This is a genomic window from Lyngbya aestuarii BL J, from assembly GCF_000478195.2.
In the GTDB taxonomy this organism is placed as follows: domain Bacteria; phylum Cyanobacteriota; class Cyanobacteriia; order Cyanobacteriales; family Microcoleaceae; genus Capilliphycus; species Capilliphycus aestuarii.
The window spans coordinates 1-57,671 of sequence record NZ_AUZM01000010.1 but is presented as its reverse complement, the minus strand read 5'-3'; the positions used below and the strand labels follow the sequence as shown (position 1 = coordinate 57,671).

Below are 57,671 nucleotides of genomic sequence, written 5' to 3'. Positions count from 1 at the left end.
GGTTAGATACTGCTCAAATTTTAGAAAAAACAACCGCAGCCGTTCAACTCGGAGCAACCGAAATTTGTATGCAGGGCGGACTCAACCCCCAGGCCAAAGTAAACGGTGCATCTCTGCCCTATTATCTCAAATTAATCGCCACAATCAAACAAACCTTCCCCCAATTACATCTTCACGCCTTCTCACCCCAAGAAATCCAATTCATTGCCCGTCAAGACCATCTTCGCTATGATATTGTGATTGCCGCCCTCCAAGAAGCCGGATTAGACTCCATGCCCGGAACCGCAGCAGAAGTTCTCGATGATCGTGTGCGTCAGGTGATCTGTCCTGAAAAAATCAACTCGGCAACTTGGCTAGAAATCATTGAAACCGCCCATCGTTTAGGCGTTCCGACAACCAGTACCATGCTCTGTGGTCATATTGAAACTCCGCAACAGCAAATTGCCCATTTAGAAAAACTGCGATCGCTTCAACAAACCGCCATTAAAAACAACTATCGATCTCAGATTACTGAGTTTATCGCCTTACCATTTGTGGGTCAAGAAGCCCCTCCCTCTCTACGCCGACGAGTTGGACGAGATCAACCTGTCTTAAGCGATAATTTGTTACTCACCGCAGTCGCCCGTATTTTCCTCGGAAACTGGATTTCCAACCATCAGCCGAGTTGGGTCAAACTTGGGCTTGCAGGGGCGACAGAAGCCCTAAAATGGGGCTGTAATGACATTGGTGGGACTCTGATGGAAGAACACATTACTACAATGGCAGGAGCAACAGGCGGAACTTGTATGGAACCTGAAACGTTACAACAAGCCATTACTTCTATTGGGCGTCCTTTTCGACAGCGAGATACTCTTTACACTCATCAGTCAGCCGTCACCTGTTAGAAATTTAGTCGTTGAGAATCTCTTAGACCCTTCATTTCATTTAGGGTGACACAAAAGATGGGGAGACAGTTTACAGTCAAGCCGTGATCACTTTTCACGGGTGACGGCTGACTGAAAAAACCGATCGCTTTTTGTCTCCAATCCTGTACGATCAATCCGACATTATGCCCGAAATTACGGATAGATTGAATCTTAATGCAAATATCGCCTGAACCTTCTTCCTCAACAAAGTCTCAAAATTGGCTTCCACCTTCACCTGTTCTCTCAATGATCGCAGGGGCGAGCGCCATTTTTTGGATCTGTAGCAGCCTGCGACACTGGCTATTTCAATCCACAGGCTATGATTTAGGCATCTACGATCAAGTGACTTATTTGATCAGCCAAGGACAGCCGCCAATTTCCTCTATTTTAGGCTTCCATCATCTGGGAAATCATGGGGCTTGGGCGGTGTATCCATTGGGGTTGCTGTACAAAGTTTATCCCAGTGTATACCTGTTACTACTTTTACAAGCAATTGTTTTAGCGTTAGGAATTTGGCCGACTTGGAGTTTAGCGCGTCTAGCGGGTTTGAGTGAACGGTTATCGCTGGCGATCGCCGCAGTTTATATCCTTTATCCCGTTGTTTTTAATATTAACCTGTTTGATTTTCACCCCGAAGTGATGGCGCTTCCGGCATTATTAGCCGCAGTATTAGCAGCGAAGTTGCGACAAATATTGTGGTTTTCTGTGGCGATTATTTGGGTATTGGGATGTAAAGCGGTGTTGTCTTTAACAATTTTGGCATTAGGATTTTGGTTATTAATCTTTGAAAAACGGCGCATTTGTGGGACGATCGCACTGCTGTTAGGAATGGCTTGGTTTGTGGTTGTGACTCAGGTGATGATCCCCAACTTTAGTGGGCGAGAAGTAGAAGGGGTTTGGCGTTATACTTATTTAGGCAACTCAGTTTTAGAAATTCTCGTTAATCTGATCTTGAAACCCTATTTAGTGTTGGGACGATTAATTTCACTTTCCACCTTAGATTATCTCTACCAACTCTTTTTTCCAGTGATTTGGTGGCTTTCTCCCCTATCTTTAACGGCTTTAGTTCCAGCAATTCCCACAATCTTGATTAATAGCTTATCTGACGTTCCGTTTCAACGCAGTCTCGCCTTTCAATATTCTATTCCCGTTCTACCCTTTTTACTCGTTGCAATAATTTCTAGTTTAGAACATCATGGTTCTAGTCTGGGAAAAGTCATTCTTAAAATCTGGCAAAAACTCAAAAAAACAGAACAAATACAAGATACTATCAGTTTTCCCAACTATAGCAAACTGCCTCAATTGATCCTCATCTGGTCATTGATTGTTTTCTTGATGTTTGGAAAATATGGTCGATTTTGGGTTTATTTTAATCGACTTGATACCTGGAACGCAACCCGAGAAGCAATAACGCTTGTTCAACCCCGAGGAAATGTATTAACAGATAATCGACTCGCGCCCCATTTTACCCATCGTCCAGTGGTTAAGTTATTAAGTCAAGTTACAATCGATGATAATTTTACTGAATTTGACTATATTGTTTTAAATTTACGTCATCCTTGGCCAGATACGGAAAACATCGGTCAAAATATTGCCAATAAACTAACCACTGATCCTCGATTTCAAGCCCTTTATCAACAAGATGATGTTTTCGTCTTTCAACAAACAACGAATTTTTCCCGTTAAACTTGACTACAAATACATAATTTATGCAGAATTTTAAGTGTCAGATGAGATGAAAAAGTTTCCATTCCCAAGAATGCAACGATTTCAAGGGAGATCATTCAAATTACATCCGTTAGCTGGAATGATCGTGACTGCATCAATCATTTTCTTTTTTTGTAGTAGTTTACGTCATGCTTTATTTCAGTCTACTGCTTTTGAACTCGGAATTTATGATCAAATCGTTTATCTCATCAGTCAAGGAAAACCTCCCATTTCCTCTTTTTTAAATATACATCATATGGGAAATCATGCGGCATGGGTGATGTATTTTATTGCTTTATTTTACCGCATTTATCCTTCTGTACATTGGTTACTTCTTATTCAAGCTATATCTCTGGCGTTAGGGGCTTGGCCAACCTGGGGTTTAGCCAGACAAGCCGGGTTAAACCGCTCTTTATCTCTAACAATGGCAGTCGTTTATCTATTATATCCTGTTGTTTTTAATATTAATCTCTTTGATTTTCATCCCGAAGTGATGGCATTACCTGTATTTTTAGGTGCTATTTTAGCCGCAAAATTAAATAAAACAGGTTGGTTTTGTCTGGCGGTAATTTGGATTTTAGGCTGTAAAGATGCTTTGGCTTTGACGGTGGCGGCGATGGGAGTTTGGCTATTTTTCTATGAAAAAAAACGACTTTATGGAGTGATCGCCTTATTTGCGGGAGTGGGTTGGTTTATCATTGTCGTTCAAGGAATAATTCCTTATTTTAAAGCAGGTGTGGGGCCAGGTGGAGTCGGACGTTACAGCTATTTAGGCAACTCTGTTTTAGAAATTATTGTTAATTTAGTGTTGAAACCCCGCCTCGTTTTAGATAATTTTTTTTCCTGGAAAACCTTAGAATATATAACTTTATTTCTTTCGCCTGTGGTTTGGTGGCTATCACCCCGACACTTAGCCCCTTTTGTGAGTGCATTACCTGCATTAGTCAAGAATATTTTATCAGAAATTGATGCTCAACGAGATTTAATTCATCAATATTCTATTCCTATTGTTCCGTTTCTGATTGTCGCAATGATTTCGAGTTTAGCTCATTCTGAGGAATATTTAGGGAAATGGGTTTTAAATATTTGGCAAACTCACAAAACTATCAACTTTTCATTGATTCAACAAAAAAAGATTATTTGTAAACTCATTTTAACCTGGTCATTTATTTCATTTTTATGTTTAGCAAAATTTGGTTATTTTTGGTCTATTTATATCCAAGAAACTGATACTTGGACAGCCAATCATTTAGCAATCAACCTTATTCAAATGACTCAAGGTTCAGTCCTAACAACCGCAAATTTAGCCCCTCATGTGACTCATCGAACTGTGGTTAAATTTACCAATGTTGATGCCCCTCCACCCGATCTGACTAAATTTGATTATATTCTCCTTAATGTTCGACATCCAGGTTGGAAAAGTAACCATCAATTTGCTCAATCTCTGGTTAATCAACTACAAAACTTACCTCAATTTCAATTAAAATTTAATCGAGATGATGTCTATCTGTTTGAAAAGATTAATCCTTTTTATCCTTAACTCATTTAAAAAGTCTAAGTCCCTTACCATTATCTGCAAGAAAACTTAGACTAAATAATTACACTAATTTTATATATATTGAACCCAATCAACTCACTCAAACTAAAGATTAGCGAGAATTGAGAACGGGGACTTTTTCAGTTTGAGGAAGTGTTTCTGCAAAAATCTCAATCATGCGATCGCATTTAGATTGCCAGTCAAAATAATCTTCTCGAACCCGTTGCTTTGCCGCCTCTGCCATTTGATCTCGAAGTTGAGAAGATTCAGTCAAACGGATCATCGCCTTGCTTAAACCCTCTGTAAACTCCTCTGGGGAAGTTGGATCGACGAGAATACCACAGCGAGAGTCTACAATCGAAGCAGGGCCTCCCCAATTAGTCGTGATGGTGGGTAATCCAATTGCCATCGCCTCCATAATCGCATTTCCACCTGCCTCCCGTAGAGAGGGCATCACAAACACATCACATTTATGTAGAAGTTGAACAACCTTAGCCCGAGGTTGCCACCCATGAAATTGTACATGGCTTTGAATTCCTAATTCTTTGACTCGGTTTTTAATCTGTTTTTGTAATCGGCCATCACCGACCAACTCTAATACTACATTCGGGTTAAAACTGACTACAGAGTGGAAAGCTTCAATCAAAAATTCAACCCCTTTCCAGTCTACAAAGCGTCCGACGTAGATAAATCGAATTATTTGATCGGGTTGAGATTGATGAAGTTTTTTCGGAAGCCAGAAATCTAAATCTACCCCGCACTCAATCACTTCATAGAGTTTGCCTTGAGAACCCTGTGGTAAAGCCGCTTGAGTCTGTGGGTTGGCGACAATCAAAGCATCAGCTTTTAATTTTCCGGGAACAAGTTGATTGAGAATATTAGAGAAATAACGGCTAACTTTGATAGATAGACGACTGATTTTGGAGTCCATGTATTGAAATGCCGGGGGAAAATCCAACCCTCCTGATAGTGGCCCGATGACAACAGGAACTCCCATGTCATACATGAAACTGAGTCCTTTCGGAGTAATGGGTGCTGGCTCAAAAATGAGATCAATCTGATGTTCTTGAATCAACTTTTTCGCTAACTTACGACCCTGATATTGAGTGACCCAATGAATAATTTGATTAAAGATTAGGTCTTGAATTCGATAGGGAAATTTCTTTCCAATCCACCAAATCATCGCTTGATACCAAGTATCATCGATAAAATGAATTTTTTGGAATTGTTCAGGATCTTGAGCAAACTCTTGACGGAGTTCTTCACGGACTCGCCCATGACAAATTGCCCTAACCTCAATATTTCGTTCTCGCAAAAGTTGCAAGTAGTAGAAACTTTTACCCGATTCACCTCCCATTTTCCGAGAGATATTTTCAACAACCATGAGGATACGCATGAAAGGTAAATCTTGATGGTTAGTTTTAGTCATAGATTCGTAAAAATTTGATAGAGGTGTTAATTTTTCCAGTCGATTGAACTAGAGTGAGTTGTCAACAGACTTAACCTTGAAAACAAAAAGGATTTCTCAGAAAAAGGCTGTGTAACTCTCAGAGAAACTGAAACGCTTCTAAACTGAGAAGAATTGTAACTTGTCCTCTAAAACATGGCTTGCTTGGTTTTGATTAGTAACAATCTCGCTTCAACGCTTTACACATAAGCAAAATATTAACTCTATGACGATGGACATAGAGCATAGATGCATTTTAATCAGCTTAAATGGTTCCCTGTTTTTAATCTAAGTGGTTATTACAACCTTGAAGTTCCCCTGATTGATTAGATTGAGACTCTTGTGCTATATGCAGCTCAATACTAATTGTCTAAATCATAACTCAGCTAACTCGACAACTACAACCGATACCGATGTGATCAACCACCCCAGAAGGAAAAGTAGAATTTCTGTAGAGGAGTTTGCAGGGTGATATACAGCGTGTGCGACGCCTATGAAGTACAGCAATAGTAAGCCAATCTAATTGTCACATGATTGCTCTTGTACAAGATTAAGTCGCAAAGTGCTGTAGAAATCAATCTATGCGTTTTTTGATCATTTCACCCAAAACCAGGTAAGCTCTCCGAACCTAGAGTAGAAAGCAAACAGTATCGAGAACAATTCAAATCGAACTCGAAGTAATCAACTCAAATAAACCCTCATCCAAATCATAACCGAGCATTTGAGACATAGACTTGAGGCGAGAAATACTGGAAATTCCTTGCTGGGGTAGCCAATCAGCTAGAATAAAAATTTTACGCATTAAAAAAATTTCCAACGCTTCTGGGTTATACTGAATACCTTCTGTGCGATGGAATTGATGAGGAACGTGCATGGCAACGTAGCGAGCCAGTTCACCTGCTTTCCAATCGAGCAAAAAAGGTAACCAAGGATAACGAGCATCCAAGCGAACAAACCAAAGTCTGATTTCTGGAACCTCAGAGAGTTCGCGGGGGTCTTGAGGATCGCGGGGATAGTCAACCTCAAAGCAAATCTGTTGCTCACTCTGTGCAATTTGACCTTGTTCGAGTAATTTTTCAATGGTCGTTTGAGCGGGTGACAAGTCTAAGTGATCTATGAATTTAGAATTAAGCTGGATGGTAATGGTCATGTTTTGTGAACTGGGGTTGATATTGCACCAAATGGACACCTGTTGCGATTGTAGCTTGTCTGGGTCACAGATTGATTGGATCTGTTCACCCCGCAGTCAGACTGGTAAAATGTCCTTTACTCAACCCGCTAAAATGCCTAAGATAAAATAGAAGTCGTAGGTTAGTATACAAACGTTTAACAACACAGATAACAGATAGTTTTAGAACAAACAGAGGCGTAAGAAGTGAAACCTATTCGTTCATTAGAGGATGCATTAAATCGGTGTCAGACGCGAGGAATGCGACTGAGCCGTCAACGTCGCTTTATCCTCGAACTCCTCTGGGAAGCACAGGAACACCTGTCAGCCCGTGAAATTTACGATCGACTCAATCAACAGGGTAAAGCAATCGGCCACACATCAGTGTACCAAAACTTAGAAGCCCTCTCCCGTGAGAGTATTATTGAGTGTATTGAACGTTCTGAAGGTCGTTTATACGGACATATCAGTGATTCCCATTCCCATGTCAATTGTCTAGATACTGAACGGATTGTTGATGTTCATATCGAACTTCCGGCATCCGTAATCGAACAAGTCGAAAAACAAACCGGAATCAAAATTACAGATTATCGAATTGATTTTTTTGGCTACAGTTCATCAGACTCAGCCCAGAGCGAGGAAAATAGCAGCGACTCCACCCCCAAAGCCTCCTAAATCATCCAGACAGCGAGGCTCACACCCGCAGACACTCCGCCCGATAGGGGGTATTGACCTTTGATCTCAGCCTAACCCGGAAAACACTTGAGTTTGACGAACTTAGGTCAGGATCGCTAATATATGTAAGACTTAGAACGATTTGATTATATTTTTTTAAATGATGAACCCCAATTATTAAACTCGGTTCATCACTGTATAAAATCACAGCAGATTCACGTCTAACTCCCAACCACTCGACGGTGAGAGCCAAGTCCAACTCAGAAGAAACCCCCGACTCAAAATAGTCTATATTAGCTCTCTGGTGAGCTGTGGTTCAGGGTTAAGCTGAGGCTGAACAAGCTCCTCAAACAGGGTGAGACCAAACCAAGAACGAATCGAAGGAAAATGGTAAAGTCATGACGACACCCCAATTTAACCAATCCACTCACTTCAGTGCAGCAGGAGAAACGGATCTCTGTCCCACTTCCCCCTCGGAGTTAGACCCAGAGATCGCGTCCCAAACCGATCAAAAAGCGACAAATCGACGTTCACTGAAATTACCCAAAGGCTTTTGGGGATGGCAACTTCTCTGGCTCACCGTTCTGCTCGGATTTGGAACAATGGGTGCTGGAGCTTTACTCTGGCTGCTGATCACCCCCCCTGCTCCCAACTGCCAAGAAATTTCACCGTTATCAGCCGATGGAGATCGGCTCTATTGTGCAGATCAAGCGGCTGAGTCGGGACAACTCCCGGAAATTCAAGCGGCTTTTAATTTGGTCGAAAGCTGGCCTACGACTCATCCCCTTCAGCCTCAAGGTCGCAAAATGATGGAGAAATGGGTCAAACTTTTGATTGTCCAGGCGAACCAAAAAATAGACGAAGGAAACTTAGACGGGGCGATTGAATTAGTCAGTATTGTCCCGAAAACCAGTCCCGCCTACTCGACAGTTGAAGACGCGATCGCTGACTGGCAAAATGACTGGGATAAAGGTCAACAACTCTATGACAAAGCACTTGCGGCTTTGAAGCAACAAAATTGGGCGCAAGCTTTCAGCAATATTCAGTCTCTCGCGAAACTCAACAATGCTCACTGGCGAGAAAAACGCTTTAATGAGTTAGTTGATCGAATGTCGGTTGAACGACAAGGCTATCAACGACTCGAAGAAGCTCGCAATATTGCCAAACAAAACACAGCCAATAGCCTAGAAGAAGCCATTACACTCGCTCATCAAGTCAACTCCCAACTCTACGTCAATTCAGTGGCTCGTCAAGAGATCAAAAACTGGAGCCAAAGACTGATTGACCAAGCCAAACAAGAGCTAGAAGCGAAAAATCTCTCGAACGTCTTCAATATCGCTCAACGAGTTCCTGAATATTCCCCCCTCTATCAAGATGCTCAAAACTTGCTGTTGTTAGCAGAGGTACAAGATGTATCCCTCAACCAAGCTAACAGTAAGCCTTTTATTGAAAAGCTGGTGATCTTGCTCGAAGGAAAAGCCGCTCTTGAACAAAAGTCAATCGATCAAACCCTGTATCAACAAGCCCACATCCCCACCGAACAATTAGACGGACAAATTCAAGATCTGGTGGCTCTACAAGTCGCTGATGGGATTGCCAAAATCGGTCATCCCTTGGCGCTCAAACTGGCCATGGATCAAGCGCAAACCATTAGTTCCCAACGACCTCGGCGGATACACGCTCAAACCTTAGTGGCTCACTGGCGCAAAGAGACTCAACGGATTGAAGACCGACCTCATCTCGTTCTGGCTCGGATGCTCTCAGAACAAGAAAATCTAGAGGGTTTTAAAGCGGCTGTCGCTCAAGCGGCTCAAGTCGTTCTGGGTCGTCCGCTGCGGATCGAAGCTCAAACCTTGATCGCTGAGTGGACAAAGCGGGTTGAGATTATTGAAGATCAACCTCTCCTCAATGAAGCCTTAGCACTCTCCAAAGAAGGAAACTTAAGTGCTGCGATTGATAAAGCCTCAGAAATCGAGAAAGGTCGCGCTCTCTACTCTCAAGCCCGTGACCAAATTAACGAATGGGTCGCAGAAGTCCAAATTGCTGAAGATCGTCCCATTCTCAATAAGGCTTATGGTTTAGCCGATCAAGGCAGCTTGAGTTCTGCAATTTCCGAAGCCTCTAGAATTCGCTATGGTCGCGCCCTCTATTACGAAGCTCAAGGGGCGATCGCTCGTTGGGTCGAAGAACGAGATGCTTACTGGGCTTCTCAACAACCTCAGCCTTCATCTCCTTCGAGTTCCTCAAGTTCCAGCAGTTCCTCACAAAGCGGCTATTCGGGCTATTCTTCTGGCTCCTCTAGCTCGTCGGGATACTCTAGTAATTCGTCGTCGGGTTATAGCAGTGGATACTCCTCTGGCTATTCGGGTGGCTATTCGGGTAGCTATTCGTCTGGCTCAAGTGGATACTCCTCTGACTACAATTCGGGATATAATAGTGGATACTACTCTGACTACAATTCGGGGGGCTATTCTTCGGGTTATAGCGGTAGCTACTCAGGGAGTTACTCTGGGTATAGCGGTGGATACTCCTCGGGTTCCAGTGGATATTCTAGCGGGTCGGGTTATTCCTCATCGCCGAGTCCGGCACCAGCAAGCTCAGGAAGTTACCAAGCGGCTCCGGCTCCAGTGACCGCACCTTCGTCTTCGGGAAGTGGGAGTTATAGTCCTCCCGATGCCAACTTATTTTTGGAGTAGCGGATCGGAGTCTAAAAATAGAGAGTAAATGGTAGAGTCTGAAATAGTGCTAGTCCTTCTTTTCAGACTTCGGTGAATCAATGACCCAATCGACTGTGCGACTCCTGCTTATTGATGATGACCCAATTTTTCTGATCGGCTTACGAGCGGCTTGTCAAGAGTATCCTGATTTAGAGGTCGTCGCAGAAGCCCAAACCGCAGAAGCTGCACTCGCGATTTTAGAACCTCAACGGATCACGACTGAAAACTCCTCTGTTCGCACTTCAGCCAATAATATTATTCACGTGGCAATCTTGGAGTTGGGGATGGCAAATCTCAGCACCCCGGTTGTGCGCCTCAATTCTACACCTGATAGTGCGATCGCTTTTTGTCAACATTTGACCACAAATTATCCGGATCTCGTGGTTCTGCTGCTGACTTCTGTCGGGCAAACCCACCGACTGCAAGCCGCCCAACGGGTCGGGGTTCAAGGCTATTGTCGGAAAGGGGTAAATATTGAGAAAATTATCACTGCTATTCGGGTTGTCGCTTCGGGTGAGACACTCTGGGAAAATCTGAATACAGAGTTAGAAGTCACTACATCTGTTCCCCCAATGGGACGTTTATCTTTGTGGGGTCGTTGGCGTTATCGGATGGGAAAGTCAGGACTGCGACAAATTGACGAAACCTTAGCAGAAGTCACCGCTCAACTTCCCCTACCCTACGATATCAAACGGGGAGAACCGATGGCCGTTCTCAACTGGTTAATGATGACTGGTCAACGGCGAGAACTTTTGGCGGCTCGTTGGATTGTTAGTCAAGTTTTACCCGCTTCTGTTCGCGCTCAAGCCCCTCCCCCTGAAGAAACGAACCTTTCCCCCAATACTCCCCCAAATCCCCCTGTCAAACGCGAAGAATCCCTGGTGGTGCGTCCAAACGCCTCGCTAACCTATCAAACCCCGGTCTTAGCAACGGAGGTGAAATCGCTATTATTTGATGTCACTTTTTCTAAATTACAATCGGGGTTAATTAATCTCACGGGTTCTCCTTTAGAAATTGATATTTTACGATTCACTCAAAAGCGAGAATTGATTTATCTGATTTTACAAAAGTTTGAACAGATCTTAGATGAGTGTGAATTTTCTGAGATTCAGGTTGAGCAATTATCAGATCAATGTCAGACTATGCTTCTCGATATTTGGGAATATACTGTCACGACTTATTTTGGAAAATACTACACTTTAAAAGTCAGGGAACAAGAGGTCGAAGTTGTTGCGGTTTTGTTGCAAGATGCAGTGCTTATTCAAGCTATTATTCTTGAAAAAATTCCCTTAGTTCCTGACTTGATTGCTCATTTATTGTTTCAAATTCCTTTGATGGTTGATAATACTGCTTATCCCGTGGGAAGTCCAGAAGCGATGCAACGGGCTGAAGCAATCCTACAAAACTTAGTGATTCAAATTGCGAATGCGGTGATTCAACCCTTACTCAATCATTTTGCGGACTTTGAAGAAGTTAAGCAAAAATATTATGATCGTCGGTTGTTGTCAACCCGAGAACTAGAGAAGTTTAGAAATAATTTATCGTGGAAATATCGAGTTGAAAAGTATTTTTCTGAACCCAAAGAAATCTTTGAAAGCTTATATAGTTTACGCATATTAGGAGAACGAGGAATTCAAAAACAAGAGGTTTATTCTCCTCGAAATGTCGAACTTGAAAAACTGGTTGGAGTACAACTCGCGGTCACTTTAGTTTTAGAAACTCGGGATGCAGTCGCGCCGAGAGTCAGGGCGACAATTGCATTTTTAGGAAGTGGAGTGGTTTATGTTCTCACTCAAGTTGTGGGTCGGGGAATTGGGTTAATTGGTCGGGGAATTTTGCAAGGAATTGGGAATTCATTACCGGATAGTCGAGTCAGGAAAAAAAATGGTCGTCAACCGTGAAAATTCCGTAAAATTTCATATTTTCACCGGAAAATAACGGTTAAACTCAACATCTGAAAGACTGAGGAGGTTTTAGAGGTTAACTTACATCAGACAATTGAGAGAAAAAGGTCGTAAACTAGACTCGGGTATACTTTTTTGAGCGTTGCTCCTCTTTGAACTCAGTTAACATTCTATGAAACGTCGTCATTTTTTTGGGTATTCTTTACTGTTTCTGACTGGATGTAGCGCCACGACTCAAAGGGCGAATTATTCCTTGACCGGACGGAAACCTGAACTTTTGCGTTTTACGGTGACTGACGAACAAGGGATAGAAGCGTTAGAACAAAATTATGGTCAATTTCGTCAAGCTTTAGAAGCTGTTTTAGCAACAAAGATTGTGTTTTTTCCGGTCAAAAGTTATATTGCTGCTGTACCGGCTCTCCAATCCAATCAAGTAGATTTGTTGCTCACTGGGCCTTCTGAATATGTGGTGATTAATGCTCGCACGGATGCAGTTCCTTTGATTGGGATTGCTCGTCAAGATTATTATTCTATCATTGTTGTTCCAGAAGATAGCGAGATTCAATCTTTAAGTCAATTACAAGGAAAAACAATTTCTTTGAAAAAACCGGGTTCTACCAGTGGTCATCTTGGCCCGACAAAGTTATTAATTGATGCGGGACTTAAACCGAATGAAAATTATCAAGTTCGGATGTTAGGATCATTTGAAGGCATGGAAGCTTTAACGAAGGGTGAAGTGGATGCTTGGGGAGGTTCAAAAACAGATTATGAAAGTTATAAACAGTCGGGAAAACGTTTTCGAGAAATTCAGCAAGGTGCTTCTCTCCCGAGTGATTTGATTGTGGCGAATGATTTATTACCTGTAGAAGTTGTTGCTGAGTATAAACAGCAAATTATTAAAAATCAAGATCAATTAATTCAAGCTTTAGTCACAGGTGAAGCGACTCAAAAATATAAAGGTTCCCGGTTAGTTCCAGTTGAGGATGGGAATTATGATATTATTCGTGATGTATACAAAGCAATTGGAGAAGGGGATTTAATTCGGTAAATTGCAGAAATTTATCTAGAACAAAGACTCTGGTTGTTTTGAGTCTATTGAGTGAGTGAGTGTGATCTAAGCAGGTTTCAATCGAATTGGGGTGTTCAATTGACGGACATATCTTTAACTCATCAAAAAATTCACACCTATTATCTATTAACCTATTATTAATCTTTAGATGTTAAGTTAAAATAAATATATATGCTTAACCTGGTTCTATTATGCGGCTTGGGCAAGAAGTTGAGAAAACTCAAAAATTTCAACGAACTGGAAATATTTTTTCTCATTTGAGCATTCTGAAAAAAATTGGCTATGGATATGGTTTAGCGATTGGTATAGGTGTCATCGGAACCTGTGTTGGGTTAGCGATGGGAGAGTCATCCCAACAAAAAGCTCTATCCCAACTTACAATCGCCTATCAACAACAAAATATTATTACTCAACTTGAAAATGCTCTCAAATCTTTACAAGCTCATCCTCAACAGTTAATGGTTGTGCTAGGAGATAGTATATCATCTGATTATGAAGTGGTCAAGTTTTATGATAGTTTAAGTCGGATTCAATATCGGATTCACGAACTTGATGTTTTTACAGAGGTTTATGCTGAGGATATTGTCGTTGAGAAAGATGATGTTCAGCAGTTATCGCAAGCCTATCTAACGACAGTGAAATCCTATGTTGAACTGATGGAATCAGTGACGGAAGATATTCAGCCTGGAACTCTAACTCAAGATCAAATTCCGAGCGCACAACAACAAATTTGGAAAACGCTAAAAAGTGAAGAAGCCGGTCAAATTAGTTCAGAGTTTGAACGCATTTTTGAACAGTTGACTCAACTGACGGCAAAAGCAGAAATTCAACAAAAACAAGCTGATATTCAACTCAAAAAAGCCCAAAAATTGCGAGTTTTGATCATTATTGGAAGTTTAGTTCTCTCAACCACACTGGCGACAATACTTGCTATTTTCACCAGTCGCGCCATTGCTTCTCCGATTCAAAAAGTGACTCAAGTTGCTCAACGAGTTACCCAAGAATCAAACTTTAGCTTGCGAGTTCCGGTGACTTCTAGCGATGAAGTCGGGATTTTAGCCCTATCTCTCAATCAACTGATTGAATGGGTAGAACAATACACTCAAGATTTGAGACAAGCAATTCAGGATTTAAAAACCGCTCAAGCTCAACTGATTCAAACCGAAAAAATGTCAAGCTTAGGTCATATGGTAGCAGGAATCGCCCATGAAATCAATAATCCGGTGAGTTTTATTCATGGAAATATTAACCCCGCTTCTGAGCATATTCAAGATTTACTGAGTTTAGTTTATCTTTATCAACAAAACTGCTTTCAACTTTTTCCTGAAATTGAAGCAAAAATTGCAGAAATTGATTTAGACTTTATTGCAGAAGACTTACCCAAATTACTGGCTTCGATGAAAATGGGAACCGAACGAATTCGTGAGATTGTCTTGTCTCTGCGAAATTTTTCACGCCTTGATGAAGCCGAAATTAAAGCAGCCGATATTCACGAAGGAATTGAGAATACACTTTTAATTTTAAATCATCGTTTCAAGCCAAACCTTGAACTGGTAAAATTGTATGGAAATCTTCCGTTAATTGAATGTTATCCAGCGCAACTTAATCAAGTTTTTATGAATATTCTGGCGAATGCAATTGATGCTTTAGAAGAGGTGAAAACTCACAAAAAATTACAGATTACTATTGAAACTAAACAGATTAACGCTAAAGAAGTTCAAGTCAGAATCCGAGATAATGGCTTAGGAATTCCGGAGTCAATCAAACTTAAACTCTTTGATCCTTTTTTCACGACTAAAAAAATCGGCAAAGGAACTGGAATAGGACTAGCAATTTCCTATAAAATTATTGAAAATCATCAGGGAAAAATTGACGTTGTTTCTGAATACGGTCAGGGTGCAGAGTTTATCATTACACTACCGATTTTATCAAAAAAAATGTCACAATACTCCAGAAAATCAGAAGTTATTAGTCCATTTCAACGAATACCGTAACCGCCGCCACTGCAATCAACATCTCATCATTTTTATCTTCAAGTTCTGCGATCGCTCGTCCTTGTACAACCATACCGCCTGACTCAAGTTTAAGACTTTTTTGACCAAAAGGCAAAACGGCTAAAACCTGATCAGATCGAACTTGTTCGGGATAGGGTACTGCAATTTGTACCTCAACAATCATCTCGTTGGGATGACTTAACCCTGCAACCTCCCAAACTCCCGGTAAAGCATTGTGAGCGATGGCATTACGAACCGCCCGTGCTGCGGCGACAGTGGGTTCTTGTCCATGTTGATCAATCCCCATTCCCATTTCAATAATTAACCGTTTGCGAGCCATAATTTAAGGATGAAATAATTTTATTTATTTACTGGTGAATTTCCCCATTCGGCATAATTGCCCCATGTAATTGTACGCCAATAGTTGTCGCACTACTAAACTCAACCCGAGTTAAATAAGCATAACTCAAATTGGCGCTGCGGAGATTAGTTCGCGCTACCGACGCATCTGTAAGATCAGCTTGAGTTAAATTGGCGTTACTCAAATCTGTGCGGGTTAAATCGGCTCTGACTAAGTTTGTACGGCTCAAATCTGCACCCGAGAGGTTGGCACTACTGAGCTTAACATCAGGTAAAATCGAATCACACAATTCTACACCAGGAAGTTGAGCCTCGATTAATATTGCTCGTTCTAGTTTCACCTTTCTTAAATTCGCCCCGAGGAGTCGAGCGCCAGATAAATCAGCTTCCGTTAAAAAAGCTGATTGAAGGTTGCTTTGAGTAAGGTTAGCTTGCTTCAAAATCGCCCCTCTGAGAACCGTTTCGCCTAAATTCGCCCCTCGGAGATTAGCGCGAGTTAAGTCAGCACCCGTCAAGTTCACCCCTTGTAAGTCAGCGCCCCGCAAGTCAGCGCCTCGCAAGTTCACCCCGTCGTAGATGCGACGTTCATACCGCAAGTTCGCCCCCCGTAAACAAGCGCCTCGTAAGTCAGCGCCTTGAAAGTTGACTCCTCGTAAATCAGCTTGAATTAGGTTGGCATCGAGTAATATTGCTAAAGAGAGATTAGCTTTACGAAAATCGGCTCCTTGTAAAACGGCACCGTGAAGATCTGCATCACTGAGGTTAGCGCCGCTAAGGTTCGCTTTATTGAGGTATGCTCCACTAAGTTTAGCACTGGCTAAATTGGCTCTGGCGAAGTTGGCATTATTGAGATAGGCGAAAATAAATTCGCTTCCTTGTAAGTCGGCGTGATTGAAATTGGCATCGATCAAATCCGCAGAGTTGAGATTAGCATTTCTTAGATGAATATTTCGGAAATCTCGTTCTCCTGCTTGATATCGGTTTTGCAGTTCAGTGACATCCATCGAATTTAAGTGGTGAGTTAATTGTAGGTATATTCTTGTGTCCAGGCGATAGATTTTGTCCCTGTTTTTCGTCCATAAATTTTGATAGTTTGAATCGATTTAATTTTCAGAAAGATTAATTTTTTGTGAATGAAAGAGGCTGTGGTTTCTGAGTCGGGAATGGGTTCTGCCGTGATCACAACGTGTAAACAACGGTTTTGAGATTTGACTTGAGTATTAATTCCTCTGGGTTTTAGGGATTGATTAATCAGTGTGGCGATCGCTTTGGGGTTTCCTTGTCGAGCGAGTCCCATCATTTTTTGTTGAGAAAGATCGAGAGTTTGCCAAGATTGTTGTTCGTGGGTTTCGAGTTTGTCTAATGACTCTTGTAATTCATTGACTTTGAGACTAATGACGTTGAGTAATTCTTGTAAAGCGTGTTTTTTTAGGTCGTTACGTTCAGCCGGAGGGAGATTTTTAAAACAGAGATCTAAAAGGTTTTGTAATTCGTCCCAGGTTTGATTAATCGGATAAATTGTTTTTTTTATACTTTTGTTTACAATACGAGTAATTTGGGATTCTAATTGATTGTTGAGATTGACAAGTTCTTCGGTTTTGAGTTGGGTTGAGATCAGGTTAGATTGAGTCAGGGAAAGTTTTTCACTGATAAAGCTATCGAGGTTGGTATGATCTGAGGATGGATTTAAGGGTGAGTTTAACTGAGAATTGGCTTGATTGGGTAGAATTGAGTTGGAGTTTTTTAAGCGTTTACTGGTTATTTTATTATCACTTAAATCTTTTTCTTGATTGAAATTTTCGGGTAACTTTTGAGTAGTTTTTTCTGGCGTTTTTGTATAGATTGGTTGTAAGGCTTCTAGGACTAATTCTACCGTTTTAATATTTTCATCTGGATTTTCTAGATAGTTTGCTATTTTGATGAGATGATCTTCTAAACCGGAAAGGGTGGAAAAGTTACGAATAAGCTGTCTGAGTAAATCATCTAAACTATGTAACTTGAGTTGTGACCAATCTTGAGTATTAAAATCAAATTCTCGTTCTAAGGTGGAAAACAGTAAAATTTTTACCCGCAAAGGGTTAGTATACTGCATAATTCTCCATCTTATCTCAAATAAGTTGGGAAGGGTAGACAGAGAATTTAAGTCAGAATAAGGGGCTGTTCTTTCTGAACCTGAAGATGCAGAAGATGGAGGAGAATTAGAAATCAGCGTTTGAGATCCTTGAAGTTTGGGGGGCTGAAGTTGATTTTCTACATACAGTTCCCCCATTAGTTCTAGAATTCTCTCAACAATCAGAGTATATTCTGATTTTTTATTGATCTTTGATAAAATTCGTTCTAAAATATTAGCAAGATTGTTAGAGGTTTGAGTTTTCCAATACAATTCCTGCACTAAATCTTTGATTCCAAAATCATTCAGGCATTTTTGATTATTTTCCCATTTGCCTCGACAGGCACAAATCATCACCTTTTTGATGCGATTAAGATTAACATCTTTTTCTAAACTTGTAATAATCTCATCCAACTTTGATGTATTGGACACCTTCTCCTCCTCTAGAAACAAGAATTAAACAAGAAATCTTTCTTTATACTTATTCCCAATCTAGAATTCAGACAATGATACAAAAGTTAAAATTAAACACAATTTTGAGAGGGAATGGAGAGTGAAAACAATTCAGGGAGTCAGATGCCAAGGTTCAACAGATCAATTCCAGCTAGTCGCCACTCCTGTAAAATTCAGTCTTAAAATTGCCCCCATCTCACAATAACTCGTAATCGCGGACTAACCTGTGATAATGCTTGGGTTTCACGATCCCTTACCTCATTTTAAACGGGAATCTTCCCGAAGCTTATTTTTCTCGGCTTATGCAAACAGGGGTACTGCATTGGCGCTTTACCCCCAGTAAGCCAACTGACATGACAACATCACAAAAAAGTATTAAATCAAATGCGACACAGCTTTAGACATTTGCCATCACACCCTGATAGACTCGTTGTGTAACCTGTGCCAAGCGTTCCATTGCTTCGACAATTTCCTCATCACTGGCGGTGAGACTCATGCGGATACATTGCTGCTTGTGAGGCCAATCTTCTGACAACCCAGGAAAGAAAGAACTTCCCGGTACACAAATCACCCCAACTTGCTTCAATTGCTGATAAAATTCCCAATCAGAAATCGGTAAATCCTCAAACCACATCCAAGCAAAAATCGCGCCTTCTCCCCGATGCAAATACCAAGGTAAATCATTCGGCATAACCCGATCCAAAGTTGACTCTAAAACGGTAAACTTATTTTGGTAGTAGGGTCGAATCACCTCTATCGAAATATCCGCTAACATTCCCGAACCAATCGCCCTCGCTGCGATCGCCTGTCCGTACCGAGAAGAATGAATACAAGTATTCGTCTGAAACGCTTGTAACACTTGAATAATTTCTTCGTCTCCAATCGCCACTCCTAACCGTTCTCCAGGGAGTCCTGCTTTTGATAAACTAATACAGTGAACAATATTCCCGCCAAAGACAGGTTCCATCTCAGTAAAATTCAACGCCGGGAATGGAGGCGCGTAAGCTGAGTCAATAAAAACAGGTATATTGTGAGTAGCCGCCATCGCTGCAATTTGTTTGACTTCCTCTTGAGTCAACACATTTCCCGTCGGGTTGCAAGGACGAGAAAAAATAATCGTACCCATCGTTTCATCAACCGCAAACCGATCAAAATCTGGATGATATTTAAACCGATGCGTCTCAGGAAAAGTCTCTAATATTGGTTGATAGGCAACCACCGCTTCAGGATAAAGGCTAACGCTGCCATATCCGGTATAATCAGGGCTGAGAGGTAAAACCACCTTTTTGAGTGTTCCATCCTCTGCGTAGCCCCCAAAGGCATTGGCTGCAAAAAAGTAGATCGATTGACTTCCCGGCGTGATCAAAATATTGCGATCGCTGAGATTGAGTCCGTAACGTGAGTTAAAATCTTCTACAATCACATCGATAAACGGTTGATAGCCTTGACTCGAACCGTAACGACAGATCACCTCACCATATTCGGGACAGGAAAGCAGTTGATCGGTACAATCTCGCCACAATTGTTCAACTTCCGGTAAAATCACCGGATTACCCGCACTCAAGTTGATAAACTCTTTTCCTTGACCCGATCTCAGGGTTTCAATAATATCTTTCATAATAGCTCGCACCCCACTCAGATGGGACATACGATTGCCAAATTTAGATAAAGCCAGATCCATAGCGCAGCAAACGTACTTGATTGACAATGAATTCATCTTAACCACAGTCGGCCAAGATAGGGGAGTTTCATCCACAAAATATAGATTTTTTCACGAAAATAGAGATTGATGATAGCTTTGATCTCAACAGAAACAGCAATCATCGGTTCATTTTCTCCTTCCCCATGTTGATTTGGCAAGCTGACTTTTATCGTCGTCCTCTCCAAGATACCACCGGACAACCCCTCTGGGAGTTGTTGATCTGTGATCCGAGTCGGAATATTGAATATCTCGCCTTTTGTCCCCAGAGTAACGCGAATTCCACTTGGTTGACTCAACAGTTGCAACAAGCAACTCAAACCGAGAAACCGGATGTGATTTGGGTTTTTCGTCCTCAATCTCTGAGTTTAATCCAAACTGCCGCGACAGCGCTAGGAATTCGGGTGGAACCCAACCGTCGAACCGTTACCCTCAAACAGTGGTTACAGCAACGCAGCCAAGACTATCCTCAACTCGCAGGCTACACCAACGAACCCTACAAACCCATCGATCTTGATAAACCCCCTCCGGTTCCTATTCCTGAGAATTTATGGGGGGAGGTTTGGCGGTTTGCAACTTTACCCGCAAAAGATATTGTAGATGGGTTTAGCGATCGCCCCATTCCGGTTTTAGAAATGCCTGATTTTTTATATCCGATTAATTTAGGATTACCTTCAACAGTTCGGATTCCCGGTATTGTAATTAATGGCGGGCGTCAGTCGATGCAATTGGCGAGGTGGTTAGCAGAAAATAAACCTGTTTCTTTGCATTATATTCCCGGTTCTCCTGATGGTTTAATTTTAGAAGCGGGGTTAGTTGATCGGTGGGTATTGGCAACGTTTGAAGATGCGGAAGTTACAGAAGCGGCGAAGATGTTTACCGAACGAAAACAGTTAACCAAAGGGTTACATTTTTTGTTAGTTCAACCGGATGATTCGGGGATAACGTATACCGGGTTTTGGTTGTTAAGACCGGAATAAAATTAAAAGGTGATGTTATTCATGCAAGAACTAACTTGGGAAAAACTTCTGATCTCACAACAGCAAGACTTTATTGCTCGTTTTAAATATGATGTTCAGAACAGTCTAGCATCCGGTTATGATGGTATTGAAAGACAATATTTATTGAGCAAGTTTAGATTTTATGATGAAAATTATAAAAATTATGATGCTTTTTTGTTTGAAATAATTCAGATAGACCTATATTTTGACGATGTTTATGATCATCCAGAGGAAGACGATCCTCTTTTTCTTGGACAATACATAGATCGTTTCTGCATGGAGATGAGTTACAAATATTACCAAATCAATGAAGATTATTGGGAGTATAAATACCGTCAATGTTTCGAGACATTTTATCAAGCAGATCAATATATGAACCATTACATAGGCAAACTCGGAGAAGAAGTTGTTAAACTCTATTTAGGAGGATTAATCACAGAAGTTGATTATAATCTATATCAATATGGAGATGGAGGAGTAGACTTTAGATTAACGAAAGATAAAAATATTGGTATACAGGTTAAAACTCATGCGTTGTTTCGGATTGATACTCAAACAAAAGTTGATCATAATCTTGATGGCGGGGATATATTTTCAATATTTTTTCAGAACATCAGTACATCTATAGCAGAAGTCAAATGGCAAGTTACACCAGATGAGTTAAATAAAAATAAAGTGTGTATTTTTGTACTATTGTTGAGTTTTGTTGAAGGTGAGGGGACAAGTCCTCAACCTGAACTTTTGATGGCAGGTTGGAAACCTAGCCATATGATTAATAATATCAACTGTATTCAGATGGAAGATCTATTTTATATGGGTGGAATTCGTATCTATTTAGAATCTCTATGAAACAAGTATTAAACCTAAATCAATCAAGTTGAACTTTGGGATAACTAACAGTATATTTTATAACGGCATTACCTACTACGCAAACTTCAAAGTCCCTCGCCTCGTAGGAGAGGGATTTAGGGAGAGGTTCTTATAAGAAGCGATCGCATCTACTCTATTTGATCAAAAACTGAGTTATTGATAATTTGGTTATTCTATTATAATAACACAAAGTTCAACTAAAATTATGACACAAACACTAGAACAACGAACTTATACAGCTAACGAATATCTAGAATTTGAGGTTAATTCAGAAGAACGCCACGAATATATTAACGGAGAAATTATTCAAGTGTCCGGTGGAACTCCCAATCATAATAAAATAGCAGGCAATCTTTTTGCCCATTTAAACTTTGCTTTAAAACGCCAACCCTATGAAGTTTTTGTTACCGATCAACGGTTATGGATTCCTGAAAAACGCATCTACACTTATCCAGATATTATGGTAATGATTCCCCCGCTTAAATATGCGGAAGGACGCAGAGATACATTAACAAATCCGTTGATGATTGTCGAAGTATTATCAAAATCAACTGAAGCTTATGATCGGGGTGATAAGTTCGCTGCTTATCGAACTTTTTCAAGTTTTCAAGAATATGTATTAATTAATCAGTATACCCTGCAAGTTGAACAATATACCAGAATTGAACCGCAAAAATGGACGTTTTTAGAATATACGAGTTCAGATGCAATATTATCTTTTAGTACAGTTCCCGTTGAAGTCGAATTATTAGAGATTTACAATAAAGTTGATTTTGAAAATCCTGAATAAAAAAATCGGATGGGCTAGTATAATTTAACCCATCGTTCATTCAGTCGCCGAGATGCTTCGTTGCATTCAGAATGACATAAGTTTTTTGGTCTACTCAAAAAGAGTTAGATTCTTCGTTACACTCAGTCGTTGAGATGCTTCGTTGCATTCAGAATGACATAAGTTTTTTGGTCTACTCAAAAAGAGTTAGATTCTTCGTTACACTCAGAATGACATGAATTTTTCGTTTATGTTGTGAAGCGAAACGCCCCTAAATATTTATAGGTTCCATACTCATCTCGACTGCTAAATAGTCGGATTTCATGGTTTCCTGAACCCGGTAAAGAACAAGGAATATTAGAGGTTTGACGAGTGGGAGGACTACAAAGAAACGTTTGTCTGCTTCCTTGAGGTACAACTTCCGCCATAACCCAACGATTTTTTGAGTTTTTTAACTGAATGTCAATGGAATTTTTCACCCGAATATTAGAAAGCTTGGGCGAAATCAACTGAAATCCTTCTGCAAAAAAGTCAGTTTGTAATGCAGGCATTCGAGAGAATTGAGGACGCGATACCGGACGAGATAATAACTGCCAACCCGAGTCATTCGGAAGATGAGTCATGATCATCACATCAGCAGGCGGAAATAAGTAGTTAGTTGTGTAGTGTTTGACATACCCTGAACTGGTTAAATATCCCGCATCCCAAGTGGAATCCATTAAATACCATTTACCATTAATTTTAACTCCATTCCAGGCGTGACCTTCACCACTCAAACCGCCAGTATAATCTCGATAATCTCCGGTAATATAAGCGACTTCTATACCTGCGGCGTCTCCCAAAGCTTTCATTAATCTCGCATATCCCGAACAGACTCCTTTGCGATTTCTAAAAACAGTTTGGGCGTCTTGCGGGCCATAATATCCGCGTTTATAAGCTGCGTAATCATAATCAATTTTTGTGGCAATATAATCATGGAAAGCTTTAGCCACCAAAAAAGGATCGGATTCTCGCTGAGTAATATATTGGGCAACTGCTGATATACTGGTTTCTGCGGCGAGGGGCATTTGAGTCACCAGAGGATGAATATTGATTCCTTCCCAAGGCCAGTTTGTTTCAGCTTGAACTGTAGGGGTTTGTCGTTGTAAACTATTTGGAAAGTGAGAATAACCTGCAAAGGCTTTGAAACTTGTTAGGGGACTGAGTACCGCAAAACAGGTGAGAATTGCTAAACTGATTGCGAAGATTTTTTTCTGTGTTCGTCGGATTTTGATTGACTTTAAAAACTCCAAATATTTTATAGGGTTGGAGGAGAAGAAGAATTGATCGTTGAGATTATTCATATTCTTTTTGGAGGATAAGATCGGCTTGAGTCCGATGATGAACAGGCAGAAAAAGATGATCCCAACCTGCACCATAGGTAGGGAGAATGCAAGGAATTGAATTGACATGAGAAACTTACTCAGAATTCAAATTCAGCAGATTTTTTACTCCGATTGGGGAGTGTTTTATGAATGGTTTCTTAACTCCCTTATGAATTGAATTTCGTTTGAGTTTTGAGCGTTTCCGGCAAGTTTTAGAATTATTTGAGAATTAAATGAATGGATTTTAAATTGGATTAACGAAGAAAAACCTCACAGAAGACCGGGCGAAGTCTTTTCAAGGGATGTTTAATTCGGATTTGCAATTTATTAAAGATTTTTAAAAAAGTCGGTCATTGTTGACAGAAGAAAAGCACAATTTATGCGATTTGAACAAATGACCTGTGCCAGAATTTGTAATGGCTGAGAAATAATGAAAAGATCTCTTAAGCGATCTGACTCTATTGAGTGATAAAAGAGTTCCCCAGATTAAAAAGTTGAGAAATAGGGGAAGACCTCACGCTACACTGGTAGGAGTCTAGCTTAGGTGAAGATTGTCATGCCTACAGATCGTCGCGTTTCCCGGGTTGCTGCGTTGATTAAACGGGAGGTGAGCCAAATATTAATGCAAGAAGTGAAAGATGATCGAGTTGGAAGTGGTATGGTGAGTATCACGGATGTGAATGTTGCAGGTGATCTTCAACACGTTAAAATCTTTGTGAGCATTTACGGGACTGAAGAAGCTCGAAAAGAAACCATGGAAGGTTTACGGGCGGCGACGGGGTATATCCGTTCCTCTCTGGGTCAACGAGTCCGTTTACGTCGAACTCCAGAAGTTATCTTTTTTGAAGATCGTTCGTTGGAACGAGGTGATAAAATGTTGTCGCTGCTGAATCGCATTTCTGAAAACAGCAAACCAGATGAAGATCCTCTTCCTCGGTCGGAGTCTTCAGACCAACACATTCCTGATAATTCACAACCTGAATGAACCTCTCGCTAGCAGAACAAGTCGCCCAGATGGTCGTAGTCCGAGCCTCTGGATATCTTTTTGACCATCAGATTCGTTACCGGGCTTGGGAACCTCCCGCCGAACAGTTACAGCATTGGTTACAAGACTTAGGGGTAGGTGGGGTTCTCTTAGTTGATGGTAGCGCTGTAGAAATAGCTGTTCGGACTCAACAACTCCAGTCTTGGGCGAAGTTCCCGTTGCTGCTAGCGGCAGATATTGAAGAAGGGGTAGGTCAACGCTTCGCCGGAGCAACTTGGTTTCCCCCCCCGATGACGTTCGGTTCGTTGGCAAGTTCTCAACCTCAGAAGGCGGTAGAAGCGGCGAAACAGATGGGGAATATCACCGCTTTGGAAGCCCAGGCGATTGGCTTAAACTGGATTTTGGCTCCGGTTGTAGATGTCAATAATAATCCAGACAACCCGGTGATTAATGTGCGTTCGTTTGGGGAGACTCCCGCTACAGTCAGTCAGTTGGCGAGTGCATTTATTCGAGGTTGTCAATCTTATCCGGTTCTCACGACAGCTAAACATTTTCCGGGTCATGGTGACACGGCGATTGATTCTCATTTAGAATTACCCACAATTCCTCATTCTGCTCAACGACTCAATCAACTAGAGTTGATCCCATTTCGAGAAGCGATTTCTACGGGGGTTGATGCGGTGATGAGCGCTCATCTATTGATTGCGGCTTGGGATAACCAACGACCTGCGACTTTATCTCGTTCTATTTTAACGGGTCAGTTGCGTCAGAAGCTCGGATTTGAGGGGTTGATTGTGACCGATGCTTTGGTGATGGGGGCGATCGCCAACCAGTATAGCCCAGAAGAAGCTCCGGTGTTGGCAGTTGAGGCAGGAGCTGATATTATACTCATGCCTGTTGATCCAGAGGTGGCTATTCGCTCGGTTTGCGATGCGGTGGTTTCGGGTCGAATTTCCCCTGAGCGGATACGATCTTCGGTTCAACGAATATGTTCGGCAAAGGCGAAAGTTTATCCGGGTTGGAACAGGGAACATCCGGGTTTATTTCCGTCTGAAATTGAGAAACGCGCTTTTAGGGGTTTGAGCCAAACGTTATCGAGTTCGGTGGCTCAAGCAACGGTTTCGACTGTCTTACAGCAGACGTTGAAGATGGGGGGAACTATCCCCGTCAAACTGCCTTCACAGACCGAAACCCCTCAACTGCGAAATGTGGTGATTGTCGATGATCTGTTAAACTGTGGTTTCTTAGGAAATCATACTCCGGCGATCGCACTTCCGACTGAATGGGGCTATCAACTGAAATTAATTGACTCAAAAAATCAACCTTTTCAAGAATCCCTTCACTCCGAGACGAGTTTAACGCTACTTCAGATTTTTCTCCGAGGAAATCCTTTTAGAGGGAGTGCTGATTTAACTGAGGTTGCAGAGATTATGCTTAAGAATTTATTAAAAACGAGTCAATTGCAAGCCTTAGTGATTTACGGTAGTCCTTATGCTTTAGAACGATTTAGATCTGAAATTCCATCGCATTTGCCCTACATTTTCTCGTTTGGTCAAATGCCCTCGGCTCAGGTGATTGCCTTAAAAACTTTATTCGGAATGTAAAGCTCTGTACAGTCGTAGAGTCGCAACTCATGTAATAATGGATAAGCGATCACCTGCGGATCAAAGGTTGATCTCATCAAGAAATTACAGTTTTATTATCCATCGACGATTGGCATAGCATATCTCAGCTTGCCAGGAGATTTGTTTTTTTTATGAATCAACATCGGTTGAATTTGAGCAATCAGCGCGGGACTTGATTCCTATAATCTCGTCCTAGTCAGCTTTTGAGGCTGATGTCAGGACATTTTAATCTGTTTATGGAAAGATTAGGGCAGAATTGTATTCACTTATACTGAAAAAATCACTTCCCTAAATTCGATTTTTCCATTATGATTAGATACTGATGCCATAAACCACCCAAGGCAACCCCAAGAGGGAAAATCTTATGACTTACACCACTGTTCAATACTCACTCAATTTGATCAAAGACGAGGCTCGTGAACTCGTTAGTAAAGGCGTTGTCAGTCGTCAACAGCCTATTTACACGCTTTGCCAATATGTCCCGGCTCGGGAATGGGCAGGTGTAGAATGCGAGTTAGAAGCTTGCAATTTCCTGCTACGAGACCGGATTGGCGATCTGATCGGTTCAGAGAAATGGGACAACGATTAAGTTTCCAAGCTGGCAACCAAGTTAAAGGGTAAGTGTACCTAGCATAGCTCTATAGAGTTGACTGTAATGTAATCGAGTTAACAATTGTCAAAAATTGGGCAAGGTGTTGTCGTTATCCGTTACATTACCGAGCTTGTAAAACTTAATTGACACCAATAGACGAAAATAGTCCATCGAAATATCAGCCTTACATCTAGGAAAGTCCTAGTTTTTTTCAGTTGAAACGAAACGAACTCATCCGGTTTGATACTCCCCTAAGTTCATTTGGGGGAGTTTTCACATAGAAACAGTCCGATAGCCCCTTGAATTGATTCAGGGGTGGAAGCTCGACACGAAGGTCGCAAAATTTGCCATCTTGGTGTCTTTTTTAATGGCTCTCCTCAGGTGATTGATGGGGAGGCGAGATTTGGTCATTAAATTTATAGCTAACAAAATATTTATTTTCTGTACTGTTAACTACACAAACAAAAAAAGAATTCACGTAATGTGGTAAGTATTTTGTACAGATGTCAAAAAAACTAGCAAACTGATTCTCCAGAAAGAACCCACTTATGAATCGTCGTCGTATCCTGAACCGGGCTTGTGGTTTTATCCTTTCTTTCGTTCTAGCGGTTGGCTGTAGCCAAACCAATCAACAAACCAATACAACTCCCGTCAGTTCGACGGAACAAACCGAATTAACCATTTCCGCCGCCGCAAGCCTCACCGATGCGATGAACGCCATTCAACCCATTTATGAACAAGAAAACCCAGAAGTAAAACTCACTTATAATTTGGCTTCTTCCGGTTCTCTCCAACAACAAATCGAACAAGGCGCCCCGGTTGATGTGTTTATCTCCGCTGCTCCCAAACAGATGAACGCGCTAGAAGAAAAAAATCTGTTACTCTCGGGAACTCGCCAAGATTTACTCAAAAATGAAATGGTTTTAATTGTTCCCAAAGAAGAAAATCAAGTCAAAAACTTTGAAGACTTAACAACCGAGTTAGTAGAAAAAATAGCAGTCGGTGAACCCGAAAGTGTTCCAGCGGGAAAATACGCTCAAGAAGTGCTAACTTCCCTCAATTTACTGGAAACGGTACAACCCAAAGAAATTTATGCCAAAGATGTGCGTCAAGTATTAACTTACGTCGAAAGCGGAAATGTTGATGCAGGAATTGTGTACAGTTCCGATGCCAAAATCTCTGACAAAGTTAAAATTGTGGCAACTGCACCCGCAGAGTCTCATTCTCCGATTATTTATCCTGTTGCTGTCATTCAAAGCAGCAAAAACCCGGAAGTTGCAAAAGATTTTATTCAATTTCTCGACCGTGAACAGGCAAAAGCTGTATTTGAACAATACGGATTTGGAATTGTAGAACCATAAATAGTGTTGAGAACAAAGTCAATTAACACAGCCCAAATTGAAAAACTCTATCAATAGATTAATGTTTGAAGAAGTATTTTCCGATCTCTCTCCCGCTTTTATTTCCTTTAGAGCCGCGATTATTGCTACAATTATCACTTTCTTTTTAGGAATAACTTCAGCCCGTTTGATGTTTGGCTATCACGGCAAAGGCAAAGGATTAATTGATGGAATTTTAACGGCTCCTCTGGTTTTACCGCCTACCGTTGTCGGTTTTCTTCTGTTAGTTTTATTTGGTCGATACGGCCCTTTAGGAAAACTCCTATCAACGGTTAATTTCTCGGTAATTTTCACGTGGTATGCAACAGTTATTGCCGCAACAGTTGTCGCTTTTCCCTTAATGTACAAAACCGCTTTAGGTGCATTCAAACAAATTGATACCAGTTTATTAGCGTGTGCGAGAACTTTAGGCGCTTCTGAATGGACAATTTTTTGGCGGGTTATGCTTCCTCTAGCTAAACCCGGATTATTCTCAGGAACAATGCTGGCTTTTGCCCGTTCTTTGGGTGAATTTGGGGCAACTTTAATGTTAGCAGGAAGTATCCCCGGACGCACTCAAACCATCCCCGTTGCCATCTTTTTTGCGGCTGAAGGCGGCAGAATGGATGAGGCTTTTGCCTGGGTCATTGTGATTTTAGTGATTTCTTTGGGGATTATTACCGCTGTAAATTGGTCAGAAGAAGCGACTTCTCGGAAAAAGATAAAAAGGGAAAGATCTCAGGATTCTTCTTTAGATTTAGAATATCATTTCTTTCCCATTTCCGAGACAATTTCCCAACCTGAATTGATTGTTAATATTCAAAAGCAACTGCAAAATTTTATTTTAGATGTGTCGTTTAGTACCCAAAATCAGCCATTGGGATTATTGGGCGGTTCGGGTGCGGGAAAAAGCTTCGTTTTGCGATGTATTGCGGGTTTAGAAACACCAGATCGCGGTCAAATTATCCTGAACGGACGGGTACTTTATGACTCTGAACGAGGGATTAATTTACCGAGTTGTCAGCGAAATATCGGCTATTTATTTCAAAATTATGCTCTATTTCCCCATCTAACGATTACTGAAAATATCGCCTTTGCTTTACCCAAAGGGTTATCTTCTCGGATGATTAAACAACAAGTTGAACGACAGCTTGTTTCGGTTCAATTAGGCGGAATGGGCGATCGCTATCCTCGTGAACTCTCCGGAGGTCAACAGCAACGGGTGGCGTTAGCGAGGGCGTTAGCCAGTCAACCAGAAGCGTTATTACTCGATGAACCACTTTCGGCGTTAGATACTCATCTGCGTGATCAAGTCGAAAAACTGATTATTTCTACAATTAATGATCACGACGGAGTAACATTATTTGTCACGCATAACTTAGAAGAAGCTTATCGCGTTTGTGAAAATTTATTAGTGATTGATCAGGGTGAAATTGTCACTCAAGGACGCAAACAAGACATCTTTGAACATCCTTCTGTTTTAAGAGTTGCACAATTAACGGGCTGTAAGAATTTCTCTCCGGCGATCGCATTGAATCATCATCTCAGTCCAGATAAAATTGATGCAATTGACTGGGGATGTATTCTACAAACGGCAGAACCGATTCCAGAAACTCTTTCTCATGTGGGGTTTCGCGCCCATCAATTTACCTTTCCTGAAACCAATAATCACCCGAATACTTTCCGGTGTTGGTTGGCAATGACCAGTGAAACTCAACACCGAATGACGCTTTATCTCAAACTACATCGACCTTCAAATAGTCCTGATGATTATCATCTACAAGCGGAAGTTTTTAAGGAAAAATGGGCAAAGCTGAGAAGTCGTCCGTTTCCTTGGTTTGTTCATCTTGCACCTGAACGATTAATTCTTCTTCAGCCCAACAATCAACAGGTTTCTCGCCTTGAAACTCAATATCAAAATACGACTGTCGAGGGAATTAAAAATTGAGATCGAATCAAAAAAATAGTGTCTCATTATTTGATCAATGATCAACTTTTCCAACCTAGATTATAACACATAGCATACCTATTGATGAAAAGGTTTTAATCCCTGTTGGGTGTGACCCATATAACACCTTACCCCTGTTTCAGATCACGGGTTTCTACTGCTAAAAATCACTGATTTTAGCCTACAAAATCACGGCTATAAACCCTGTATCGTCACGGGTTATACTGAATAAATAAATTAGAATACATACATAGAGAGTAGGTTTTTTAGTCCTATGCAACCTCCTGTTCAACTCCTTCAATCTGCATTAGGCGATTTGTTTGCAGAAGCTAATGCGACAGGTTGCCTCACTCTTGCAGATCGCTATGGCCTGATGGCTGCGATTTTAGATGATTCACTCACCGAAGAAGAAAGACGCTGTATTGATAGACTATTACGAGCCGTCTGTCGAGGGCGAATCAAAGTGGTAGATGAACTGTCTACAATGCACTAGCAAGGCCCTTTTGTACCATCCGGCATTGTTGCCCCACAAAAATTTGTTCCTTCTAATTTGGCATCATTGAGATTGGCATTTTCTAGATTAGCGTTATTAAATATTGCTTCTTCTAAAAAAGCTCGATACAAATCAGCCCAGGTGAGATTAGCTGCGCTTAAATTGGCTTTTCTCAATGTCGTGCTGTGTAACTTCGCATCTCGCAAATCTGCTCCAGTCAAATCCGCTTCAATTAAATTTGCTGAACTGAGATCAGCGCCTCTTAATTTAGCGCCTCTGAGAATGGTTTTTTGTAAATTCGCGCCTAACAAATCTGCCCCGGTAAGTTCGGCTTCACTGAGATCCGCTTCACTGAGATCGCACTGTTGACAACGTTTGGTATCGATTAGACGTCTCATATCGGCTTGCAATTCTGCACTTGCAGGGATGCTTAATCCGGTTAATACTAATAAACTAATCAAAACCTGAACTGATTTCATGAGTTCTCCTGTAGGATTGTTGGGGGAAATGATAATGATTTTGTTGAGTAATCCGATGATCAACTTAGGGGAAGTGATAGATTAGGATAATAGATCAGTAATTCCTACTTGAGAATTTTAGATGAAAAACTACCGATCGCTGTGTTTTTTGGAGATCAATTTCAAATTCTGACAGTTCTCTAATTTTTGTTCTCCCGAAACCGACAAGAGACCATGACGGAATTTAGCTCAAATTTGCTCCCGATTCATTCTATCTCTTTTTTAATTGTGTTGCTCTAGGTTTTTGGCGAAACAGTTTGACCTCCAAATCAGACTTAGGATTGATATTTTTCGAGTAAAATACTAATTAGATGGTGAGAGAAGGTTTTGGAGAAAACTATCTTCAGACAGATTATAATTGATCAAAATCATCAAATTATGTCTTGAGATAGAATCACTTTTTGGGAAAAAAATGTAATTGTACGACCTGTGTTCATGAGAAAAATGATCTTCTCCTATCGCTTTATATCTATTGATAATCAAGATATTTTTCCATCTGTTATAATATTAAGAAAAGTATAGAGAGGTTGCCTGGAAATCAATGCTATGATATTTTTTTAGAGGATCAGTATTTTAAAAGAAACAAATAAATTGAGTTTTTCGGATTATAAAACTATCCTTGAGATGGGACGCCAAATATTATTTTTTGAGATTATATTACGATTAAGTCTAATAAAAAAATCAAATCATTGAAACAAACCCTCATCAATTCAAAGCAATGAACGATTTCAATATAAAATCACAAACCCATATATTAGTTGTTGATGACTATTTAGATAATTTAACACTTTTAACAATGATTTTAAATAACTTAGGTTATCAAGTTAGACAAGCTAATAGCGGAAAAACCGCATTAAAAGCGATAGAACAGATGCTACCGGATCTGATCTTACTTGATATTCAAATGCCGGGAGTGGATGGATACAGTTGTTGTCAACAGCTCAAAACTAATCCCAAAACCCAAGACATTCCGATTATTTTTCTGAGTGCTTCTAATAATGCTGCGGATAAACTTAAAGGCTTTGAAGTTGGCGGGGAAGATTATATTACTAAACCTTTTTTATTAGAAGAAGTTGTGGCTCGGGTCGAAAAACAACTAATTTTAAAATGGCAAAAAAACCAACTCAAACAAGAACTGAAATACCGAAAAAAGATCGAAAAAAAGCTTTTAGAATCTCAACAAATTCTGACTCAGATTCTAAATACCTGTCCCGATGGAATTGCTGTCTTGAAATTCATCCCAAGTCGTCCCCATAAACCCGCCTATTTTTATTGTACTTTTATCAACTCAGTCATGGAAAACTTGCTGAAACCCAATCAAAAAAGATTAATTAATCCCAAAATATTGAAAAATTCTCTAGACATTTTTGATTCAAGTTTATTTGATTATTTTAGTGAAGTAGTCAAAACCGGACACCCTTTTGAACAAGACTTATACTATGAAAATTCAGAAATAAAAGCTTGGTATTCAGTTAAAGCCATTCCTCATGGACAGGGTATACTAATCATTGTTCGTGATATCACTGACCGCAAGCAATGTGAACTCATCCTTCATCAAACCAATGATTTTTTATATCAACAAGCTACCACAGACAACTTAACACAAATTTCTAATCGACGAGCTTTTGATGTCTATCTTAAACAAGAATGGAAACGAGCCAAACGAGAAGAACTTTCTATCGCTTTAATCATGATTGACATTGACTATTTTAAACTATATAATGATCATTACGGACATGAAGCAGGCGATCGCTGTTTGTATACTGTCGCTCAAACAATTCGCCAAGCCGTTAAACGTCCGTCTGATTTTGTTGCTCGTTATGGCGGTGAAGAATTTGCGGTGATTTTGCCGAATACGGAGCGAATTGGGGCGGAAACAGTTGCTAATAGTATCCAAAAAGCCATCCATGATCTCCAACTTCCTCACGCTCAATCTCCGATCAGTTCATATATTACCCTCAGTATCGGAATAAGTATTCAAATTCCAACGTCCGAAGATTTTATAATTCTGATCCAGACAGCCGATCATGCACTTTATGAAGCCAAACATCAAGGACGCGATCGCATTCAGAGTTGGTCAGAGTTATTAGAATGATTAGCGATAACCCATTCAACTCTCAGAATCGTCACAATTTATAAATTGAGTGATCGCATCAAATCGATAATTTAAAGCCAGTTTACTCAGAACTTGTTTGAGTTGAACAAGTTCAACTGGAATCTCCTCTAATAATTGTAAAATCCTGTATAAATTACAAGAAATTGCAGCTTCATACAGTTGCGATCGCCATTCATTCGACATCTGATCGAGTTCTTCTAACAGTGCGTTATCATCCCTTTGTTCGCTGTTATTGGTTTCTAATTCTGTAGACTCTAGGGAACGATAAATATATCGCACACCCAGACACTCACCAATTTTCTCCAGTAAAACATCTTCTTTAATGGGTTTAAATATAATCTCATCACAACAACGATTCAGCATTTCCTGTTGACTCTCCTCCAAAGCCGAAGCCAATACCGCAATCATCACTGTCTCCTCACCTTTAGGAGTCGCTTTAAGCCGTTGCATCGCTTGTAACCCATTAAGGATCGGCATTCGGATATCCATTAAAATTAATTGGGGTTCATGCTGTTCAAATTGAGCGATCGCCTCCAACCCATTCGCCGCTTCGATCATCTCAAATCCTAACGATTCCAAGATCAATCTCAACAGTTGACGACTATCAGCTATATCATCAACCACAAGAATTTTATATTGAGGTTGATCAGCCGCCAAACCGATAATTTCTTGACGCTGCTGCGGGGGTAAAGCAGACTGTTTCACCGGAGAATTACCGACAATAGAGAAATGAACTTTTGTTCCCGATCCCACGGTACTATCAACCCCAATTTCACCGCCCATCATTTGGACAAAATACCGACTAATTGCTAAACCCAAACCCGTTCCTTGTTGAGAGTTCCGTCCAGATTTCCCCTGAACAAACGGTTCAAAAAGACGATCTAATTCTTGAGGGGGAATTCCTCGCCCTGTATCTTCTACTTCAAACCTCAGCTTCAGAGATTGATCTTCATTCTGACTCGATAAAGTTGAATCGACATTCACCCGTAAGCGAATCTGACCTGCATCTGTAAATTTTATCGCATTACTAATTAAATTAATCAAAATCTGACGCAATTTTGTGGGATCGGTGTGAATTTGTTGAGGAACCTGGGAGTTAAGATCAACCCAAAATTCTAAACCTTTGTTCTGCATCTCAAGTTTAAACATCTCCTCAAGCCCATCGATCAAGTGATATAAATCAAACCACTCGACGTTCAACTCCATACGGTTGGCTTCGACTTTTCCGAGATCCAGCAATTCATTAATCAGTTGTAAGAGTTGCTGACCATTATTAAAAATTAGGTTGATTTGTTGCTTTTGTTGACTGTCTAGGTTCTGACATCGTTCTAACAGTTGAGCAAACCCAAGAATAATATTAAGCGGACTTCGGAGTTCGTGAGTGACTCGGCTGACAAACTGGCTTTTAGCATTGTTTGCGGTTTCGGCTTTCTGTTTAGCTTCTTCGAGTTCTTTGGTGCGATCGCGAACTCTTTCCTCTAAACTTTGATTAAGCTGTTCGAGTTCAAACTGGGCTTCTTTGCGAGCGGTAATATCGGTATTAATTCCCAATACATCCTTCGGTTTCCCGGTTTCGGTGCGTCGAAAAACCACCTCCCGAGACAGAAACCAGCACCAACTTCCATCTTTATGTCGCATCCGATATTCTAATTCAATCAGTTGGCGGTCGTCGAGATTTTCGGGAATATTTTCCAACTCCTGATAATGCCCTTTCACCCTTTCTAGATCTTCCGGGTGAACGATATTATTGAAGAAATCAATCCCTAGATTTTTCACCTCGTCGGGATGGTAGCCCAAAAGTTCAAGCACGCAGTGGTTAACATAAGAAATTGTTTCCGATTCCAGATCGAAAATAAAAATAATTCCCGGACTCGATTCGGTAATTTGTTCGACCAAATTGCGGCTATCTTCCAATTCTTTCTGGGCTTGCTTTTGGGTGGTCACATCCACAATAATCCCGCCGAGCGCCCGTTGTCCGTTCTCACGTTCTACGGGATAATAAGTTGCCAGCCAACAGCCTTCCGTCTCCGGTTCGTCGGGTTTTTTTCCCTCAATTTCTAGGTTTCTTACCGCTTCTCCCGTCTCCAGAACTTGCCGATAAATCGGCATCAACTGGTCAGCTAATTCGGGAACAACTTCCGACACCGTTTTACCCAAATGTTCTTCAACGGGCAAATTATTAATCTCGGCCAACACCGCATTTACCCGCATAAATCGGAATTCGCTATCGACGAGAAATAAACCCACAGGACTGCTCTCATAGAGATTTTCCAAAAGGTTATTTGTATGTTCTAGCCGTTCTTGAATCCTTTTGAGATCGTTAATATTCACAAACGTAATAACCACGCCATCGCAACTGCCATCCTCCCGCAAATAGCAATTCATTCGCATCAATAAATGCTCCCCGGTTGTCATCAGGGTAACTTCCCGCTCTATGGGTTCTTCGCTGCTGAGAACCTGCCGCAACAGTTCCATCAAATTCGGACAGTCGAGATTATTGGTAAAATCAAATAGCGAACGGTTAATATCGGTGGGTTTAATATTAATCGCTGCGGTGGCGGCGGGAGTAAAGCGGCGAATCTTGAGGTCCAAATCCAGAAATAAAACCCCCAGATTGGTACTTCTCAGCAAGTTATCCACATCGTCTGTTAGCTGAGTTAGCTGTTCAATTTTTAACTGATATTCGGCGTTAACGGTGTAGAGTTCTTCGTTGGCGGACTGCAATTCTTCATTGGTACTTTGCAGTTCTTCATTGGAGGCGAGCAATTCTTCGTTTGTCGCCTGCTGTTCTTCGTTAAAAGTTTCCAATTCTTCAACCACCGCCTGCAAATTTTCTCGGGTTTGTTGCAGTTCCTGTTCCAATTCTACAATCCGTTGAGCCGCTTCGGACTCGATTTCGTAGCGGTTTACGGGGAGTTGCGAAGGTTGTTTATTTTCCGGATTTTCTACTTCCAAGAAGACTAGCAAAGAATTTTCCCAATTTTCTATATCGGGTTGATAACCGATCTTCAGCCTCACCGTTTCGGACTGATTATTGCGGGTGATTTTAATGCCGCTATAGATAACGGGTTCTTTGTTTCGTTTGGCTCGGTGCAGGGAGGTAGCCAGGGGCAACTTTAAATCGGAATGGACAATTTTAGTAATATCCAAATCCGCCGACCCCAAGCGAATTTCTAAAAGTTCGGCGCTGTTGTAAAAAACATTAATTAATCGATTGTTTCCATTCACCAACACGCAAGTAATCGGCCGGGACTCAAAACTATGTTGAAAAATCTCTGCCAGCACCAGTTCAAACGGGGGTTGGTTGGACTGATTCGGTAACATTGAACTCATGGAAGTTCTAACAATAGCAGGCGGGCGGGTGACGGACTGGGCGAGGGAGAGCCTGATATCTCGGCGTTTGCTAAATATTTTCCACTGAGGATTGATCGTAATAAATTCCCCGCTCAAATCTCCCAGAGATTCCGTATCGCCCAGAAACAAAACCCCCTGCGGCTTCAAAGAAAAATGCAGCAATTGCAACACTCGCTGCTGTAACGGCAGCTGCATATAAATCAAAACATTGCGACAGGTCACCAAACTCATCCGAGAAAAACCGGGATTATTAGTTAAATCGTGGGGGGCGAATATCAGCATTTCCCGCAGCGATCGCTTCACCCGAAAACAGCCATTATTATAAGTAAAATACCGTTCCAAACGTTCGGTCGAAATATCATTGGCTATCGCTTCGGGATAGATGCCGTTGGAAGCCGTTTCTAGGGCTTGATCGTCGAGATCGGTGGCAAAGATTTTATAATTAATTGCTTTTTCGCTGTTGCGGATGGCTTCATCGACCAAAATCGCCATCGTGTAGGCTTCTTCTCCCGTCGCGCAGGAGCTCACCCAAATCCTCAGCTGATCTTCTGCGGTGAGTTTATTAATCAGTTCCGGTAAAATATCGTCGACGATAATTTTCCACGCCTGGGGATCTCGAAAAAAGCGGGTCGCCCCGATCAGAATATCCTGACAGAGTTTTTGCTGTTCTTCGTTATTTTTAGTCAAAAATCGAATATAACTTTCAATACTTCCCACCCGGGACAGGGCGAAGCGATGCCCGATGCGACGGTTGAGGGTGGTAGTTTTGTACAGGGAGAAATCCGTTTGTTGTTTTTTGGCGAGGATGCTTAAAATCTGCCCCAACTGCTCCGTTGTGACAATAGTGGGGGCTTGAGGATAAATCCGTTCGTGTCCGCCCAGGTGGATAATATCATAAACGACCTCGGCCAATTCTACGGGCGAGAGGATTTCATCGACCAAACCCGAGGGTATGGCGCTGGTGGGCATTCCTTGAAATTGGGCGCTGTCGGGACATTGAACTAAAGCAATTCCTCCCGCCCGACTGATGTTTTTTAAGCCTTCCGCCCCGTCACTTCCCGAACCCGATAGGATGATCGCGATCGCCCGTTCGTTATATTCCAGGGCCAGGGATTGAAAAAAGTGGGTAATCGGATGGGGGAGGCCCTCTGTAGGAAAATTACTTAAATACAGGCGATGATCCCGGATCTTGAGATAGGTGTGGGGCGGTTGGATATATAGGTGATTTTTGTCGATCGCGATTCCATCCTCGATCACATTGACGGGTAGCGGGGTTTGGCGTTGCAGGATTTCGGCCAGCTGGTGTCCGGTGTCGGGGGGTTGGTGCAGGATGACAATAAAGGCGGCGTTGGGTAGGTTGGGTAGATTGGCAAAAAAGATTTGTAGGGCTTGTATTCCCCCCGCAGAGGCTCCTATTGCGACAATATAAAAATTTTCTTCGGTTTCGGATGCGTTTGACATGGGATTGTTGGGATAAAGATTATTGTCTGGTAGCCGCCGTTGGAGCGGCGAGATTTTTTATCAATAACGGTCTATTTTCGGAGCCGACGAGCGAAAACAACAACTCCGAACGAATTACTAACAATAACCTCGGAATTGGTAGCCCGATCCGTACAAACTTTTCTGGTTTCTTGAGCGGGTGTTGAGCGGGTGTTAAACAGGCAAAGTCCACCCACCCACCCCCTTGATTTTGTGGGGTTTGAGGGGGTCTAAGGAGAGTCATCTCCCCAAAAGGTGTGTTTCGTAGAGACTATACCGCTTCTCCATATTGACAAATTGCTTTTGATCGAAACTCTATCCTCATCTCAAGCGATCGCCCTCGACCATCGAAGCTTTCTTTATTCTGATTTCCAGATTTTCTGATCTTACTTGACGGCTTTCATATTAGCACAACGGCGATCGCAGAGGCAAGCCCCTTTCAAGATAAGCAACTTGCCCCCGCCGAGCGTGTTATCAGACGTGGGGCTTGGGGAGCGATAAAACCCCGTCATTCATGGCGGGGATACATGGACTCCCCAAGGTAGAGAGGATCTTTCAATGCGGATACTCTCTCTATAATTCTATGCTTGGATAGTTGGCATAATAGTTCAAGGTCTGAGTTTGATCGTTTTTGAGTTCAAAGCAAAAGGCAGAGATAGCCAGTATCAAGCAATAGATGAGGCGATACGCACCTACAAATTTGTCCGAAATTCCTGTTTAAGGTATTGGATGGACAACGAGAAAGTGGGCAAGTACGACCTCAACAAATATTGCCGGGTGCTGGCTAAACAATATCCGTTTGCAGACAAGCTCAACTCTCAAGCCAGACAGTCGGCGGCGGAATGTGCGTGGAGCGCGATTAGTCGATTTTACGATAACTGCAAGAAGCGGTGCGACCCTGCTCCGTCTCATGGAGCTCTGCGTAACGCGCACCAAGAGAGAAAATACTTAGAAAAAAACGCTCGTTCTGTTGAGTATAAGTCTTCTGGCTGGAAGCTTTCGGAAAACAGAAAAGCAATTACCTTTACCGATAAAAACGGAATCGGTAAGCTGAAGCTAAAGGGAACTTATGACCTTAATTTTTACCAACTCAAAGATATTAAGCGAGTTCGGTTGGTCAGGAGAGCAGACGGGTACTACGTGCAGTTTGCCATTTCAGTTGATGTGCGAATTGAAACCGAACCAACGGGAAAAGCGATAGGCTTAGATGTTGGAATTAAATACTTCTTGGCTGATAGCGACTGTAATACAATAGAAAACCCTCAGTTCTATCGGAGATCTGAGAAGCAATTAAATCGCGCTAATCGCAGAAAGTCCAAAAAGTATATTCGAGGGGCAAAACCGCAGTCTAAAAACTATCACAAAGCAAGGTGTCGGTATACCCGGAAGCATTTAAGAGTATAGCGCTACTTGAATCGGGAACAGGGAACACCGGATCAGGGAACAGTAGACTGTGAAAGGGTTTTAGGATCTAGAAATGTCCTAACTTAAATGCGTAGTGCTATAAGTCGGCAACGTAAAGAGTATTGCAAGCGAGTTGCGTACTGCGTAATCCAATCAAACGATCTGGTAGCTTACGAAGACTTAAATGTTAAAGGTATGGTAAAGAATCGACATCTAGCAAAATCAATATCAGATGTTGCCTGGTCTACTTTTCGCCAGTGGTTGGAATATTTTGGAATAAAATATGGGAAGCTAACCATTCCTGTAGCTCCCCATAATACTTCTCAAAATTGCTCCAACTGTGGCAAGAAAGTTGTCAAATCCCTGTCAACGAGGACTCACATTTGTCCGCACTGCAAATATACAGAAGATAGGGATGTTAACGCGGCTAAAAACATTCTGAAAAAGGCTCTAAGTACGGTCGGGCAGACCGGATCTTTAAAGCTTGGGGAGTTTGAGCCTCTTTTGATGTTGGAGCAATCCTGCATTGAAAAGCGTGAACTGTGAACCAAGAATCCCCGCCTTTTAAGGCGCGGGAGTGTCAATAAAATCATCGATTAAAATTAGCCGACGGCTACGTTAATTGATTTTCCAACTAAGCTCATCACCTCCAAATAGTTTTTAAAGAGTTTAGCAAACGTTAAACTGGAGTTAACCAGCATGGGTAATGTTGGTGTTGGCATGGTGGTCACGAGAAAAGAATGGACGACCAACCACATTAGAAGCATTCCTACACTTCCAAGAACGGGGATTATGATAATATCACTCGTCTTCAGGCACAGGAAAGGAACCCACGCAGCTTTCTCTGAAAGCGCGATCAATGATAATGGAATTCGGGGTGTCATGGTAAACCGTTCAGGTTCTAGGGTGGGTACTACAAATCAGACCTATACCAACCAAGGAAACTGAATTGACAATCTATCTAACTTATGAATATTAGAAGGTTGACGCTTCAGCCTCCTCTCAATGCCTACGAAGTTAGCTGACGGGCGAGAGCTGAGAGATGCTCTTCTCATCGTCTTGGTCACTCTGTTTCCAAAGACTCCCTTTGCGAGATTAGCCCCAAAAAGTGGTTCCTCCGTTCCAGCGACACTTTTATTATTTATTTCACTAATAAAAAATCAGTGTTCTCAAAAAGTGCTTATTTTCTGCCGGATTAGGCTGACTGTTTGTTTTGTTTTTCTGTCTCTATTCTATCTTGATATTTTCTCAATTGTCAACAATTTTTGAAATTTTTTTGACAGATAGAATTAGATAAGATTTCCTTGGTGATCTCAGTTACAAAAACTGATGAATCCAATCGTTTTTCACTTAGAATCAGAGATACTCCGGAAAATTTACCGATTTGAGAGTTGTAGTCTTTTTAACTTCAATTTTGTATCATAAATCACTAAAATTACAGAGACAATCCTGAAGGTGTCAACCCAAAGTTAGTTAAAAGCCACATCAATTGCTATAGTGGAAGGTTGTACCTAAAAAAATTTAAAGTCATGCCTGCGGCAACCGCTCCCACACCGATCAGCTTCCCGTTGAGTGCCGTCGTTGCACAAGAAGCGATCAAACTCGCCCTCCTACTCGCCGCCGTTGATCCAGGACTCGGAGGGGTAGCGATCGCTGGACGTCGAGGCACAGCCAAGTCCATTATGGCTCGCGCCCTTCATGCCTTGTTACCGCCCATCGAAGTGGTCAAAGGAGAAATCGCCAACCTCGAACCCGATCCCGACAACCCCAACCTCGAAACACAAGTTATTCCTGCACCTTTTATACAAGTTCCCCTGGGCGTCACCGAAGATCGTTTACTGGGTTCAGTCGATGTGGAAAAGTCAGTGAAACTTGGAGAAACAGTTTTTCAACCCGGCCTATTAGCCGCTGCTCATCGAGGGATTTTATATGTTGATGAGATTAATTTATTAGATGATAATATTAGTAATCTGTTATTAACTGTTCTCACCGAAGGCTGTAATCGCATCGAACGAGAAGGACTAAGTATTGAACATCCCTGTAGACCTTTATTTATTGCCACTTATAACCCCGAAGAAGGACCGCTACGAGAACATTTATTAGATCGAATTGCCATTTCCCTTTCGGCCGATAGCGCTCTAACGCTAGATCAACGAGTCGATGCAGTAGATCGAGTCAATCGTTATACCCGTTCTCCCGAAATCTTTTTAAATCAATATAACGAAGATATTGATAACTTAAAAACACAAATTCTCTTAGCCCGAGAATGGTTAAAAGACGTCACCCTCAAACCCGAACAAATTCTGTATCTAGTCGAAGAAGCCGTGCGAGGGGCAGTCAAAGGACATCGGGCCGAACTGTTTGCAGTGCGCGTCGCTAAAGCATCGGCGGCGTTTGAAGGGCAAACCGAAGTTCTAGCTGATGATCTCCGACGAGCAGTAGAATTGGTTATTGTACCCCGAGCTACTGTTATTCAAACCCCACCCGAAGAAGAACAACAACCGCCACCCCCACCGCCACAGCCCCCCGAACAGTCCGATCAAGATCAAGACGAAGCCGAAAGCGAAGACAACGACGAAGACCAAGAAAACTCCGAACCCCCTGAAGAAGAACCCAACAGCATCCCGGAAGAATTTGTTTTCGATCCCGAAGGTGTTATTCTCGACCCAACTGTGTTATCATTCGCAAATACAGCAAATCGTCAGGGTCAATCTGGCAGTCGTAGTTTAATCTTTTCTGATGATCGGGGTCGCTACATTAAACCGATTTTACCGAAAGGAAAGGTTCAACGTATTGCTGTCGATGCGACATTGCGCTCTGCTGCTCCCTACCAAAAAGCTCGGCGTCTACGTCAACCGGATCGACAAGTGATTGTGGAGTCGGGGGATATTCGCGCTAAACTCTTAGCCCGGAAGTCTGGGGCGTTGGTTGTATTTTTGGTGGATGCTTCGGGTTCGATGGCACTTAACCGGATGCAGTCGGCAAAAGGAGCGGTGATGCAACTGCTAACTGAAGCTTATCAAGGTCGCGATCAGGTGGCGTTGATTCCCTTTCGTGGAGAACAAGCAGAGGTATTGTTACCGCCAACTCGTTCTATTGCTGCGGCTAAAAGACGTTTAGAACGAATGCCCTGTGGAGGCGGATCGCCTTTAGCGCATGGGTTAACTCAAGCGGTACGAGTGGGGATGAATGCTAAACAGTCGGGTGATATTGGTCAGGTGGTGATTGTGGCGATAACCGACGGACGGGGAAATATACCCTTAGCGCGATCATTGGGTGAACCGATATTAGACGGAGAAAAGCCAGATATTAAAGGGGAATTGTTAGAAATTGCCGCTAAAATTCGCGGGTTAGGCATTCAATTATTAGTGGTAGATACGGAGAATAAGTTTGTTTCGACGGGGTTTGCAAAAGAGTTAGCCAAAACCGCAGGGGGGAAATATTATCATTTACCCAAAGCCACCGATCAGGCGATCGCCGCCATGACTCAAAATGCCCTCAAAGATGCCATTGGTTAAGGTTTTCTCTGCTTGACTTCAACATAGCTATCTTTTGCGATCGCTAAACGGTGATCTCGTTTCCATGACTTTTAATGCTTTGATCACGATCAGATCAGAGTTAGTTAAGATAAGATTTGGGCTTTTTAACTGGCTAATTTGTCTATGCTAACAATCTTATATGAAATACGCGGATCACCGATGCTACACATCTTTCTCCCCACCTCCAGTCCTCCCTACCTCCCTACCTCCCTACCTCCCCACCAATCAAATTTTAGGATTTTGGGCGCAAGTCTTACGCCTCTACGATTGAAAATTATCAGATTATCACAAATATTAGTGTATTTTTAATTGCCCAAAATTTATAGTTCTTCAATACTTTTAGAAAAAATCTATAGATAGATTGGTGTTACAAAACTATTGATTTATTATTAATAATTATCTCAATAACTTTAAAAAAGTATAAAATTATTTTCAGAAAAAAATAAAGAATGTCTTAACGTTTGAAAGCTTAAAACACCATCAAGAAGTGGAAAAAAGTCCGATCTCTAACGTTAAGATTATAAGAATAGTGATCAGAATAGTCAAATCGGGAAAATGTACCGTGAACCTCTTGAGTCTGATGTGATTTTAGTTGTAGATGACAGTCCGAGCGATCTACAGGTGTTGGAGACGGCTTTAGAAAAAGGCGGTTTTAGTGTTGTCACGGCTGAAAATGGAGAAAAAGCAGTCCAGATTGCAGAATCTATTCATCCAAATCTGATTTTAATGGATGTTATATTGGATGTGATAAATGGGTTTGAAATCTGTCGTCATCTCAAAGCTAACCCCTCTCTACAAGAGATTCCGGTGATTTTTTTGACAAATCTTTCTGAAACGATTAATAAAGCAGAAGGCTTTGAAGTAGGTGGTGTTGATTACCTCAGCAAACCCATAGATGAAAACGAACTTTTAGCCCGTGTTCGCACCCATCTAACAGTTCAGCAAATGCAGCAACACCTCGCGATTCAAAACCGCACCCTCCAACAAGAAATCAAATCTCGTCATCGAGTCGAACACCAGTTAGAACAAGCCCTCAACTTTCAAGCTGTCGTTGAAGACATTAGCGAGAAAATTCGCGATAGCTTAGATGAAGAACAAATTCTACAAACCGCTACCGCAGAATTAGGGAAGGTACTGGGGATTAATCGCTGTCAAATCGAACTCTATAATCTCGATCAAACTCAAGCAACAATCGCCTATGAATATAGTAACGGATTACCGAAATGTCAGGGAATGATCCGAGAACTTAACGACTTTCCCGAACTTTATCAACAGTTACAGGAAAAGATGTCGTTACAATTTACCGAAAAAATATCACTATCGAGTTCTCAACACTCCCCTCAAACTTGTTTAGCTTGTCCGATTTTTGAAAGTCAAGAAGTAGTCGGTACGATTGGAAATTTACGCTTACTCAAACCCTGTCACGAAATTTTTGAAGACTTAGAAGTTCAGCTTGTTCAGCAGGTTGCAACTCAATGTGCAATTACCATTCGTCAAGCCCGACTCTATCAAGCCGCCCAAAAGCAAGTTCAAGAGTTAAAGAAACTCAACCGAATTAAAGATGAATTTCTCAAAACAATTTCTCACGAACTACGAACCCCAATGAGTAGTATTAAACTAGCGACTCAAACCTTAGAAAAGTTTCTCGAAGAGGAGTCAGCCCTACAAAAATCGTCTACATTTAGTAAAGTTTTAGATATTTTTCGTCAAGCGTGTAAACGACATAATCAACTGGTTGATGATTTAATTAGTTTGTGTTATCTGGAAGCAAAAGCAGAAACGATGGTGTTTGAATGGTTGGATTTAAACACTTGGCTACCGGAAATCGTCCAACCCTTTTTAGAACGAGTTTCAACTCAAAACCAACAATTAAATCTTGATATTTCTCCTGAACTTCCCTTGCTCAAATCTGATATTTCTATTTTAGAACGAATTGTGCGAGAGTTACTCGATAATGCGTGTAAATATACACCCGTTGGAGAACAAATTACAGTTTCTGTACAAGCAACAGATGAGATTATCTCGTTAAAAGTCAGTAATTCAGGAATTGAAATTCCTCCTGACGAACAGCAGCGAGTGTTTGATCAATTTTACCGCATTCCCCATCACGATCCTTGGCAACATAGCGGCACCGGATTAGGATTAACTTTAGTACAGAAATTAGTTGAACTGTTAGATGCTTCAATTGAACTGGAGAGTTCGGCCAACTTAACTCAGTTTTTGATTAAATTTCCCCAAGAACGTCTAGAAACGGCTCCGAGTTACTATTCCAATTCTAGCTATATTGTTCATCGTCAGTCAAACCCGGTTTGTCCAGCACAATGTCAACGTTAAACAGCCGCTTTCTCCATAAATTGCCCTTGATGTCGGAGTGCATCTAAAAACGCATAAATAGCGGGAGAGTGTAGAGCATTGCTCAAAACAGCCACCCCAATGACTCGTTCTAAGGGTGAAGGTAATTCACAAACTTGGATTTGAGCGGGAAGGGGTTCGGCTGCTAGACGCGGCAAAATTCCCACACCTAAACCTTGCTTAACCATGCTGACAATTGTAGAGTCTTCTCGAACTTCATAGGCAATACTCATCGGATATTTTGACGTTTTCAGGTAAGCCGAAATCAACTGAGCGCAACAGGTAATTCCTGTCATAATTAACGGATAGGAAGCTAACTGTTCCCAAGTCAATTTTGAGGTTTGTATGGGATAGTTGGGCGGGAGCAAAGCAATATATTGATCGCGAAGAATTTCCCAGGTTTCAAACTCATCACTCGCCGGGAGATAAGTAAAACCAATATCTGCCCGTCCTTCTCGCACGGCTTGTTCCATATTAATTGTGTCGTCCATTTCCGTTAATGTGACTGTAATCTCAGGGAAATGTTGGCGAAATTCAGAAATCACCGTCGGTAAAATATGAGTGGCAATACTGCGAAAACAAGCAATGCGAACTTTGCCTCCAAGGAGTCCTTTTTCTCGGTTCGCTTCTATCACTATATTGTCTAATAAATGCTGAACCTGACGGGCTGGGGTGACAATTCGTTCTCCAACTGGAGTTAAAGAAGCCCCATATCTTCCTCGTTTGAGAAGAATGACTCCTAATTCTTCTTCTAAGGTGGCGATCGCATGGCTGATCGTAGACTGAGATAGATTTAACTGAAGTGCTGCTTCACTAAAGTTACCGCAAGAGGCGATCGCGACTAAAGCCCGCAGTTGGGAGAGTTTTAACCCTTGAGTATTCATACCATTGGCTCCCGATGTTAGAAAAATTGATGGGTATCTATCGATTTTATCGATAAATGTCATAGATAGCATCTGTTGATCATTAATTGAGTTTAAAGATACAGTAAATCTATCCGAAAAATTCAAGACTAAAAGCCGATGGGGGAGATGATTCATTATGGAAAATTGTGCAAATGTTTCCGACAGAGATCGTCTGGAAAGAGTTTGGCATCAACAGCAAAAATATTTCCGTGTTTCTCATAATCTCAGAGAACAGATTCGCAAAGCTTTTTATTGGTTAATAACAGGCTTAACGACTGAGGATAAGCTGAAAATTTGGACGTGTTCAGACCGTTTAGGAAACACCTATTGGAACGCTTATGATCCCCTTAAGGGTCACGGGATTCAACAAGCTACAGAGTCAGAATTGCGACTGTGGTTAGAGCAACGATACAACCGATAATTTCTAGTAATTTCTATTTTTTGAGTTCATTAACTTGGAGGTTCAGCAATGATTTGGACAACATCTAAACCCAATTCTCAACACAAAACAGACTTATCTGTTGATGGCGATCGCCGTCGTCAACCCACAAAAGTCTATTCACAAGTCAAAAGATTTTTCGGTGAATTTTGGCAGTTTAGCCTTTACTATGGAGAATTCATTGCCACTCGCTCTAATTCTCAAGCTTCCTCGCGAGGAGATCAAACTCACTAACCCTCGACAAAGTGTAAAATGATGCCTAGAAATTCGACCGGACGAGGCCAACCCCCATCACACCCCAAAGTACACCTCCCTCAGACGAGTCGGCGATGAATTTTCCACTCTCTCTTGAGGGGGGTGTTGTATTAATGATAGAATGTTACACTACCGAAAAATAAATGTGTAGTTCGAGGCAGAGCCATCGCTGCCGGATTATACTTATCTGTTTTTCTTTTTGATCCGTGAAACTTGGCACAATAAAGTCTTGTAGGGATGATCCCCTTCTGGTAAAATCTAAAGCAAAAGTTAGTATAAAATACCTAGCTTGCTACTTCTTGAGGCCATCTGTCAGTCAGGAGTCAGCCAACAGCCTTGTGTTGCTTTTTGCTCCACTTCGGGCATGGCAAAGAATCAACTGTCCTGACGTTGGTCTGATTTCATATGCTCAAAATAGAGCGGTTGAGTTTGTAAACAGTTTTTGATGGTGAAAGGGAACCTATGGTAAGTAAGCCGGATCGTGTGGTACTTATTGGCGTTGCTGGAGATTCCGGATGCGGAAAATCTACATTTTTGCGGCGTATAACAGATATTTTTGGAGAAGATTTTGTGACGGTCATCTGTTTGGATGACTATCACAGTTTAGATCGCAAACAGCGTAAAGAAACTGGAATTACAGCTCTTGATCCGAGAGCCAACAACTTTGATCTGATGGCTGAACAGATCAAGGCGCTAAAGAACGGTCAGTCGATTATGAAGCCAATTTATAACCACGAAACTGGCTTGATTGATCCTCCTGAGCGTATTGATCCCAATCATATTATTGTGATTGAAGGGTTGCACCCATTGTATGACGAACGAGTTCGTGAACTCCTCGATTTTAGTGTCTATCTTGACATTAGTGATGAGGTAAAAATCGCTTGGAAGATTCAGCGCGATATGACTGAACGAGGACATCGTTATGAAGACGTGTTAGCCTCAATTAACGCCCGTCGCCCTGACTTTGAAGCTTACATCGATACTCAAAAACAATACGCTAACGTTGTTATCCAGATTCTACCGACTCAACTGATTCCAGACGATAAAGAGCGTAAAGTCCTCCGAATTCGCTTAGTTCAGCGTGAAGGTATCGAAGGATTTGAACCTGCTTATCTGTTTGATGAAGGGTCAACCATTTACTGGACTCCTTGTGGACGTAAACTCACCTGTTCCTATCCGGGTATCAAAATGTACTACGGGCCAGATGCTTCCTACGGAAACGAAGTCTCGATTCTAGAAGTTGATGGTAAGTTTGATAACTTGGATGAGATGATCTATGTTGAGGGACACCTGAGTAATATTTCAACCAAGTATTATGGTGAACTCACTCACATGATGCGCGAACATCAAGATTATCCCGGTTCTAATGATGGTAGTGGATTATTCCAAGTATTAGTCGGCTTGAAAATGCGAGCTACCTATGAACGCCTGGTGGGAAGCGGAGAAAAAGTGGCTGCGGCTGTATAAAACACTAAAGCTGCTATCTTTTAATCCAAAACTGACGCGAGAGATATCGATCATCTCGCGTTGTTTCTTAAGGTTTTAAATCTCCTAATTTTGATAACCCTCCTGAAAACCGACGCGATAACCGGAAAGATATCCTTCTTTGTAATTGTTGGTTACACTATCTCCAAACTCTTTTTCAACATCGGGTTCAGAGGGTTGAGAATTATTTTAACTGTAGTTTTGACCTGCGCTTACACCAACTTCATAACCCACATTAAAGCCATTTTCACAATCTGCAATTCCTCCGGGTTGGGATTCATATTGTAGACAGGTTTATTCTCGAATATCTTCAGGTAAAGCAGACACTGGGGAAGATGTACTCAATATTAATCCCCCGACTAAAAGTAATTTGAATAGAGTTGAGATTTTGGCTAGATCTGACATTAATATTAACATTGTTGACGACTCCATTAGAAATCTTAAACTCAAAAATCTATTCGACCTGTACGAATCAGTTTAAATCCGGCTGTCATCGATACAAAAGCAACAAAAAATGACCATAAACTGGTGGGTTTGAGTAAAACACGACTATTGATAAACACTAAAGCTACTCCCGCTACCACAAAGACCCAACCTAAGTTTCCAGTTTCCCGAGGAAAAAAAACTAAAGAAACAATCCCTAAAATTAGTAAAATAACTGAACTTGCCGCCGACACATCTTGCCACCAATATCGTAAAATTCGAGAGGTAAAAACAATATTTTGACCCAGAAAATAAACCCCGAGAAGCACCAGGAATACCCCGGCAATTGAGATCAGAATTCGCATGATTCCTCGACTTGATTTTAAAGACTACTCATTTGATGATTTTACTCTACTCTTGAGAAAAATAGAAGAAAATAAAATAAAGATAAGTTAAAACTAAAAAACTTAATATATTCTGTTACAATACGTTCGAGATTACCAAACCATATCTTGCACTAATCCTACTCAAATTATACTGCCAATGCAACTTCATTCAGTTTCGGGAAAATGGCGCGTGGGGTTAGCCCTAACCCTGACAACCTGTTTTCTTTGGGGTATTCTTCCTCTGGCTTTAAACATTACTTTAAAAGTTCTAGATGTCTATACATTAACCGGACTTCGGTTTTTAATTGCTTTTATTGCATTGGGAAGCTATTTAACCTGGAAACGTCAACTTCCCTCTTGGCAAAGATTACAAAAAGTATCTTTTAAATTATGGGGAATTGCCACTTTCTTTTTAGCAGGTAATTATTTATTATTTGTTTCGGGTTTAGCCAATACCTCCGCAACAACAGCAGAAGTTTTAATTCAAATAGCCCCTGTCTTTATGGGATTGGGTGCAATGATCATCTTCAAAGAACGTTATACTCGTCGTCAGTGGTGTGGTTTAGGAATCCTAGTATTAGGTTTTATTTTGTTTTTTAATGAACAACTTAAAATGATGATAAGTTCTCCAAATCAATATTTATTTGGGAGTTTTTTGATTTTCTGGGCTGCTGTTTGTTGGGCGATTTATGCTTTAGCCCAAAAACAACTTTTATTGCAACTTCCATCCGCTCATATTATGTTCGGAATTTATGGAGGTTCAACCCTATTATTTGCCCCATTTTCTACGTCCCAAACCGTTCTCAACCTTAATCTGTTAGAACTCGCTATTCTACTATTTTGTGGCTTAAATACTTTAATTGCTTACGGAGCTTTTGCAGAAGCCTTAGAACATTGGGAAGCCTCAAAAGTGAGTGCAGTTTTAGCGATCACACCGATTGTAACACTGGTTTGTGTTGGAATATTTTCTAGTCTTTCTCCGGCGTTAGTAACACCCGAACATCATACCCCCGTTGCAATTTTAGGTGCTTTTTTAGTCGTCGCAGGTTCGGCAACTATTGCGTTAGGGCGAAGCCCGAAGTTAGTCTAAAAACCCAGTTTTTGAGATGTACTTTAGATCAAGCACAAACTCTTTTAAAAACCGGGTTTACTTTCCTCTCAAAACAATGGCTAACGCTGTTGTCTTTTTTCTCGCTCTTCTCGTCTGCGATCGCGCCATTCCATCGCTGTTAGATAAGCAATTCCTCCTGTGACAATCACCATTAGAACTGAAGCCGTTAATGCCAAAATATTCAGTACAGAAAATTCCATCGAAACCTCCTTTTTAGGATAATGTATCCAAACATCTGATTAATTATATTTTACTCTGCGGGTAATTCTTCTCGAATGATAAATCGCACATGGTTAATGGCTAAACTTCCCACAGAAACCTCCTCCTTATTAACAGGTAGACCTTTGTTTCTAAGCTGCTGAAACTTAATCCCTTTTCCAATTTCAATATGATACCAAGCCAAACCCATAAAAAATCGTAAAGGATAGGGGCCAAGGTCTTGAATATCATCCGGATTAGACTCCATTGGAACCCAACCAAATCCCGGAATATAAAACTCTAACCAGACATGATTATACTCTGCGGGTAGAGGAATATTTTTCTGTTCTGGAAAAGCCGGACATTTATACCGCCCAACGGTACGACAAGCAATTCCATTCAGTCGCCCTAAAGCCAGTAAAGCCCCCACATATTCTCCACAAGAACCAATTCCCCGTTCTAAAACAACATCAGGAGTTTCAATTTTTGAGGTGAGACTATAGGAGAGTTGATCATAAACATAATTGCGAATATTGAGTAATTTTCGCAGAATATTTGTCTCTGTTCCCACCGCAGCTTCCGCCGCATCTTTTACCACGGCTGACTCCATTGCCAAGTTATCATCATCAACTAAATACTTCGCTCTAAAATCAGGCGTTAGGGGCTGAATATCCTCCACATCCAAAGGGGTTAGTTGATATTTAATTGCCCGTACTTCTAACAAAGCTTTCCAGCCAAAAATACGTCTTTCTTTGGAATTAAACGGTTTAAACTTAAAAACCGCAACCCGTTCTCCCTCTTGAATTTCCTCTGTAAATGGCATTCCAATCGCCGTAATTTCTCTAATTTTTTGTCGGTTTGTTTCCGAGGGTAAAGCAATCCGCCATTCTACATCTTCAAGAATCACCTCATCAAGCGGTTTAAGTTCTTCAACATAAGACATCTCAATCAAATAACCATTAGAAGTCGCGTAGCGTTCCTGTTGGTTATAGTGATAATAGAGCGGATGAATAAACGAGCGATCACGTTTAGCCAGTTGATATTGTTCCTCAGAATTAGGATTATCCAAAATATACAATTCATCACCCGAATAGGCAACATAAAGCACATCTTCACCCGTCTGAGGATCGAGATGAAAAGCTAATCCACTCGGAAATTCAAAAGGAGTTAAAACACTAAATAGAGTCTTTCCTGTTCCTCGTTCTAGACAGTAAACCGTCTGTTCAGTGCGGTCACAAACCCATAGTTCTTCATCGCGAACCGTAATATTTTCTATTCCAATACCCGGAGTTGGAAACCGAGTAATTTCTCGACCCGTTTCCCGACTAAACACAAAAATATAGCCCGCTCTTTGGCAAGTCACATAAACTGTATATTGCAAAACAGCCACACCATTTGCTTCATAGGGAAGTGTGGCAAAAAGTTCCGGAGCGAGATTAACAATTTGGTCATCTTGGAGAGCATTTTGACAAAAATAAACCCGTTCATCGCGTGTATACCACAGCGTATCTTCCCAAATAGCTAAACCCGTCACATCAGTAAACTCAGAAACCAAATAAGGATTAACAACCGTTGTATTATCCGTTTTTGGGTCAACTTTCAGCAAAAATCCCCGCAGACTATCAATCGCAAACAGAGTATTTCCTGAAAACGCCAGACCCCGTAGCAAAGAAACTCCCATAGGTCGGATTGTTCGGGCGATAGAACGAGAGTTTGTGATTTGAGTAGATGAATCAACATTCGGGCTAACTGTCATAAGCTTAAGATATCAAGATTAAGTGAATTTTCGCATTAAGAATCAACAAAGGATTAAACATTTGCGATCGCGTTAGATAGAATAGTCCAGGAAATCTGGTCAGTCAATCCCATCCGCGTGCAGAAGATTTCTCTCAAATATAAATTAAGAGCAGATTTTGGGATGCTTCACAGGAACATTAGATACAATAGAACAGTCATTCATCTTGGCTAGGTTTACCTGCAAGTAAGTTCATCATGGTTCCGACAGCCTCTCCTCAACAGATCATTACAACATTTTCCCTAGCTTTCTTCTTGGAAATCGTTGCCAATAGTTTAATGCTACCAGTACAGGCACGTTCCATTCATGCGGTTCCAATGAGTCCTCTTTTTCCGGTTCAATCGGTTGATTTTCCATTGGCGACAACAATCGTCCAAGCCGATAATCAGCAAACTCCACGCAGTCAACTTTCCCAAACAGAGTGGAACAATTTTACACCACCGAGTCGGGGAACGCCGGGAAGACGAGAAGGGGCTGGAACACGGGGAAGATGTCCGGGTGGGGTTACGGCTTTGATTCCCACCTCAACCCTCGGTCGTACTGCATTAGAAAAACCAACAATTTATTACTATATTCCCACATCCCTAGAAACAGTCTTAGTCAAGTTTGAACTCTTGGATGAAGAAGACGACACCCTCTACGAAAAGACCTTAGAGATGAAAGAGACAAAAGCCGGAGTCATTGGTCTTGATCTTTCACAATACGAGGATGCGCCCACTTTAGAAGTCAATAAAAACTATCATTGGTATTTAACAATTCGCTGTGAACCCGATACTTTTGATCCATCCGGCGATATTGTCATTAATGGATGGATTAACCGAGTTGCTCTCAGTCCCAATCAACTTCAAGCGTTAGAAAGCGAACAACCCAGTGAACGCCTAAACCTTTACGCCGAAGAAGCACTTTGGTATGAAACCGTCAGCACCTTAGCTCAGTTGCGTCTATCGAACCCAGAAGATACAGTTATTCAGCAACGTTGGGCGGAACTCTTAAACTCTGTCGGTTTAGGTGATATTGCTCCTCAACCTCTGATTTCTAGCGAATTGATTCAATCTACTTTAGAACAATAAAATCCACTTTCACAAAAGTTCAGGTGTTGGGGAGACAGTGATCAGTTCTTTTCCCTGTTTACTGCAAAGAGTATTTTCTCCGCATTTACTACCCTCCCAATCAGAGTTGCAGATTTGGGTATCTTGTGGGCTAGACTAGCGTAGTTAGTCAGCAAGGCAATTTCACGCGAGATGGCTGTGTTTACTGTCGGGTTTGAGGATATCCTCACAAGTGCTGCTAGATCTACTCTAATTGCACAAAGCCACCTTCGCTTAGGGGATAAGAACCCTCAAAAGAGTCAGTCACCAATGACTTCGCCATTCAACGATGAAACCCGCTGCGATCGCTGGTTAATCTATATCGTAATTGAGTTCGGAACTCTATATGATGTTTCAACTCCTTCTGGTGTTCTAGGAAATTCCTCTCCCTCTAGAAACAGGAGTACCCAGTCGGAGGTTTTTTGATGGCTAGGTGTGTGTGCATTGGATTTTTGTGGTGTGGAGTGATCATTTCTAATACAATCTTTTTGGTACTCTCGTTCGCTTCTATTGCCGCCAGTACCCACTTAGAAGATTTGAAACCATATCAAAAAAATTCAAAGTTTTCTACACCGCTAGTACAGGTTCCCCTCGATTTACATCTTCCCACCCAGCCTTTTGATCAAAGCACCCCTACCAATTCTGTCTTCTCACAAACCGTTGATTCTCCGACCGAAAATTTACCTTCTGGCCCTCTCAATCCCCGTCCTGATCCCAATCGCGATCGCTTTTTACAACCCTCTCCCGAATCCCCTCAACCCGAACAACCCGAACAACCCGACATCCAAAGCGAACCCCCAACCGACAATCAACTGACTCCCGAAACCCCTCCCATTCCCGTCACCCGAGTCGAAATCACGGGTAGCACGATTTTAACCCCAGAAGAAATTAACACCCTTGTTGCCCCCTTAGAAGGACGCTCTGTAACCCTGGTGCAACTGCAAGATACCGCCAACAAAATTACTGAAATCTACCTCGAACGCGGCTATATCACCTCTAGAGCGATTGTTCCTGAACAAACCATTAGTGAAGGAGTTGTCCAAATTCAGGTGATTGAAGGCTCCTTAGAACGGATTGACATCGAAGGAACTCAACGCCTCGATCCCAACTATATTCGTGATCGCGTTCAATTGGGCGCCGAAAAACCCCTCAGCACCGCCCGTTTGGAAGATCAACTGCGTTTACTCCGGGCAAATCCGCTATTTGAAACCGTTGAAGCCAGTTTACGCGCCGGAACCCAAGAAGGGCAAAGTGTTTTAATTGTCCGTGTTACCGAAGCGAATCCATTTCAAGCGGGAATCAGTGCCGATAACTATTCTCCCCCGAGTATTGGTTCAGAACGCTTAGGCCTCAATTTGCGCCATCTTAACCTGACTGGACGGGGAGATTTAATCTTTGTCTCCTACAATACCACTCGCCTAATTACCGAGGGAGAATCCGATATTTTGGATTTTCTCTATAGTATTCCGATTAATGCCATGAATGGCACTATTCAAATTAGAGTTCCCCCGTATTGGAATACAATCATTCAAGAACCCTTTGATGAGTTTAATATTGATGGCAAGTCACAGCGCTACGAAATTAGCTATCGTCAACCGTTAATTCGCACCCCAATCCAAGAATTTGCCCTGTCGGTGGGTTACGCTTATCAACGCAGCCAAACCTTTCAAGATGGCGATGGGACTGCCTTTGGACTCGGGCCTGAAGATGATGGCGTCACTCGAACCAGTGTATTTAAGTTCGGACAAGACTACATTCGCCGCGATCGCTTGGGGGCTTGGGCTTTGCGATCGCAGTTTAGCATCGGCACGGAGTTATTTGGAGCGACCAATACCGACAGTTTACCCAATTCTAATTTTCTCAGTTGGTTGGGTCAGGTGCAACGGGTACAACGTCTGGGTGATGATCATTTATTAATCGTTCAGGGAGATGTCCAACTGTCGGCTGATGCGTTGTTTCCCGCCCAACAGTTTGTTATCGGTGGGGGTTTGTCGGTACGGGGTTATCGTCAAAATATTCGCTCAGGTGATAATGGCTTTCGGTTTTCGGTTGAAGATCGGTTTACGTTGATCCGCGATGAAGCTGAACAGCCTCAACTGCAATTGGCACCGTTTATCGATGTGGGAACGGTTTGGAATAATGATGAAAACCCGAACCGTTTGTTTGGGAAAACTTTTTTAGTCGGAGTTGGGATGGGAATATTGTGGGAACCTTTACCGGGCTTGAACCTACGTTTAGATTATGGGGTGCCTTTGGTTGACCTACAAGATCGCGGTAATAATATTCAAGATGATGGGTTCTATTTTAGCGTTACCTATACACCGTAAACAGTCACCAGTCACCAGTCACCAGTCACCAGTGATAGCAGTTATCAGTTTTCAGTGTTGTAGGGGCGCATGGCAATGCGCCCGAAACTTGCGCCCGAAACATACCCTTCCGGGCGGGTTTAGATCAGTTATTGGTGGGAAACAGAGATTAATTCGGAACCCGCCCCTACAGACCTGACGCCTGGGATAGAAATCTGAAAATTCATTAAAGTTAACAAAATTGTCCGAGATGTTGATTTGGGGAGGTTAAGAATCCTCAATACTTGATTTTCCGGGACTTTAACAACCTGCGATCGCATTGTTATCACTGACAAACCGGTGGGTCCGGCGATCGCAGAACTTTTATAGCAATGTTACTTGATTTGTAAAACATGAATCAATCTCAGCCCCCAAAATTGACGAGCGATCCCCTCAAATAATTTATTATTGCTATAGAGATATCCCAATCAGGAAAACGACGATCAGGCGAATCGTTATCAGGCTATTTCAAGAAACTTGTTATGAATAAAGGGCGATTAACAACATGGAAAGATGATAGAGGTTTTGGCTTCATCAAACCGGATGATGGCGGTAAAGACGTTTTCCTGCATATTAGTGCGCTGAAGGGATCGGCTCGTCCCCCAAAAGTAGGAGATCGGATTTTGTACCAGCGAGTTACGGAAGCAAACGGGAAGGTTCGGGCTGTTAAAGCTTCTATTGAGGGTGTTGTATCTCGACCCTTAGCAACCCACCACAAACCCAGGAAACTAGGTGTACTCGAAACTGTTATTGGTCTTGGAATTCTCGCTGTCGGTGTGTTTTGGGCAATGCAATTCAGTCCGAGTCGCTCTCCGTCTGTTATTCAATCCGTCACCAAACCAGAATGTACGATCAAAGGGAACATTTCCCACAATACAGGAAACAAGGTTGATCACCTTCCCGGGATGGAAGATTACGAATCAACGGTTATTGATCCAACAAGCGGAGAAAGGTGGTTTTGTACGGAGTCAGAAGCGATCGCAGAGGGTTGGCACAAAGCACCAAGGTAGGTGCCGCAGACTAACAAGGTTTTGAATCTAGCAAAATAAAATTCATTAAAGTTAACAAAATTGTCCGAGATGTTGATTTGGGGAGGCGAAGAATCCTCAATACTTGATTTTCCGGGACTTTAACAACCTGCGATCGCAGTGTTATCACTGACAAACCGGTGGGTCAGTTGGTTGGGTTATCGGTTTGGATCGACTTCAAATCCCTATTTTTGTTTATTGTAACTCTTTTTATTATAAAAAACCATAAATTTTACTAAAAACTGGAATATCAGATTAGGAATCGATGAGAAGGAATGGCAAAGATTTAGGAACTTTATAAAAGCTGTGAGATAAAATTACAGCGTGATTCATCATTGCCCGCCCTTTCTTTTGTGTAAGAGTTAGACAATAATGAGTGCAATCACGGAAAAGAACTGAAGGGAACTTATCCCCCATCGCCGCCAAAAGCGATCGCCATTATTTTTGATAAACACTTGATAAAGGAGAACCAGCGTGAAACTGTCAGTATATGGAAAGGGTGGAATTGGAAAATCAACAACAAGCTGTAATATTTCGGTTGCGCTTGCCAAACGGGGAAAGAAAGTGTTGCAAATTGGTTGTGACCCCAAACACGACAGCACCTTCACCCTAACCGGATTTTTAATTCCGACAATTATTGATACCCTGCAAGAAAAGGACTATCACTATGAAGACATCTG

Annotated in this window: 42 protein-coding genes, 1 pseudogene and 1 riboswitch (1 of these 44 running past the window's edge); of the genes and pseudogenes, 29 read left to right on the top strand and 14 right to left on the bottom strand. The window is 41.6% G+C overall.

What is annotated here, in order from left to right; genetic code table 11:
• From cofH to M595_RS06470, 3 genes are all read left to right on the top strand, one after another.
• Positions 1–884, top strand: the 3' portion of a protein-coding gene (gene cofH / locus M595_RS06480; protein WP_375339235.1) for a 7,8-didemethyl-8-hydroxy-5-deazariboflavin synthase subunit CofH. It extends 295 nt beyond the left edge of the window; 884 of the gene's 1,179 nt are visible here — the last part of the coding sequence; the start codon falls outside the window, past its left edge; it ends in the stop codon at positions 882–884.
• A gap of 195 nt (positions 885–1,079) precedes the next feature.
• A complete protein-coding gene (locus M595_RS06475; protein WP_023065268.1) occupies positions 1,080–2,591 on the top strand; it encodes a DUF2079 domain-containing protein in 1,512 nt (503 codons plus the stop codon).
• A 121-nt stretch (positions 2,592–2,712) separates the two neighbouring features.
• Positions 2,713–4,152 (top strand): DUF2079 domain-containing protein, encoded by a 1,440-nt coding sequence (locus M595_RS06470; RefSeq protein WP_023065269.1) that lies wholly within the window; start codon positions 2,713–2,715, stop codon positions 4,150–4,152.
• Between the two features lie 109 nt (positions 4,153–4,261).
• Here the strand turns inward: M595_RS06470 and M595_RS06465 are convergent, their stop codons facing one another.
• On the bottom strand, positions 4,262–5,578 hold the full coding sequence (locus tag M595_RS06465) for a glycosyltransferase family 4 protein (RefSeq protein WP_023065266.1): 1,317 nt from the start codon (positions 5,576–5,578) through the stop codon (positions 4,262–4,264).
• A 679-nt stretch (positions 5,579–6,257) separates the two neighbouring features.
• Positions 6,258–6,746, bottom strand: a complete 489-nt coding sequence (locus M595_RS06460) for a CRR6 family NdhI maturation factor (RefSeq protein WP_023065290.1) — start codon at positions 6,744–6,746, stop codon at positions 6,258–6,260.
• 225 nt (positions 6,747–6,971) lie between these two features.
• Between M595_RS06460 and M595_RS06455 the strand changes: the two genes are divergently transcribed.
• From M595_RS06455 to M595_RS06435, 5 genes are all read left to right on the top strand, one after another.
• Complete coding sequence (locus M595_RS06455) at positions 6,972–7,439, top strand: Fur family transcriptional regulator (protein ID WP_039895929.1); 468 nt, start codon at positions 6,972–6,974, stop codon at positions 7,437–7,439.
• 398 nt (positions 7,440–7,837) lie between these two features.
• A complete protein-coding gene (locus M595_RS06450; RefSeq protein WP_023065294.1) occupies positions 7,838–10,135 on the top strand; it encodes a hypothetical protein in 2,298 nt (765 codons plus the stop codon).
• 80 nt (positions 10,136–10,215) lie between these two features.
• Positions 10,216–12,057: a DUF3685 domain-containing protein gene (locus M595_RS06445; RefSeq protein WP_023065363.1), complete on the top strand. Its 1,842-nt coding sequence runs from the start codon at positions 10,216–10,218 to the stop codon at positions 12,055–12,057.
• Between the two features lie 175 nt (positions 12,058–12,232).
• Complete coding sequence (locus tag M595_RS06440; protein WP_023065264.1) at positions 12,233–13,108, top strand: phosphate/phosphite/phosphonate ABC transporter substrate-binding protein; 876 nt, start codon at positions 12,233–12,235, stop codon at positions 13,106–13,108.
• Positions 13,109–13,320: 212 nt separating this feature from the next.
• A complete protein-coding gene (locus tag M595_RS06435) occupies positions 13,321–15,123 on the top strand; it encodes a sensor histidine kinase (RefSeq protein ID WP_023065287.1) in 1,803 nt (600 codons plus the stop codon).
• On the opposite strand, the gene M595_RS06430 is transcribed toward M595_RS06435, so the two are convergent.
• The 4 genes from M595_RS06430 to M595_RS06415 all read right to left on the bottom strand — a co-directional run bounded on the left by M595_RS06430 (position 15,098) and on the right by M595_RS06415 (position 19,727).
• Complete coding sequence (locus M595_RS06430; RefSeq protein WP_023065279.1) at positions 15,098–15,463, bottom strand: Lin0512 family protein; 366 nt, start codon at positions 15,461–15,463, stop codon at positions 15,098–15,100. The genes M595_RS06435 and M595_RS06430 overlap by 26 nt on opposite strands.
• 28 nt (positions 15,464–15,491) lie before the next feature.
• Complete coding sequence (locus M595_RS06425; RefSeq protein ID WP_023065289.1) at positions 15,492–16,487, bottom strand: pentapeptide repeat-containing protein; 996 nt, start codon at positions 16,485–16,487, stop codon at positions 15,492–15,494.
• A 17-nt stretch (positions 16,488–16,504) separates the two neighbouring features.
• Complete coding sequence (locus M595_RS06420) at positions 16,505–18,025, bottom strand: hypothetical protein (protein WP_023065342.1); 1,521 nt, start codon at positions 18,023–18,025, stop codon at positions 16,505–16,507.
• A gap of 418 nt (positions 18,026–18,443) precedes the next feature.
• Positions 18,444–19,727, bottom strand: a complete 1,284-nt coding sequence (locus M595_RS06415) for a valine--pyruvate transaminase (RefSeq protein WP_023065273.1) — start codon at positions 19,725–19,727, stop codon at positions 18,444–18,446.
• Positions 19,728–19,891: 164 nt separating this feature from the next.
• Between M595_RS06415 and M595_RS06410 the strand changes: the two genes are divergently transcribed.
• The 3 genes from M595_RS06410 to M595_RS06400 all read left to right on the top strand — a co-directional run bounded on the left by M595_RS06410 (position 19,892) and on the right by M595_RS06400 (position 22,406).
• Positions 19,892–20,725: a Tab2/Atab2 family RNA-binding protein gene (locus tag M595_RS06410; protein WP_023065343.1), complete on the top strand. Its 834-nt coding sequence runs from the start codon at positions 19,892–19,894 to the stop codon at positions 20,723–20,725.
• Between the two features lie 21 nt (positions 20,726–20,746).
• On the top strand, positions 20,747–21,595 hold the full coding sequence (locus tag M595_RS06405; RefSeq protein WP_023065353.1) for a hypothetical protein: 849 nt from the start codon (positions 20,747–20,749) through the stop codon (positions 21,593–21,595).
• Positions 21,596–21,821: 226 nt separating this feature from the next.
• Positions 21,822–22,406 carry a Uma2 family endonuclease gene (locus tag M595_RS06400; RefSeq protein WP_023065315.1) on the top strand — a complete coding sequence of 195 codons (585 nt, stop codon included), beginning with the start codon at positions 21,822–21,824 and terminating at the stop codon, positions 22,404–22,406.
• Positions 22,407–22,633: 227 nt separating this feature from the next.
• On the opposite strand, the gene M595_RS06395 is transcribed toward M595_RS06400, so the two are convergent.
• A complete protein-coding gene (locus M595_RS06395) occupies positions 22,634–23,728 on the bottom strand; it encodes a transglutaminase domain-containing protein (protein WP_023065281.1) in 1,095 nt (364 codons plus the stop codon).
• Between the two features lie 577 nt (positions 23,729–24,305).
• On the opposite strand from M595_RS06395, the gene rbfA reads away from it, so the two are divergent.
• The 6 genes from rbfA to M595_RS06365 all read left to right on the top strand — a co-directional run bounded on the left by rbfA (position 24,306) and on the right by M595_RS06365 (position 30,771).
• Positions 24,306–24,734 carry a 30S ribosome-binding factor RbfA gene (rbfA, locus tag M595_RS06390; RefSeq protein WP_023065369.1) on the top strand — a complete coding sequence of 143 codons (429 nt, stop codon included), beginning with the start codon at positions 24,306–24,308 and terminating at the stop codon, positions 24,732–24,734.
• Positions 24,731–26,338: a glycoside hydrolase family 3 N-terminal domain-containing protein gene (locus M595_RS06385; RefSeq protein WP_023065267.1), complete on the top strand. Its 1,608-nt coding sequence runs from the start codon at positions 24,731–24,733 to the stop codon at positions 26,336–26,338. The genes rbfA and M595_RS06385 overlap by 4 nt, the downstream gene beginning before the upstream one ends.
• A 385-nt stretch (positions 26,339–26,723) precedes the next feature.
• Complete coding sequence (locus tag M595_RS06380; RefSeq protein WP_023065288.1) at positions 26,724–26,948, top strand: DUF4327 family protein; 225 nt, start codon at positions 26,724–26,726, stop codon at positions 26,946–26,948.
• A 551-nt stretch (positions 26,949–27,499) separates the two neighbouring features.
• On the top strand, positions 27,500–28,312 hold the full coding sequence (gene modA / locus M595_RS06375) for a molybdate ABC transporter substrate-binding protein (protein WP_023065272.1): 813 nt from the start codon (positions 27,500–27,502) through the stop codon (positions 28,310–28,312).
• Between the two features lie 61 nt (positions 28,313–28,373).
• Positions 28,374–30,278, top strand: a complete 1,905-nt coding sequence (modB, locus tag M595_RS06370; protein ID WP_023065280.1) for a molybdate ABC transporter permease subunit — start codon at positions 28,374–28,376, stop codon at positions 30,276–30,278.
• A 274-nt stretch (positions 30,279–30,552) separates the two neighbouring features.
• Positions 30,553–30,771 (top strand): hypothetical protein, encoded by a 219-nt coding sequence (locus M595_RS06365; protein ID WP_023065302.1) that lies wholly within the window; start codon positions 30,553–30,555, stop codon positions 30,769–30,771.
• On the opposite strand, the gene M595_RS06360 is transcribed toward M595_RS06365, so the two are convergent.
• Positions 30,768–31,250, bottom strand: a complete 483-nt coding sequence (locus M595_RS06360) for a pentapeptide repeat-containing protein (RefSeq protein WP_023065372.1) — start codon at positions 31,248–31,250, stop codon at positions 30,768–30,770. The two genes, M595_RS06365 and M595_RS06360, sit on opposite strands and share 4 nt — an antisense overlap.
• Before the next feature lie 757 nt (positions 31,251–32,007).
• On the opposite strand from M595_RS06360, the gene M595_RS06355 reads away from it, so the two are divergent.
• The gene (locus tag M595_RS06355) at positions 32,008–33,384 is read left to right on the top strand and encodes a diguanylate cyclase domain-containing protein (protein WP_023065330.1); all 1,377 of its coding nucleotides are present in this window, start codon (positions 32,008–32,010) and stop codon (positions 33,382–33,384) included.
• A 15-nt stretch (positions 33,385–33,399) separates the two neighbouring features.
• Here the strand turns inward: M595_RS06355 and M595_RS06350 are convergent, their stop codons facing one another.
• Positions 33,400–38,220 carry a CheR family methyltransferase gene (locus M595_RS06350; protein WP_023065344.1) on the bottom strand — a complete coding sequence of 1,607 codons (4,821 nt, stop codon included), beginning with the start codon at positions 38,218–38,220 and terminating at the stop codon, positions 33,400–33,402.
• 639 nt (positions 38,221–38,859) lie between these two features.
• Here M595_RS06350 and M595_RS06340 point away from each other — a divergent pair.
• A pseudogene (locus tag M595_RS06340) lies at positions 38,860–40,188 on the top strand (RNA-guided endonuclease InsQ/TnpB family protein).
• A 56-nt stretch (positions 40,189–40,244) separates the two neighbouring features.
• On the opposite strand, the gene M595_RS31055 reads toward M595_RS06340, so the two are convergent.
• Positions 40,245–40,409, bottom strand: a complete 165-nt coding sequence (locus M595_RS31055) for a hypothetical protein (RefSeq protein ID WP_161809808.1) — start codon at positions 40,407–40,409, stop codon at positions 40,245–40,247.
• Between the two features lie 224 nt (positions 40,410–40,633).
• Positions 40,634–40,783, bottom strand: a riboswitch (cyclic di-AMP (ydaO/yuaA leader).
• 388 nt (positions 40,784–41,171) lie between these two features.
• On the opposite strand from M595_RS31055, the gene bchD reads away from it, so the two are divergent.
• On the top strand, positions 41,172–43,160 hold the full coding sequence (bchD, locus tag M595_RS06330) for a magnesium chelatase ATPase subunit D (protein WP_023065348.1): 1,989 nt from the start codon (positions 41,172–41,174) through the stop codon (positions 43,158–43,160).
• Between the two features lie 576 nt (positions 43,161–43,736).
• Positions 43,737–45,515: a response regulator gene (locus M595_RS06325; RefSeq protein WP_023065346.1), complete on the top strand. Its 1,779-nt coding sequence runs from the start codon at positions 43,737–43,739 to the stop codon at positions 45,513–45,515.
• Here M595_RS06325 and M595_RS06320 read toward each other — a convergent pair.
• The gene (locus M595_RS06320; RefSeq protein ID WP_338041630.1) at positions 45,512–46,489 is read right to left on the bottom strand and encodes a LysR family transcriptional regulator; all 978 of its coding nucleotides are present in this window, start codon (positions 46,487–46,489) and stop codon (positions 45,512–45,514) included. The two genes, M595_RS06325 and M595_RS06320, sit on opposite strands and share 4 nt — an antisense overlap.
• An 85-nt stretch (positions 46,490–46,574) precedes the next feature.
• On the opposite strand from M595_RS06320, the gene M595_RS06315 reads away from it, so the two are divergent.
• From M595_RS06315 to M595_RS06305, 3 genes are all read left to right on the top strand, one after another.
• A complete protein-coding gene (locus M595_RS06315) occupies positions 46,575–46,859 on the top strand; it encodes a hypothetical protein (RefSeq protein ID WP_023065276.1) in 285 nt (94 codons plus the stop codon).
• 48 nt (positions 46,860–46,907) lie between these two features.
• Entirely contained in the window at positions 46,908–47,111 is a 204-nt protein-coding gene (locus M595_RS06310) for a hypothetical protein (RefSeq protein WP_023065313.1), read from the top strand.
• 483 nt (positions 47,112–47,594) lie between these two features.
• Positions 47,595–48,599 carry a phosphoribulokinase gene (locus M595_RS06305; RefSeq protein WP_023065306.1) on the top strand — a complete coding sequence of 335 codons (1,005 nt, stop codon included), beginning with the start codon at positions 47,595–47,597 and terminating at the stop codon, positions 48,597–48,599.
• A 464-nt stretch (positions 48,600–49,063) separates the two neighbouring features.
• Here M595_RS06305 and M595_RS06300 read toward each other — a convergent pair whose 3' ends face one another.
• Positions 49,064–49,405: a LiaF transmembrane domain-containing protein gene (locus M595_RS06300; RefSeq protein WP_023065301.1), complete on the bottom strand. Its 342-nt coding sequence runs from the start codon at positions 49,403–49,405 to the stop codon at positions 49,064–49,066.
• A gap of 178 nt (positions 49,406–49,583) precedes the next feature.
• Between M595_RS06300 and M595_RS06295 the strand changes: the two genes are divergently transcribed.
• Positions 49,584–50,516, top strand: a complete 933-nt coding sequence (locus M595_RS06295; RefSeq protein ID WP_023065271.1) for a DMT family transporter — start codon at positions 49,584–49,586, stop codon at positions 50,514–50,516.
• 80 nt (positions 50,517–50,596) lie between these two features.
• Here M595_RS06295 and M595_RS31755 read toward each other — a convergent pair whose 3' ends face one another.
• Both M595_RS31755 and M595_RS06290 read right to left on the bottom strand, forming a co-directional pair.
• On the bottom strand, positions 50,597–50,737 hold the full coding sequence (locus M595_RS31755; protein ID WP_023065316.1) for a hypothetical protein: 141 nt from the start codon (positions 50,735–50,737) through the stop codon (positions 50,597–50,599).
• A gap of 50 nt (positions 50,738–50,787) precedes the next feature.
• Positions 50,788–52,491: a transglutaminase-like domain-containing protein gene (locus tag M595_RS06290; RefSeq protein ID WP_023065322.1), complete on the bottom strand. Its 1,704-nt coding sequence runs from the start codon at positions 52,489–52,491 to the stop codon at positions 50,788–50,790.
• 236 nt (positions 52,492–52,727) lie between these two features.
• On the opposite strand from M595_RS06290, the gene M595_RS06285 reads away from it, so the two are divergent.
• The 4 genes from M595_RS06285 to M595_RS06270 all read left to right on the top strand — a co-directional run.
• Positions 52,728–53,600, top strand: coding sequence for a DUF928 domain-containing protein (locus M595_RS06285; RefSeq protein ID WP_023065358.1), 873 nt, complete (start codon positions 52,728–52,730; stop codon positions 53,598–53,600).
• 443 nt (positions 53,601–54,043) lie between these two features.
• Complete coding sequence (locus tag M595_RS06280) at positions 54,044–55,945, top strand: ShlB/FhaC/HecB family hemolysin secretion/activation protein (RefSeq protein WP_023065308.1); 1,902 nt, start codon at positions 54,044–54,046, stop codon at positions 55,943–55,945.
• A 500-nt stretch (positions 55,946–56,445) separates the two neighbouring features.
• The gene (locus M595_RS06275; RefSeq protein WP_023065270.1) at positions 56,446–56,973 is read left to right on the top strand and encodes a cold shock domain-containing protein; all 528 of its coding nucleotides are present in this window, start codon (positions 56,446–56,448) and stop codon (positions 56,971–56,973) included.
• Positions 56,974–57,465: 492 nt separating this feature from the next.
• The coding region (locus M595_RS06270; protein ID WP_040483681.1) for an AAA family ATPase at positions 57,466–57,671 on the top strand (206 nt) is incomplete at its 3' end.

Coding starts and splice junctions, on each gene's coding strand:
- M595_RS06475 (WP_023065268.1), top strand. CDS start 1,080: ATGCAAATATCGCCTGAACCTTCTTCCTCAACAAAGTCTCAAAATTGG.
- M595_RS06470 (WP_023065269.1), top strand. CDS start 2,713: ATGATCGTGACTGCATCAATCATTTTCTTTTTTTGTAGTAGTTTACGT.
- M595_RS06465 (WP_023065266.1), bottom strand. CDS start 5,578: ATGACTAAAACTAACCATCAAGATTTACCTTTCATGCGTATCCTCATG.
- M595_RS06460 (WP_023065290.1), bottom strand. CDS start 6,746: ATGACCATTACCATCCAGCTTAATTCTAAATTCATAGATCACTTAGAC.
- M595_RS06450 (WP_023065294.1), top strand. CDS start 7,838: ATGACGACACCCCAATTTAACCAATCCACTCACTTCAGTGCAGCAGGA.
- M595_RS06445 (WP_023065363.1), top strand. CDS start 10,216: ATGACCCAATCGACTGTGCGACTCCTGCTTATTGATGATGACCCAATT.
- M595_RS06440 (WP_023065264.1), top strand. CDS start 12,233: ATGAAACGTCGTCATTTTTTTGGGTATTCTTTACTGTTTCTGACTGGA.
- M595_RS06435 (WP_023065287.1), top strand. CDS start 13,321: ATGCGGCTTGGGCAAGAAGTTGAGAAAACTCAAAAATTTCAACGAACT.
- M595_RS06430 (WP_023065279.1), bottom strand. CDS start 15,463: ATGGCTCGCAAACGGTTAATTATTGAAATGGGAATGGGGATTGATCAA.
- M595_RS06425 (WP_023065289.1), bottom strand. CDS start 16,487: ATGGATGTCACTGAACTGCAAAACCGATATCAAGCAGGAGAACGAGAT.
- M595_RS06415 (WP_023065273.1), bottom strand. CDS start 19,727: ATGGATCTGGCTTTATCTAAATTTGGCAATCGTATGTCCCATCTGAGT.
- M595_RS06410 (WP_023065343.1), top strand. CDS start 19,892: ATGTTGATTTGGCAAGCTGACTTTTATCGTCGTCCTCTCCAAGATACC.
- M595_RS06405 (WP_023065353.1), top strand. CDS start 20,747: ATGCAAGAACTAACTTGGGAAAAACTTCTGATCTCACAACAGCAAGAC.
- M595_RS06400 (WP_023065315.1), top strand. CDS start 21,822: ATGACACAAACACTAGAACAACGAACTTATACAGCTAACGAATATCTA.
- M595_RS06395 (WP_023065281.1), bottom strand. CDS start 23,728: ATGAATAATCTCAACGATCAATTCTTCTTCTCCTCCAACCCTATAAAA.
- rbfA (WP_023065369.1), top strand. CDS start 24,306: ATGCCTACAGATCGTCGCGTTTCCCGGGTTGCTGCGTTGATTAAACGG.
- M595_RS06385 (WP_023065267.1), top strand. CDS start 24,731: ATGAACCTCTCGCTAGCAGAACAAGTCGCCCAGATGGTCGTAGTCCGA.
- M595_RS06380 (WP_023065288.1), top strand. CDS start 26,724: ATGACTTACACCACTGTTCAATACTCACTCAATTTGATCAAAGACGAG.
- modA (WP_023065272.1), top strand. CDS start 27,500: ATGAATCGTCGTCGTATCCTGAACCGGGCTTGTGGTTTTATCCTTTCT.
- modB (WP_023065280.1), top strand. CDS start 28,374: ATGTTTGAAGAAGTATTTTCCGATCTCTCTCCCGCTTTTATTTCCTTT.
- M595_RS06365 (WP_023065302.1), top strand. CDS start 30,553: ATGCAACCTCCTGTTCAACTCCTTCAATCTGCATTAGGCGATTTGTTT.
- M595_RS06360 (WP_023065372.1), bottom strand. CDS start 31,250: ATGAAATCAGTTCAGGTTTTGATTAGTTTATTAGTATTAACCGGATTA.
- M595_RS06355 (WP_023065330.1), top strand. CDS start 32,008: ATGAACGATTTCAATATAAAATCACAAACCCATATATTAGTTGTTGAT.
- M595_RS06350 (WP_023065344.1), bottom strand. CDS start 38,220: ATGTCAAACGCATCCGAAACCGAAGAAAATTTTTATATTGTCGCAATA.
- M595_RS31055 (WP_161809808.1), bottom strand. CDS start 40,409: ATGCTTCTAATGTGGTTGGTCGTCCATTCTTTTCTCGTGACCACCATG.
- bchD (WP_023065348.1), top strand. CDS start 41,172: ATGCCTGCGGCAACCGCTCCCACACCGATCAGCTTCCCGTTGAGTGCC.
- M595_RS06325 (WP_023065346.1), top strand. CDS start 43,737: ATGTACCGTGAACCTCTTGAGTCTGATGTGATTTTAGTTGTAGATGAC.
- M595_RS06320 (WP_338041630.1), bottom strand. CDS start 46,489: ATGCTATCTATGACATTTATCGATAAAATCGATAGATACCCATCAATT.
- M595_RS06315 (WP_023065276.1), top strand. CDS start 46,575: ATGGAAAATTGTGCAAATGTTTCCGACAGAGATCGTCTGGAAAGAGTT.
- M595_RS06310 (WP_023065313.1), top strand. CDS start 46,908: ATGATTTGGACAACATCTAAACCCAATTCTCAACACAAAACAGACTTA.
- M595_RS06305 (WP_023065306.1), top strand. CDS start 47,595: ATGGTAAGTAAGCCGGATCGTGTGGTACTTATTGGCGTTGCTGGAGAT.
- M595_RS06300 (WP_023065301.1), bottom strand. CDS start 49,405: ATGCGAATTCTGATCTCAATTGCCGGGGTATTCCTGGTGCTTCTCGGG.
- M595_RS06295 (WP_023065271.1), top strand. CDS start 49,584: ATGCAACTTCATTCAGTTTCGGGAAAATGGCGCGTGGGGTTAGCCCTA.
- M595_RS31755 (WP_023065316.1), bottom strand. CDS start 50,737: ATGGAATTTTCTGTACTGAATATTTTGGCATTAACGGCTTCAGTTCTA.
- M595_RS06290 (WP_023065322.1), bottom strand. CDS start 52,491: ATGACAGTTAGCCCGAATGTTGATTCATCTACTCAAATCACAAACTCT.
- M595_RS06285 (WP_023065358.1), top strand. CDS start 52,728: ATGGTTCCGACAGCCTCTCCTCAACAGATCATTACAACATTTTCCCTA.
- M595_RS06280 (WP_023065308.1), top strand. CDS start 54,044: ATGGCTAGGTGTGTGTGCATTGGATTTTTGTGGTGTGGAGTGATCATT.
- M595_RS06275 (WP_023065270.1), top strand. CDS start 56,446: ATGAATAAAGGGCGATTAACAACATGGAAAGATGATAGAGGTTTTGGC.